Origin of the sequence: Mumia zhuanghuii (assembly GCF_042681565.1) — a bacterium.
Taxonomy (GTDB): domain Bacteria; phylum Actinomycetota; class Actinomycetes; order Propionibacteriales; family Nocardioidaceae; genus Mumia.
The window spans coordinates 338,681-396,351 of record NZ_JBHUFT010000008.1 but is presented as its reverse complement, the minus strand read 5'-3'; the positions used below and the strand labels follow the sequence as shown (position 1 = coordinate 396,351).

At 71.1% G+C, this 57,671-nt stretch carries 49 protein-coding genes (1 of these 49 cut by a window edge); 21 read left to right on the top strand and 28 right to left on the bottom strand.

The features are described 5' to 3' along the window. The 3 genes in view from ACFSDF_RS10230 to ACFSDF_RS10220 are tightly spaced (at most 17 nt apart) and all read right to left on the bottom strand, a layout consistent with a single transcriptional unit that may run on beyond the window. Positions 1-530: the 5' portion of an SDR family oxidoreductase gene (locus ACFSDF_RS10230; RefSeq protein ID WP_208322280.1), read on the bottom strand. The gene continues 271 nt to the left of window position 1, outside the view; 530 of the gene's 801 nt are visible here — the first part of the coding sequence; the start codon lies at positions 528-530; its stop codon lies off the left edge, out of view. A gap of 17 nt (positions 531-547) precedes the next feature. Further along, positions 548-2,479 (bottom strand): hydantoinase B/oxoprolinase family protein, encoded by a 1,932-nt coding sequence (locus ACFSDF_RS10225; protein WP_167002040.1) that lies wholly within the window; start codon positions 2,477-2,479, stop codon positions 548-550. Then, positions 2,476-4,656 carry a hydantoinase/oxoprolinase family protein gene (locus ACFSDF_RS10220; protein WP_377157389.1) on the bottom strand — a complete coding sequence of 727 codons (2,181 nt, stop codon included), beginning with the start codon at positions 4,654-4,656 and terminating at the stop codon, positions 2,476-2,478. Before ACFSDF_RS10220 ends, ACFSDF_RS10225 begins: the two co-directional genes overlap by 4 nt. A 142-nt stretch (positions 4,657-4,798) precedes the next feature. On the opposite strand from ACFSDF_RS10220, the gene ACFSDF_RS10215 reads away from it, so the two are divergent. The 3 genes from ACFSDF_RS10215 to ACFSDF_RS10205 all read left to right on the top strand — a co-directional run bounded on the left by ACFSDF_RS10215 (position 4,799) and on the right by ACFSDF_RS10205 (position 8,029). After that, positions 4,799-5,830, top strand: coding sequence for an alpha/beta hydrolase family protein (locus tag ACFSDF_RS10215; protein ID WP_167002036.1), 1,032 nt, complete (start codon positions 4,799-4,801; stop codon positions 5,828-5,830). Positions 5,831-5,918: 88 nt separating this feature from the next. Next, the gene (locus ACFSDF_RS10210) at positions 5,919-7,433 is read left to right on the top strand and encodes an AMP-binding protein (protein ID WP_377157386.1); all 1,515 of its coding nucleotides are present in this window, start codon (positions 5,919-5,921) and stop codon (positions 7,431-7,433) included. Then, a complete protein-coding gene (locus tag ACFSDF_RS10205; RefSeq protein ID WP_167002029.1) occupies positions 7,430-8,029 on the top strand; it encodes a TetR/AcrR family transcriptional regulator in 600 nt (199 codons plus the stop codon). The genes ACFSDF_RS10210 and ACFSDF_RS10205 overlap by 4 nt, the downstream gene beginning before the upstream one ends. A gap of 65 nt (positions 8,030-8,094) precedes the next feature. On the opposite strand, the gene ACFSDF_RS10200 is transcribed toward ACFSDF_RS10205, so the two are convergent. Both ACFSDF_RS10200 and ACFSDF_RS10195 read right to left on the bottom strand, forming a co-directional pair. Next, complete coding sequence (locus tag ACFSDF_RS10200; RefSeq protein WP_377157384.1) at positions 8,095-9,324, bottom strand: methyltransferase family protein; 1,230 nt, start codon at positions 9,322-9,324, stop codon at positions 8,095-8,097. Between the two features lie 3 nt (positions 9,325-9,327). Next, on the bottom strand, positions 9,328-10,293 hold the full coding sequence (locus ACFSDF_RS10195; protein ID WP_377157382.1) for a hypothetical protein: 966 nt from the start codon (positions 10,291-10,293) through the stop codon (positions 9,328-9,330). An 84-nt stretch (positions 10,294-10,377) separates the two neighbouring features. Between ACFSDF_RS10195 and ACFSDF_RS10190 the strand changes: the two genes are divergently transcribed. Beyond that, positions 10,378-11,013, top strand: coding sequence for a TetR/AcrR family transcriptional regulator (locus ACFSDF_RS10190; protein WP_167248796.1), 636 nt, complete (start codon positions 10,378-10,380; stop codon positions 11,011-11,013). A 37-nt stretch (positions 11,014-11,050) separates the two neighbouring features. Here the strand turns inward: ACFSDF_RS10190 and ACFSDF_RS10185 are convergent, their stop codons facing one another. From ACFSDF_RS10185 to ACFSDF_RS10160, 6 genes are read right to left on the bottom strand one after another with little or no spacing between them, the layout of a single operon-like run. Then, on the bottom strand, positions 11,051-12,469 hold the full coding sequence (locus ACFSDF_RS10185) for an amidase (RefSeq protein WP_377157380.1): 1,419 nt from the start codon (positions 12,467-12,469) through the stop codon (positions 11,051-11,053). After that, a complete protein-coding gene (locus ACFSDF_RS10180; RefSeq protein WP_167002019.1) occupies positions 12,466-13,104 on the bottom strand; it encodes an SRPBCC family protein in 639 nt (212 codons plus the stop codon). Before ACFSDF_RS10180 ends, ACFSDF_RS10185 begins: the two co-directional genes overlap by 4 nt. Then, positions 13,101-15,515, bottom strand: a complete 2,415-nt coding sequence (gene cutA, locus ACFSDF_RS10175; RefSeq protein ID WP_377157378.1) for an aerobic carbon-monoxide dehydrogenase large subunit — start codon at positions 15,513-15,515, stop codon at positions 13,101-13,103. The genes ACFSDF_RS10180 and cutA overlap by 4 nt, the downstream gene beginning before the upstream one ends. After that, complete coding sequence (locus ACFSDF_RS10170; protein ID WP_167002014.1) at positions 15,512-16,090, bottom strand: (2Fe-2S)-binding protein; 579 nt, start codon at positions 16,088-16,090, stop codon at positions 15,512-15,514. The genes cutA and ACFSDF_RS10170 overlap by 4 nt, the downstream gene beginning before the upstream one ends. Continuing rightward, entirely contained in the window at positions 16,087-16,971 is an 885-nt protein-coding gene (locus ACFSDF_RS10165) for an FAD binding domain-containing protein (protein WP_377157375.1), read from the bottom strand. Before ACFSDF_RS10165 ends, ACFSDF_RS10170 begins: the two co-directional genes overlap by 4 nt. Continuing rightward, positions 16,968-18,356: a uracil-xanthine permease family protein gene (locus tag ACFSDF_RS10160; protein ID WP_377157373.1), complete on the bottom strand. Its 1,389-nt coding sequence runs from the start codon at positions 18,354-18,356 to the stop codon at positions 16,968-16,970. Before ACFSDF_RS10160 ends, ACFSDF_RS10165 begins: the two co-directional genes overlap by 4 nt. Before the next feature lie 196 nt (positions 18,357-18,552). Here ACFSDF_RS10160 and ACFSDF_RS10155 point away from each other — a divergent pair, with 196 nt between their 5' ends. After that, positions 18,553-19,020, top strand: coding sequence for an SAM-dependent methyltransferase (locus ACFSDF_RS10155; RefSeq protein WP_377157371.1), 468 nt, complete (start codon positions 18,553-18,555; stop codon positions 19,018-19,020). Positions 19,021-19,027: 7 nt separating this feature from the next. Here the strand turns inward: ACFSDF_RS10155 and ACFSDF_RS10150 are convergent, their stop codons facing one another. Beyond that, positions 19,028-20,719: a PucR family transcriptional regulator gene (locus tag ACFSDF_RS10150; protein WP_167002008.1), complete on the bottom strand. Its 1,692-nt coding sequence runs from the start codon at positions 20,717-20,719 to the stop codon at positions 19,028-19,030. 35 nt (positions 20,720-20,754) lie between these two features. On the opposite strand from ACFSDF_RS10150, the gene ACFSDF_RS10145 reads away from it, so the two are divergent. The 4 genes from ACFSDF_RS10145 to ACFSDF_RS10130 all read left to right on the top strand — a co-directional run bounded on the left by ACFSDF_RS10145 (position 20,755) and on the right by ACFSDF_RS10130 (position 25,724). Then, positions 20,755-21,588: an oxamate carbamoyltransferase subunit AllH family protein gene (locus tag ACFSDF_RS10145; protein WP_167248809.1), complete on the top strand. Its 834-nt coding sequence runs from the start codon at positions 20,755-20,757 to the stop codon at positions 21,586-21,588. 53 nt (positions 21,589-21,641) lie between these two features. Continuing rightward, positions 21,642-23,207: an FdrA family protein gene (locus ACFSDF_RS10140; protein WP_167248811.1), complete on the top strand. Its 1,566-nt coding sequence runs from the start codon at positions 21,642-21,644 to the stop codon at positions 23,205-23,207. Continuing rightward, positions 23,204-24,598 carry a YlbE family protein gene (locus ACFSDF_RS10135; protein ID WP_167002002.1) on the top strand — a complete coding sequence of 465 codons (1,395 nt, stop codon included), beginning with the start codon at positions 23,204-23,206 and terminating at the stop codon, positions 24,596-24,598. The genes ACFSDF_RS10140 and ACFSDF_RS10135 overlap by 4 nt, the downstream gene beginning before the upstream one ends. Positions 24,599-24,755: 157 nt before the next feature. Continuing rightward, positions 24,756-25,724, top strand: coding sequence for a sulfotransferase family protein (locus ACFSDF_RS10130; protein ID WP_167002000.1), 969 nt, complete (start codon positions 24,756-24,758; stop codon positions 25,722-25,724). A 13-nt stretch (positions 25,725-25,737) separates the two neighbouring features. Here the strand turns inward: ACFSDF_RS10130 and ACFSDF_RS10125 are convergent, their stop codons facing one another. The 9 genes from ACFSDF_RS10125 to ACFSDF_RS10085 all read right to left on the bottom strand — a co-directional run bounded on the left by ACFSDF_RS10125 (position 25,738) and on the right by ACFSDF_RS10085 (position 33,817). Next, positions 25,738-26,646, bottom strand: a complete 909-nt coding sequence (locus tag ACFSDF_RS10125) for a glycoside hydrolase family protein (protein WP_377157367.1) — start codon at positions 26,644-26,646, stop codon at positions 25,738-25,740. 95 nt (positions 26,647-26,741) lie between these two features. Further along, on the bottom strand, positions 26,742-27,584 hold the full coding sequence (locus ACFSDF_RS10120) for a PHP domain-containing protein (protein WP_167001997.1): 843 nt from the start codon (positions 27,582-27,584) through the stop codon (positions 26,742-26,744). 118 nt (positions 27,585-27,702) lie between these two features. Continuing rightward, positions 27,703-29,316, bottom strand: coding sequence for a DHA2 family efflux MFS transporter permease subunit (locus ACFSDF_RS10115; protein WP_167001995.1), 1,614 nt, complete (start codon positions 29,314-29,316; stop codon positions 27,703-27,705). Beyond that, positions 29,313-29,777 carry a MarR family winged helix-turn-helix transcriptional regulator gene (locus ACFSDF_RS10110; protein WP_167001993.1) on the bottom strand — a complete coding sequence of 155 codons (465 nt, stop codon included), beginning with the start codon at positions 29,775-29,777 and terminating at the stop codon, positions 29,313-29,315. Before ACFSDF_RS10110 ends, ACFSDF_RS10115 begins: the two co-directional genes overlap by 4 nt. 58 nt (positions 29,778-29,835) lie before the next feature. Then, positions 29,836-30,369 carry a MaoC family dehydratase gene (locus ACFSDF_RS10105; protein WP_167001991.1) on the bottom strand — a complete coding sequence of 178 codons (534 nt, stop codon included), beginning with the start codon at positions 30,367-30,369 and terminating at the stop codon, positions 29,836-29,838. A gap of 40 nt (positions 30,370-30,409) precedes the next feature. Further along, a complete protein-coding gene (locus ACFSDF_RS10100; protein ID WP_377157364.1) occupies positions 30,410-31,615 on the bottom strand; it encodes a cation:proton antiporter in 1,206 nt (401 codons plus the stop codon). A gap of 15 nt (positions 31,616-31,630) precedes the next feature. Beyond that, on the bottom strand, positions 31,631-32,200 hold the full coding sequence (locus ACFSDF_RS10095) for a histidine phosphatase family protein (RefSeq protein WP_167001989.1): 570 nt from the start codon (positions 32,198-32,200) through the stop codon (positions 31,631-31,633). Between the two features lie 10 nt (positions 32,201-32,210). Continuing rightward, complete coding sequence (locus ACFSDF_RS10090; protein WP_167001987.1) at positions 32,211-33,266, bottom strand: DUF2332 domain-containing protein; 1,056 nt, start codon at positions 33,264-33,266, stop codon at positions 32,211-32,213. Then, complete coding sequence (locus ACFSDF_RS10085) at positions 33,263-33,817, bottom strand: YflT domain-containing protein (protein ID WP_182397144.1); 555 nt, start codon at positions 33,815-33,817, stop codon at positions 33,263-33,265. Before ACFSDF_RS10085 ends, ACFSDF_RS10090 begins: the two co-directional genes overlap by 4 nt. A 176-nt stretch (positions 33,818-33,993) precedes the next feature. On the opposite strand from ACFSDF_RS10085, the gene ACFSDF_RS10080 reads away from it, so the two are divergent. The 3 genes from ACFSDF_RS10080 (at position 33,994) to ACFSDF_RS10070 (ending at position 38,122) form a co-directional block, all read left to right on the top strand. After that, a complete protein-coding gene (locus ACFSDF_RS10080) occupies positions 33,994-35,241 on the top strand; it encodes an acetate/propionate family kinase (protein WP_167001985.1) in 1,248 nt (415 codons plus the stop codon). Next, positions 35,238-37,628 carry a phosphoketolase family protein gene (locus ACFSDF_RS10075; protein WP_167001983.1) on the top strand — a complete coding sequence of 797 codons (2,391 nt, stop codon included), beginning with the start codon at positions 35,238-35,240 and terminating at the stop codon, positions 37,626-37,628. Before ACFSDF_RS10080 ends, ACFSDF_RS10075 begins: the two co-directional genes overlap by 4 nt. Positions 37,629-37,726: 98 nt before the next feature. Then, complete coding sequence (locus tag ACFSDF_RS10070) at positions 37,727-38,122, top strand: hypothetical protein (protein ID WP_167001981.1); 396 nt, start codon at positions 37,727-37,729, stop codon at positions 38,120-38,122. 7 nt (positions 38,123-38,129) lie between these two features. Here the strand turns inward: ACFSDF_RS10070 and ACFSDF_RS10065 are convergent, their stop codons facing one another. The 4 genes from ACFSDF_RS10065 to ACFSDF_RS10050 all read right to left on the bottom strand — a co-directional run bounded on the left by ACFSDF_RS10065 (position 38,130) and on the right by ACFSDF_RS10050 (position 43,647). Next, the gene (locus ACFSDF_RS10065) at positions 38,130-40,259 is read right to left on the bottom strand and encodes a RecQ family ATP-dependent DNA helicase (RefSeq protein WP_167248816.1); all 2,130 of its coding nucleotides are present in this window, start codon (positions 40,257-40,259) and stop codon (positions 38,130-38,132) included. A 185-nt stretch (positions 40,260-40,444) separates the two neighbouring features. Continuing rightward, positions 40,445-41,641 (bottom strand): acyl-CoA dehydrogenase family protein, encoded by a 1,197-nt coding sequence (locus ACFSDF_RS10060; RefSeq protein ID WP_167001979.1) that lies wholly within the window; start codon positions 41,639-41,641, stop codon positions 40,445-40,447. A gap of 52 nt (positions 41,642-41,693) precedes the next feature. Further along, complete coding sequence (locus tag ACFSDF_RS10055; RefSeq protein ID WP_167001977.1) at positions 41,694-42,662, bottom strand: HpcH/HpaI aldolase/citrate lyase family protein; 969 nt, start codon at positions 42,660-42,662, stop codon at positions 41,694-41,696. 106 nt (positions 42,663-42,768) lie between these two features. Further along, the gene (locus tag ACFSDF_RS10050) at positions 42,769-43,647 is read right to left on the bottom strand and encodes a DMT family transporter (protein ID WP_167248820.1); all 879 of its coding nucleotides are present in this window, start codon (positions 43,645-43,647) and stop codon (positions 42,769-42,771) included. Between the two features lie 78 nt (positions 43,648-43,725). Here ACFSDF_RS10050 and ACFSDF_RS10045 point away from each other — a divergent pair, with 78 nt between their 5' ends. From ACFSDF_RS10045 to ACFSDF_RS10015, 7 genes are all read left to right on the top strand, one after another. Continuing rightward, positions 43,726-44,280: a hypothetical protein gene (locus ACFSDF_RS10045; RefSeq protein ID WP_167248822.1), complete on the top strand. Its 555-nt coding sequence runs from the start codon at positions 43,726-43,728 to the stop codon at positions 44,278-44,280. After that, the gene (locus ACFSDF_RS10040; RefSeq protein ID WP_167001971.1) at positions 44,277-46,562 is read left to right on the top strand and encodes an FdhF/YdeP family oxidoreductase; all 2,286 of its coding nucleotides are present in this window, start codon (positions 44,277-44,279) and stop codon (positions 46,560-46,562) included. The genes ACFSDF_RS10045 and ACFSDF_RS10040 overlap by 4 nt, the downstream gene beginning before the upstream one ends. A 94-nt stretch (positions 46,563-46,656) precedes the next feature. Continuing rightward, entirely contained in the window at positions 46,657-47,448 is a 792-nt protein-coding gene (locus tag ACFSDF_RS10035; protein ID WP_167001969.1) for a hypothetical protein, read from the top strand. A gap of 102 nt (positions 47,449-47,550) precedes the next feature. Further along, entirely contained in the window at positions 47,551-48,798 is a 1,248-nt protein-coding gene (locus ACFSDF_RS10030) for a magnesium transporter MgtE N-terminal domain-containing protein (protein WP_243842899.1), read from the top strand. Further along, positions 48,795-49,340, top strand: coding sequence for a DUF1003 domain-containing protein (locus tag ACFSDF_RS10025; RefSeq protein ID WP_167001967.1), 546 nt, complete (start codon positions 48,795-48,797; stop codon positions 49,338-49,340). The genes ACFSDF_RS10030 and ACFSDF_RS10025 overlap by 4 nt, the downstream gene beginning before the upstream one ends. A 28-nt stretch (positions 49,341-49,368) precedes the next feature. Then, the gene (locus ACFSDF_RS10020) at positions 49,369-50,514 is read left to right on the top strand and encodes an Mrp/NBP35 family ATP-binding protein (RefSeq protein WP_167001965.1); all 1,146 of its coding nucleotides are present in this window, start codon (positions 49,369-49,371) and stop codon (positions 50,512-50,514) included. 31 nt (positions 50,515-50,545) lie between these two features. Beyond that, the gene (locus ACFSDF_RS10015) at positions 50,546-50,893 is read left to right on the top strand and encodes a sec-independent translocase (protein ID WP_167001963.1); all 348 of its coding nucleotides are present in this window, start codon (positions 50,546-50,548) and stop codon (positions 50,891-50,893) included. Here the strand turns inward: ACFSDF_RS10015 and ACFSDF_RS10010 are convergent, their stop codons facing one another. Both ACFSDF_RS10010 and sigE read right to left on the bottom strand, forming a co-directional pair. Further along, on the bottom strand, positions 50,894-52,249 hold the full coding sequence (locus ACFSDF_RS10010) for a zf-HC2 domain-containing protein (RefSeq protein WP_182397143.1): 1,356 nt from the start codon (positions 52,247-52,249) through the stop codon (positions 50,894-50,896). After that, entirely contained in the window at positions 52,249-52,854 is a 606-nt protein-coding gene (sigE, locus tag ACFSDF_RS10005) for an RNA polymerase sigma factor SigE (protein WP_377157356.1), read from the bottom strand. Before sigE ends, ACFSDF_RS10010 begins: the two co-directional genes overlap by 1 nt. Positions 52,855-53,104: 250 nt before the next feature. Between sigE and ACFSDF_RS10000 the strand changes: the two genes are divergently transcribed. Further along, entirely contained in the window at positions 53,105-53,746 is a 642-nt protein-coding gene (locus ACFSDF_RS10000) for an O-methyltransferase (protein ID WP_243842928.1), read from the top strand. A gap of 7 nt (positions 53,747-53,753) precedes the next feature. On the opposite strand, the gene ACFSDF_RS09995 is transcribed toward ACFSDF_RS10000, so the two are convergent. Continuing rightward, the gene (locus tag ACFSDF_RS09995; protein ID WP_377157354.1) at positions 53,754-56,504 is read right to left on the bottom strand and encodes an AAA family ATPase; all 2,751 of its coding nucleotides are present in this window, start codon (positions 56,502-56,504) and stop codon (positions 53,754-53,756) included. 126 nt (positions 56,505-56,630) lie between these two features. On the opposite strand from ACFSDF_RS09995, the gene ACFSDF_RS09990 reads away from it, so the two are divergent. Then, positions 56,631-57,671 (top strand): class I SAM-dependent methyltransferase (locus ACFSDF_RS09990; protein ID WP_377157352.1); only part of this gene is annotated, 1,041 nt, incomplete at its 3' end.

Genomic DNA, 57,671 nt, shown 5'->3' with positions numbered 1-57,671 from the left:
GGTCCCCCGAGCTCGTACGTCGCACCGACGTGGCCGTCCTCGGTCAGGACCACGGCAGCGGCCTCGCCCGCGTCGGCGAGGTCCACGAGCCCGAAGGGGGTGTCGACCGCGTACGGCACGCGGACCGCCGGCTCCTCCCCTCCCAACCCGGGCAAGAGGTTCTGGACATACGCGCATGGCTGCAGGACCGTCCACGCGAGCCCGCTGCGGCGTACGAGGTCCTCCGTCGCTGCCTTGGCGAGGTGGTGCGGCATCTCAGGCGCGTAGGGCCAGGCGACGGAGTGGTATGCGACGCGCGGCACGCCGGCGGCGCGCAGCGCCTCCAGCCAGCCCCCGACGAGCGCGGGCTCGTCGGGATGGAGGTTGGGGGCGATCAGGTAAGCCGACGCGCAGCCGTCGAACGCGGCGACCGGGTCGGCGAGGGCACGGCGCCCCAGGGGGCGGACCGGTACGCCGCAGGACGCGAGCGCCTGCGCGACGTGCGTGCCGGTCTTGCCCGAGGCACCGACGACGGCGGCGGGTTTCGGCACGCTCGACCGGCCTCCCGTCACCTGACGTCGACAGCGGCGTGGGTCGCTCCGCCGGCGAGCTGGGCGTAGCCGGGCCCGCGGTCGAAGAACACCTCGCCCTCGCCGCGCGCCGCGGCGCGCTCGGCCCGCAGCGCCGCGGTCGCCGCCGCGTCGTACCCGAGGTCGTCGCCGCTGCCGGTCAGCACGACCGCGTAGTCGTCATGCGCCCCCTCGGCCGAGACCTTCTCCCAGCGGACGTCGCGCACGACGCTCTCCGGGTCACGGTCGAGCGGGTCGCCCCAACCGCCACCACCGGTGGTGCGGATGCGGATGGACTCACCCGCGCGCACCGGCTCGGCGTCCGCGAGCGCGTCGACCACGCGCTCGTTCGGGCCTCCGGCATCGATGACGACTTCGAACGGCCGCCCGGCGAGACCACCCTTGACACCCCAGCACGCGAGGATCGAGCGATCCGCGATCGACATGAAATGGGCGTCGGCGAGCATCCGCAGGTGCTTCTCGTACCCGAGGCCGCCGCGGAACTTGCCCGGGCCGCCGGAGTCCTTCGCCACCGACAGCGACTCGACGACGAACGGGAAGCGCGACTCGGTGAACTCGGTCGGCAGGTTGCGCGAGTCGGGCACGACGTGGATCGTGTCCTCGCCGTCGGCGTAGTAGCGGCCGCCAGACCCGCCGCCGAGCACCTCGCGCATGAGGTAAGGACGGCCGGCGAGGTCCGTGCCGTACACGCCGGTGTAGCGGATCGTCTCCTGGTCGGCCGGCATCTGGCCGTCGACCGCCTTCGCGAGGACCCCGGCGAGCACCCCCAGGAGCCGCAAGATCACGAACGTACGGGCGTTGGTCGGCGCCGGGAACTCCGGCGTGAGCAGCGTGCCCTTCGGCGGGAAGCGCATCTCGATCAGGGGCACCACGCCCTCGTTGACGTCGAGCTCGGCCATCCGCTCCGGGGTGTCGGCGAGGTTGCGCAGGATCGGCGCGAGCCACTTCTTGAGGAACACGCCGTCGGAGTAGTCGCCGCAGTGGTTGATCGGCCCCTTCGCCTGCGGGGACGTCCCGGCGAAGTCGAGGATCACCCGCTCGCCGTCCGGGTCCTCCGGGCCGGTGCGGGTCAGCGTGATGCGCTGCGTGTGCAGCTGCGGCTCGTCGACCCCATCGTGCTCGGCGTAGTCCTCCCATACCCAGGTGCCGATCGGGATCTTGGAGAGGATCTCGCGCTTGTACGTCTGCGTGGTGCGGTCGATGATCGCGTCGAAGGACGCCTCGACGACCTCCACCCCGTACCGGTCGAAGAGCTCCGCGAGACGGCGCGCACCCATCAGGCACGCGGAGCACTCGGCGTCGAGGTCGGCGGCCAGCGACTCGGGCATGCGCGAGTTGCGGGTCATGATCGTCAGCGCCGCACGGTTCGGGACGCCCTGGTCCCACAGCTTGATCGGCGGGACGGCCAGCCCCTCTTCGTACACGCTGGTCGCGTGGCTCGGCATCGAGCCCGGCACGGCACCGCCGATGTCGTCGTGGTGGCCGAACGCCTGGATGAACGCGACCACGCGCTCGGTGCCGTCGACGGTCGCGAACACGGGCACGGTGACGCACAGGTCCGGGAGGTGGCCGATACCACCCTCGGACTTGTAGACGTCGTTGTGGAAGAAGACGTCGCCGGGCTTCATCTCCTCGAGCGGGAAGTCGCGCGCGACGGGGTGGACGAGCGCCGAGTACGAGCGGCCGGTGAGCTTGCGCAGCAAGCGGTCGTGGATGCCCGCGCGGAAGTCGTGCGCGTCGCGGATCATCGGCGAGCGCGACGTCCGCGCGATCGCGGTCTCGACCTCGTGCTCGATCGACGCCAGGCTGCCCTGCACGATCTCGACGACGACAGGGTCGGCACTCGCGCCGGCGTCCTCCGTGAGCGTGCCGAACGGGAACTGGGTCGGCGCCTTGCGGGACTCGCTCACTTCTGGCTCCCCTTCTCCGAGGTCTGTCCCTCGCGGGTGATGATGACGTTGTCGTACGGGTCGATGCGGGCGACGAAACCGGGGTGGATCGGGATGGTCGAGCCGAACTCCTCGACGATCGCCGGGCCGTGGACCTGCTGGCCCGGGAGCAGGGCCGACCGGTCGAACACGCCGGTGTCGACGTAGCCCTCACGCGGCGAGAAGCACACGGGCCGGGTCGTACGGGGCTGCGGCGCGGCCGCGCTCGCCTCGACGGCCCGCGCACGGATCTTCGGGCGCTGGATCGGCCCGATCCCCGAGACACGCAGGTTGACCCACTCGACCTGCTGACTGTCGTCGCCGGCGAAGTCGTAGCCGTAGAGCGCACGGTGCTCGGCGTGGAACGTGTCCGCGACACCGGCGAGCACCGCGTCGTCGAGCCGGCCGTCCGGCACCGGGACCCGGACCTCGAACGCCTGGCCGAAGTAGCGCAGGTCGGCCGTACGGACGAAACGCTGCTCGTCGGGTCCGAAGCCTTCGGCGTCCAGCGCGGACGCGGCCTGCGAGGCGAGGCGGTCGTACAGGCCCTCGGCCTCGGCCGCGTCGAGCTCGGAGGCGAGCCGCACCGCGGTCTGGACGTAGTCGTTCTTGACGTCGACGGTCAGCAGCCCGAACGCGGAGACGTTGCCGGGGTTCGGCGGGACGAGGACCGTGGGGATCGACAGCACGTCCATCAGCCGGCACAGCAGCAGCGAGCCGGAACCGCCGAACGTGGTCAGCGTGAAGTCACGGACATCGAGCCCGCGCTTGACGGTGATCTGGCGCAGGGCGTTGGCCTGGTTCCACGCAGAGATCTCGAGGACGCCGTCCGCGGCCTCCTCCACGCTCAGCCCGAGCTTGCCGGCCAGCTCCTCGAGGCCCTTGCGGGAGGCATCGACGTCGAGCGGGATCTCACCGCCGAGCAGGTGCGGAGGGATGCGACCGAGCACGACATGGGCGTCGGTGATCGTCACCTCGGTGCCGCCCTTGGCGTAGCAGAGCGGACCCGGGTCGGCGCCGGCCGACTGCGGGCCGACCTTGAGCGTGCCCTCCGGCGACAGCCAGGCGATCGAGCCGCCGCCCGCGCCGACGGTGACGACGTCGATCATCGGGATCTTGCTCGGGTAGACGCCGACACTCCCCTCGGTCGTCAGCGTCGGCTCGCCGTCGACGACCACCGACACGTCCGTCGAGGTGCCGCCGCCGTCGCACGTGAGGACGCGGTCGAACCCGGCGACCGAGGCGACCAGCGCGGCACCCAGGGCGCCGGCGGCCGGACCGGACAGCACGGTCGTGATCGGTTGGTGCACCACCTCGGCGGCCGACAGCACACCGCCGTTGGACTTCATCACGTAGAACGGCACGCCCGTCCCTTTGCCGGTCGAGCCCTGCGCCGTCCTGAGCCTGTCGAAGGGTCGAGACCCCGTGAACGCCGCCAGCCGGTCGGCGATGCGGCGCACGTACGCCGACACCTTCGGCTTCACCGCCGCGTCGACGAGCGTGGTCATCGAGCGCTCGTACTCGCGGTACTCGCGCAGCACCTCCGACGAGATCGACACGACGGCGTCCGGGTGCTCCTCGGCGAGGATCGCGCGCATCTCCTCCTCGTGGGCGGAGTTGGCGTAGCTGTGCAGCAGGCACACCCCGAGCGTGTCGATGCCCTGCTCGCGGAACCAGCGGGCGACCTCGCGCGCGCCCTCGGCGTCGAACGGACGGATCTCCTCACCCGCCCACGTCATCCGGCCCTCGACGCCCTTGACGAGGTCGCGGGGCACGATGCGGTCGGGCTTCACCCAGAAGTACGAGTTGCCGTAGCCGTCGGGCACGGACTGGCGGGCGATCTCCAGCACCGCCTCGTACCCGGCGTTCGTGATGAACCCGAGACGGTCGACCTTGCCCTCGAGGAGCTGGTTGGTGGCGATCGTCGTGCCGTGCGAGACCGCCGAGATCGCCTCACCGCTGCCCGGCGGGAACCCGGCCAGCGCGAGGACCTTGTCGATGCCCGCGAGGAAGCCCTCGGCGGGGTCCGACGGCGTCGACGGCGTCTTGGTCGTCAGCATCTCGCCGGTCGCCTCGTCGAACGCGACGACGTCGGTGAACGTGCCTCCCGTGTCGATCCCGATACGGAAGTGCCCGGCTCGAGTGGGGCGTGACGTCATGGTGCTCCTCGACGGTGTGGGGGGCTGCCCCTCGATTCCAACGCACGCCGCCGACAGTCCCCAGGGCGAACGTCGCCGGACCACTTCACCGAACCTTGGCACTACCTGACAGGCTCCCGGAAGGACCCGCCATCATGGTCCGGTGCTCCGTACGATCCTGCCCGCCGTCGTCGCCCTCGCGACGCTGCTCTCCGGCTGCGGCCTCGCCCCTCAGACCGCCCTCTCCGCCACCGGCGCCGAAGTCTCCTCGGTCGAGAATCCGGGCGACCACGTGTCCCTCCCACCGCTGCCGCCCGTACGACACGAGCGGACCCTCCCGACGCTGATGCGGACCCCCGACAACGGCAGCGACCTGCGACGCGAGCGGGTGCTCGAGACCAACGACGCCTACACGTCGTACCAGGTCAGCTACCGCTCTGAGGACCTGCGGGTGTCCGGAGTCCTGCACGTGCCACACGGTGCGGACAGGTCGCCGGCCGTCGTGATCGCACGCGGCTACAAGTCCCCGAAGTCGTACCGTCCGGGCGGGTCGATGATCGACACGCGCGACTACCTGGCTCGCGCGGGGTACGTGGTGCTCTACACCGACTACCGCAACCACGGACGCTCCGACGCCGACCCCGAGAACGACGGCGAGCTGAGGCTCGGCTTCACCATCGACGTCATCAACGCGATCGTCGCCCTGCGCCGCTCGGCGATGCGCGCGGTCGACCCCGACCGCATCGGGCTCGTCGGACGCTCGATGGGCGGCGGTGTCGCGTACAACGTCCTGACTACGCGCCCCGGTCTCGTCGACGCCGCCGTGCTGCTGTCGCCGATGAGTGCGGACGCAGTCGACAACGTCGAGATCCTCACGCGTCCTGGCAAGGGCCGGGCCTCCCGGTTCGCTGCGGTCGAGCGGTCGTACGGCACACCCGATCCGGAGTCGCCCGCGTGGCAGGACCTGTCGGCGTCACGGTTCTTCGACCGGGTCGTCGAGCCCGTCCTCATCCACCACGGCACCGCCGACAAGACCTGTCCGCCCGAGTGGACCGAGCGTGCGGCGGCGGGGCTGCGCGACGCGGGAGCCGACGTCTCCGTGAGGTGGTACGACGGCGCGGGGCACACCGTGAGGGGCGAGAAGCGGGACGAGATGATGCGCCGCACGGTCAGGTTCCTCGACGCCCGGCTCTGAGGCGGTGCGGTGCTGGCGAACCTTGTACTTGAATCACGATTCAGGTAGCGTCCGTGACGCCGGTCACACCGCCCCCTCAGGAGTCACCGTGAGCAACGTCGCCGATGCCGTCTTCGCGCACGCCTTCTCCGAGCCGGACCGGGTAGCGGTCCGCGCCTCGGGGCGCGAGGTCGGCTTCGGTGCGCTGCGCGACGCCGCCGCCTCGGTGGCCGCCCGGGCGCTGCGAGCGGGAGTCGCACCCGGCGACCGCGTCCTGCTCGTCGCGCCGTCGATCCCCGAGTTCGTCGCGGCTTACTACGGCCTCCACGCCGCCGGGGCGACGCTCATCACCGTGAACGTCATGGCCACCACCCCCGAGATCGCGTATGTCGTCGAGGACGCCGACGTCAGCCTCGTGGTCGCCTGGCACGAGACGGCAGGTGCGGCCGAGAAGGCCTCCGCCGCGCACGGGCTGCCGTTCTGGAGCCTCCCCCCGCTCGACGAGTGGGACGTCTCCGACCGCGTCAAGGCGCCGGTCGACCTGCCCGACGACGCGACCGCGCTGATCATCTACACCTCCGGCACCACGGGTCGCCCGAAGGGCGCGCAGCTCCCCATCTCCGCGATCGCCGGCATCGTCGACGCCGCCGAGCACGTCCTGGAATTCGACGAGGACGACCGTACGGGCACCGCGCTGCCGCTGTTCCACGTGTTCGGGCAGATCATGGTCATGCACCTCGCGATCTCCTTCGGCACCGTCGTCTCGCTCCTGCACCCGTTCGACCCGCGCAAGCTCGTCGAGATGATCCGCGACGACGAGCTGACGATCGTCTCCGGCGTCCCGACGATGTGGATCGCCGTGCTGCACGCCGCCGGCGACGCCACCCCCGAGGACTTCTCACGCCTGCGCCTGGCCACGTCCGGCGGCGCGTCGCTCCCGGTCGAGGTCATCGGCGCGTTCGAGGAGAAGTTCGGCACGCGCATCCGCGAGGGCTACGGGCTGTCCGAGACCTGCGGCTGGGCGACCTCTGCGCCGCTGGGCGCCGAGCCCAAGGTCGGCGCGGTCGGGAGAGCCATCCACGGCGTCGATCTCGAGATCCGTGATCTCGACGGCTCGCCGGTCCCGACCGGCGAGGTCGGCGAGGTGTGGATCCGTGGGCCGATCGTGATGACGGGCTACTGGAACCGGCCCGAGGCCAACGCCGACGTCCTGCGCGACGGGTGGCTGCGGACGGGTGACCTCGGCACGCTCGACGAGGACGGCGACCTCCGCATCGTCGACCGGCTCAAGGACCTCATCATCCGCGGCGGCTACAACGTCTATCCGAGCGAGGTCGAGGAGGTCCTCTACGCACACCCGGACATCGTCGAGGCGGCCGTGGTCGGCGTCGCGGACGCCAGGTACGGCGAGGAGGTGGGTGCCGTGGTCGTGCTCCGCGACGGCGCCGTGCTCCAGCCCGGCGCCCTGCGCGCCTGGGCCAAGGAGCGCCTGAGCGCCTACAAGGTGCCGCGCCTCTTCCACGTCGTCGACGCCCTCCCCAAGGGCCCGTCCGGCAAGATCCTGAAGCGCGCCCTCGACCGCGACGCCCTCGTCGGTACGGGAGTCGCGGCGGGCGCGCGATGACCGTCCCCGCCACCGCGCGCGGCGCCCGGACCCGGTCCGCCTTGGTCGCTGCCGCCCGTACGGTCTTCGAACGGGACGGCTTCACCGACTCGCGCATCGCCGACATCGCACGCGAAGCGGGCTGCGCCACCGGCTCGTTCTACACATGGTTCGCGAGCAAACCCGAGATCCTGTCGGCCGTGCTGTACGAAGCGCAGCACGACGTGGTGGTGCCCCGACTCGACGCGGCCGCTGCCGACCCGTACGAGGAGCTCGCGGAGGGACACCGGCGCTACTTCGAGAACTACCGGCACAACGCCGCACTCATGCTCGTCCTCGAGGAGGTCGCCGCGGTGGACCCGTCGTTCCGCGACATCCGTCGTCGGCGTGGCGAGGCGCTCGCGCGCAAGACCGCGTCGGTCATCGAGGCGATGCAAGCGCGTGGGATCGCCGATCCGTCGTTGGACCCCTACCCGACGGCCCGCGCACTCGACGGCATGGTGTCGCACCTTGCCTACTACGCATTCGTCCTCGGCGACGCGCTCGACATCGACGAGCTGGTCGACGCCACCGACCGGATCTGGCGCAACGCGCTCTCCCCCCGCGGCCTCACATAACCCCCGAGCTGCCGTGCGGCGTGTCTTCCCCCGGCGCGCCGCACGGCTCTTCTTTCGGTCAGCGGTCAGCGCGACACCCGGGGGCCAGCGCCGAACGCATCGGCACCGAGCTGCGCAAAGTGCCGGACCCCCGGCAGCGCGAGCATCCAGCCGGCCAGCGCCCACCCGAGATGAAGGTGCCCCAGCGCCCGGGCAAGCGCCACCACACCCTGGTCACGCACGCCGTCCGCCTCGTACGTGATCCGCCGCAGCACCTCGGGATGCTCAGCGGCGGGACGCACGTCGAGCGCGACCGGCCGACGATCGAGGAGCCACTGGCCGAGTCCGGTGCACATCGTGCAGTCGGCAGCGACGAACAGCGACGCGGGAGGACCATCGAGCGGCCGCCAGCGAGGCACCCACACGGGCACCTGCGCCTCGTAGGCCGTCCACCGCTCGCCGAACGCCTCCTCCATCTGACTCCCTTCGTGCCAGGCGGCCAGCCCCGCCGAGTAGACGACCGTCACCACGGCGCCGAGCAGCAGGAGCGGCTCTGCGAAGGTCACGGCGAGCACCGAGAACACGAGCACCATCGACGCCTGCATCGGGTTGCGGACGTAGGCGTACGGGCCGGTGGTCACCAGCCGAGACGGCGGGTCGTACGGCAGCGGGGTGCCGCCACCGACGCGCGCGAGCTCCCGCATCGCGGCCACCGCAGGCACGCTCACCACCACCGCGACCTGCACGCCCGCCGCCGTCACCTCCGGCCACCATCGGGACTCGACGCCGACGACGAGCAACGGCACACCCACGAGGAGCGCGCCCGCGCACCACGCCTGCGCCCACGCCCGTAGGGTCACGTGCCGCTGGGCGAGAGTCCAGTGCGCCAGCGTGTACGCCGGCACGAGGGCGGCGAGGACCGCGATCGCCTCGCCGACCAGCCACGGGTCACCGAGTCTGACGACCGGTGCGCCCCACGGCATGAAGGCGAGGTCGACCCACACGAGGACGGCCCCGACGAGCAGCGGCGGCAGCGCCGGCGCGACCAGGGCGGGGACGGCACCCCACAGGAGCGCCCACGCCAGCCACAGGTCGACGGGGATGCCCTGCCAGAGCGCGCCGTCGGCGTCGAACGACCACCAGCCGGCGGCGATCGCGAGGAGGTTCACCGGCAGCAGGGCGACCGCCGCCCAGGCGGTCGCGAGGAGGATCGCTGCAAGCCGTCGCGCACCGGGTCGTCGCCAGAGGGCGAGGAGGACCACGGCGAGCACGGGGACGGTGAGGCCGAGCGCGCGTACGGTGGCCGGATCTCTCACCGCTCACTCCGCCTCGGCCGTGTCCGCGAAGGTCTCGGCGAGATAGCCCGCCGCGTCTGCGACCGCGTGGTGCTGGACCGGTCCGAAGTACCACGACGGGTCGAACGTGCGTGCGTACTCCAGGCGCCACGTCATCTCCGTCCCACCCGCGGACGCCGACCAGGTGACGACCGCACGTCGCAGGTCCAGCCAGCGGGCGAGGGTCGAGTCGGCCGTCACGTCGAAGACGACTCGGCCCGCGTCGGCCGTGGACGTGGACTCGACGACCCGCAGCTCCATCGACCGAGGGGTGGGCGTGGACCCGAGACCCAGGCTGCGGCGCGGCGTGAAGGCGATGAGCCGCGCGTCGCCGACGCTCAGGCCGCTCCCCGTCGCGCGCACCGGCTTCGGGAACGGCAGCGCCCGCAGGAAGGGTGCCTCGTACGGGCCGAACTCGGGCGGCGCGGCGAGCGCCGCCTCGACTCGTGCCGGCGCGGCGCCGATGGTCACGGTCGTGCCCGCGTTGTCCTGGCGTGGAATCAGGTTTACCCCGCCGACTCCCTCGAGGGCGATCAGCGCCAGCAGGGGCGCCGCGACGAGCGCGCGGTGCCCGCCGCCGCGCGCGGCCTGCGCGAGGAGACCGACGAGCGCGGCGACACCGTAGAAGAGCGGCGCCGCGATGAGCAGGCAGACGACGCCCTCGTCGAGCAGCGGTCCCGCGAGCGCGAGTCCGACGGTGGTGGTCGCGAGAGCGACGCCGACGGCGTTCTTGGGACGGGCGGTGAGGACGACCGTCACCGCGATCAGGGCGGGAATGCCGACGTAGAACAGCGAGGTCTCCTCGAGACCGGCGCTGCCGAGCGCTTCAGCGACGAGCATCGCGGCGAAGAGTGCCAGCGTGATGCCGGCGAGGAGCAGGCGCGCGGGGCTCGACCGGGGTCGCGGGTCGTCGTGCGGGTCGGCGGAGCTGTCGTGGGGATAGGGCTCCATCTGCGGTCGCCTCTCGTGGGTCCAGCAAGTTTAATCGAGTGATTAAAGCATATGATGAAGGCCGTCGGCGAGGGAAGGGATCATATGGCGGCCACACGTCAGAACAGCGAGGACACCAGACGGCGACTGCTCGACGCCGCCGACGTGGTGCTGCGCGAGCGCGGGTACGACGGCACGTCCGCTCGGGTCATCGCGGCGGAGGCGGGGGTCAACTCTGCGCTAGTCTTCTACCACTTCGGCGGAGTCGACCCGCTGCTCCTCGCCGCGCTCGACCGGTCGTCCGAGGCGCGCATGGCGATGCACCGTCGCACCGTCGAGGGCGTCCGTACGGTCGAGGACCTCGTCGCCGCGGCGAAGCAGATCTACCTCACCGACCTGGAGCGCGGCTACCTCGCGCAGTTCAGCGAGATCGTCGCGGCGGCGGTCACCAAACCCGAGCTGCGGGAGGCGATCACCGCCCGCGCGGACCCATGGGTGCGCTTCGTCGAGGAGAGCTGGGAGCGCGTCGCGGGAGGCACCCCGCTAGGCCGGCTGCTGCCCGCGCGCGAGGTCGCCAACGCCGCGATCACGTTCTATCTCGGGGTGAACCTGTTCTCGGTGATCGACCCCGACCAGTCCCGTACGGAGGGAGTCTTCGCGCTCGCCGGCCGGATCGCACCGCGCGCGAAGCTCCTCACGATGCGCCTGCCGGCCAGGTCGCGGACCTCTCGCAAGGCGTGACGCGGCCCCCGCCGGAGCGGTGCGGGCGGTGAGCCGATCAGAGGGCAGGGCGCGGGCCACCGACCCCCACGCCTGCACCCGACAGCTGTTCGTACGCACGCGCGATCGCGAGCAGCCGGCGCTCGGAGCCTGCGGGCCCGACGAGCTGCAGCCCCACGGGCAGGCCGTCGGGCGTGAACCCCGCCGGCACGCTGATCGCGGGGCACCCGGTTACCGTGATGAGGAACGCCGCGCGCATCCAGTCGAGGTATGTCTCCTGCGGACGCCCGTTGATCGCGTGCGGGTACTCCTGGTCGGCCGGGAACGGCGGGACCTGGCTCACCGGCAGCGCGAGCACGTCGTAGCGCGTGAAGAACTCGCGGGCCTTCTCGGCGAGCGCTGTCCGCTGGGCGTACGCAACGGCGACGTCGTGCCCGGACAGGGGCCGCCCGGCACGAATGTTGTCGGCGAGGGACGGCTTGAGGTCGTCCGGGCGCGAGTCGAGGACACCACCGAGCGTGTAGTCCATGAGCCACGCGCGCAGCGTTCGGAACGCAGCCTCGGCGTCGGGCAGCTCCGGCCACGCCTCCTCGACGTGCGCGCCCGCACCGGCGAAGACACCCGCCTGGGCGCGGACGATGTCGGCGACCGACGCCTCCACCTCGAACGCGCCCCCGAGGTCGACCGACAGCGCGACCCGTAGCCCGTCGAGCGACGCGGGACGCACCTCGCGGAACACCTCGCCCGCCGTCGAGTCCGCCGTCGGGACACGCGGGTCGGGCCCCGCCAGCACGCTCAGCAGCAGCGCGAGGTCGGAGACGTCCCGCGCGAGCGGCCCCTGCACAGACACGGTTTCCCAGAGGTTCCACGTCGGCCAGGTCGGGACCCGCCCCCAGGTCGGACGCAGCCCGACCACGTTGCAGAACGACGCCGGGTTGCGCAGGGAGCCGCCCATGTCCGACCCGTCGGCCAGCGGCACCATCCCGGCCGCGAGCGCGGCGGCCGCACCGCCGCTCGACCCGCCCGCCGAACGGCCGGTGTCGTACGGGTTCACCGTCGTGCCGAACACGGGGTTGAACGTGTGGGACCCGGACGCGAACTCCGGCGTGTTCGACTTCGCGACCACCACCGCACCCGCCGCGCGCACCCGCTCGACGACGAGCTCGTCGTACGCCGACACGTGGTCGGCCATCACCGGCGAGCCGAACGTCGTTCGCCAGCCGGCGACGTGGTGGGTGTCCTTGACCGCGTACGGGAGCCCGTGGAGCACGCCGAGCGGCTCCCCCGACAGCGTCCGCTCGTCCGCGGCGGCCGCCTGGGCGTATGCCCGCTCCTCGTCGATCGAGACCAGCGCGTTGACCGTGCCGTTGACCTGGCCGATGCGGGCGAGGTGGAGGGCGAGCAACTCTCGCGCGGAGATCTCGCGCGCGGCGACGGCCTGCGCCATCGCCCGCGCGCTGCTGTAGACGTCGATCATCGCGACCGGCGCCCGAACAGCCCTCCGACGATCACACCCGCCAGGACCAGGACGCCGCCGAGGACGGCTCCCTTGACGAAGTCGTCGGTCGATCCGCTGCGACCGCCCGCCGCTGGTGCGGGGGCGGTGAAGCGCTGGCCGACGGCGGGGGTCTCGACAGGCTCGACCGACGGAGAACCGCCCTCGACCAACGAAGAACTGGCGATCGCGTCGTCGACGGCACCGAAGAACTCGCCGGCCATCCGCTTGCTCACCGCCGTCAGCATCCGCTGCCCGACGCCGCCGATCATGCCGCCGACGACCGCGTCCGCGGCGTACGCGACCCCGGTCGTCCCGTCACCATTGTCGGAAAAGCGCACCGCGACGTCCGCCGCGACCGTGCCGGGAGCTCCCGCGCCCTCGGCACGCATCACCAGAGACTGGTGAGGGACGAGGTCGCTCAACGTGCAGGTGCCGGCGTACGTCCCGCGGATCGACGCAACGCCGGCGCTGACCGTCATGGCGTAGGCGTTCTCGCCCGTCGCCTCCAGCACCTCGCAGCCCGGGATCGTGCGGACGAGCACCGCTGGGTCGAGCAGCGCGGTCCAGACCGCGTCCACGGGGGCGTTGAGCACCGCTTGTCCAGCAACCTTCATGAGTCTCCCTCCACAGCGACCACTGCCGCCTCGTCGGATCCTGCGTGCGTGCGCCGCAGGTCGTACAGCTCGCTCGGTGAGATCGGCATCCGCGTGATCGTGAAGCCCTCGGCGTCCTCGATCGCCGACGCGAACACCGCCGCGCTCGGGATGACACCGGCCTCGCCCGCGCCCTTGATGCCGAGCGGGTTCAGCGGCGACGGCGTCTCGAGGTGGTCGACGTCGATCGTCTTCGGCACCTCGGTGACGTACGGCATGAGGAAGTCCATGAACGAGGCGTTCTGGAGCTGCCCGTGCTCGTCGTACGCCATCCGCTCGTACAGCGCCCCACCCACACCCTGTGCGACACCGCCATGGATCTGTCCCTCGACGATCATCGGGTTGATGAGTCGCCCGCAGTCGTGGACGACGGCGTACTTGAGAATCGTGATCTCGGCCGTGTCCGGGTCCGTCTCGACGATCACGGCGTGCATGCCGGAGGCGAACGTCGAGCGAGGCGGCGAGTAGAAGTCGCGGCTCTCGAGCCCGGGCGACGTGCCCTCGGGCACCGGCACCTTGTCGGCGTCGCCGACGGAGAACTGCGTCGCCGCCTTGCTCGCCTCGTCGAACGCGTAGCGCAGCGGGTTGCTGAGCACCGCGAGCGTGCCGAGCGAGACCTGCGCGCCCGGAGCACCCTTGACGGAGACGACGCCGTCGGCGATCTCGAGGTCGTCGACGTTCGCCTCGAGCGCCTCGGCGGCCAGCTCCAGCGCCTTGCGCTTGACCGACCGGGCGGACAGCGCGATCGCCGAACCGCTCATGACCGCGGCGCGCGAGGCGTACGTGCCGACCGCGTACGGCATGCGGCGGGTGTCGCCGGTGACGACCTCGACGTCCTCGAAACGCACCCCGAGCTCGTCGGCGACGATCTGCGCGAACGCCGTCTGGTGACCCTGGCCCTGCGTCGTCAGGCCGGTCGAGACCTTGATCTTGCCGGTCGTCTCGACCTGGATGTGCCCGCCTTCGTACGGGCCGACGCCGGTGCCCTCGACGTAGCAGCCGATGCCCATCCCGACCGTACGGCCCTGGGCGCGCATCTCGTCGCGGAACGCGCCGAATTCGTCCCAGCCGACCAGCGTCTTGAGCTTATCGAGCATCTGCGGGAAGTCGCCGGAGTCATAGATCAGCGGCTTGCCGTCCTGGAAGATCAGCCCCTGGTCGTACGGGAACTCGTCGGGCTGGATGAAGTTGGCGGAGCGCACCTCCGTGCGGTCCTTGCCGAGGTACGAGGCGATCGCGTCCATCGTGCGCTCCATCGCGAACACGCCCTGCGGACGGCCGGCGCCGCGGTAGGGCGTCACGATCACCGTGTTGGTGTAGAGGCTGTGGAACGTCGCCTTGTAGACCGGCGGCTTGTACGGGCCGAGCAGCTGCGTGGTCGTGATGATCGGGACGATCAGGCCGTACGGGAGGTAGGCGCCGTTGTCGTGCCAGACCTCGACGTCCAGCCCGAGGATGCGGCCGTCGTCGTCGAAGCCGACCTCGACGTGCTGCTGCTGGGCGCGTTCGTGGGCGGCGGAGATGAAGTGCTCGCGGCGGTCCTCGGTGAACTTCACCGGACGTCCGAGCGCCATCGCCGCCATCGGGACGAGGACCTCCTCAGGCCACGGGTGGACAACCTTCACGCCGAATCCTCCGCCGACGTCGGGCGTGATCACGTCGACGACGGAAAGGTCGAGGCCGAGCTTGGAGGCGATCGCGGCGCGCACACCGGTCGACGTCTGCGTGGACGACCAGACCTCGAGGCGGCCGTTGTCGGTATCCCACTTCGCGACCGTGCCGCGCCCTTCCATCGGGGTGCACGCGCTGCGCTCGATGTCGAGGTCGAGCGCGAGCCGGTGCGGGGCTCGGCCGATCGCCGCCATCGCGTCCCCGGTCGCCTGGGTGGACGTCGCCGCGACGTTGCCGGGGACGTCGTCGTGGACGAGCCGCTCGGCGGCGCGTGCGGCGTCGAGCCCGACGACCGGCGTCATCACCTCGTACGAGACGACGATCCGGCCGACGGCGTCCTCGGCGACGTAGCGGTCGACCGCGACGACCATCGCGATCGCCTCGCCGACGTAGTTGACCTGGTCCTTGGCCAGCGCGTACTGGGTGCGCCCGTGGGTGAGGTCGGGGTGCGGGATGAGCATCGGCAGAGGCTCGGCCATCGCGCCCGTGAGGTCGTCGTACGTGTAGACCGCGACGACCCCGTCGAGGTCGAGCACAGGGTCGACGTCGATGTCGAGGATGCGGGCGTGCGCGTGCGGCGAGCGCAGCACCGCGACGTGCAGGGCGTCGGGCGCGAGGTCGTCGAGATAGCGGCCGCGGCCGCGCAGGAACCGCTCGTCCTCGACGCGTGCGACGCGCTCTCCGAACGCCTTGGTGGTCATGCGTCACCACCGGTCTCGGGAGTGGTTTCGACAGGCTCAACCAACGGCCCCTCCGCCGGTCGAGCCTGTCGAGACCCCGCGATCTCGGCCGCACGCAGGACGGACTTCACGATGTTCTGATAGCCCGTGCATCGGCAGAGGTTGCCGGCGATCATCTCGCGCGCCTCGTCCTCGGTCGGGTCAGGGTTCTCGCGCAGACCTGCGGTGATGGTGGTGAGGAACCCCGGGGTGCAGAAGCCGCACTGCAGCCCGTGGCACTCCTTGAACGCCTGCTGCACCGGGCCGAGGCGATCGCCCGACTCGGTGAGGCCTTCCACCGTCGTCAGCGACGCGCCTTCGACGGACACGGCGAGCAGCAGGCACGCCCGCATCGGCCGGCCGTCGACGAGGATCGTGCACGCGCCGCAGACGCCGTGCTCGCAGCCGACGTGCGTGCCGGTCAGCCCGACGTCCTGACGCAGCGCGTCGGACAGCAGTCGTCGCGCGGGCACGTCGATCTCGTACGCCGCGCCGTTGACGGTGAACGTCACGTGGTGCAGCGCCTCGGGCGCGAGGATCTCCGGCTGGCTGGTCATCGGGCTCCCTCCGGGTCGGGGGCGACGGCGCGGGAGTACGCGTCGCGCACCACGCGGCGCGTGAGCACGCCCGCGAGGTGGCGGCGGTAGTCGGCCGTCGCATGGATGTCGGTGTCGGGGTCGACGCCCGCCGTCGCGATCTCGACCGCCGCCTCGAGGTTGGCGTCGCTAGCCGTGCCGTCGATGAACGCCTCGGAGAGGTCGAGGACGAGCGGGGTCAGCGAGACCGAGAGGTACGAGGCTCGCACCGTCTCGATCGCCCCGGTCTGGCCGACCGAGACGACGGAGGCGACGCCGCACAGGGCGTAGTCGCCGTGACGGCGTGCGACTTCGTCGATCGCCGAGCCCGTCCGTTCGCCGAGCGCGGGCACCTGGAGCTCGAGCGCGACCTCGCTCGTACGGACCGTGCACTCCAGCGGGCCGATGAACAGGTCGGTGGCGTCGATGGTGCGGCGTCCCTTGGTCGAGGCGACCAGCACCTTGGCGCCGAGCAGGGACACCACGGCGGGCATCTCCGCAGCAGCGTCGGCGTGGACGACCGATCCGAGGGTCGTCCCGCGGTTGCGGATCGTCGGGTGGGCGACCAGGCGCAGCGCCTGCCGCAGCAGGGGCTGGACCCGCCACGCGTCGGCGTCGGACTCGACGTCGGCGTGGCGGGCCAGCGCCCCGATGCGGACACCGTCCTCATCAGTCCGGACGTAGGCCAGCTCGGCGAGACCGTTGATGTCGACGAGCGTGCTCGGCTGAGCCAGGCGCATCGACAGCAGCGGGACCAGGCTCTGGCCCCCGGCCAGCACCTTGGCGTGCGGGTCGGCCGCGAGCACGGCCAGCGCCTCGTCGAGGGTGGCCGGGCGGACGTAGGAGAACGGTGCGGGCTTCACAGCTGCCTCGTCACCTCCTCCGCGCCCTCGTCGGTGGTGTGCGCGGGTGGCCGTTTCCAGGCCACCATGTGGTAGTAGCCGATGGCAAGGATCGTGCCGAGAGCGATGCCGCCGAGCTGGAAGTCGTCGGAGAAGACAAGCGACACGTTGCCGACACCGATGATGATGCCTGCCGCCAGACCGACGATGTTCGCCGGATCACCGAAGTCAACGTGGTTCTCAACCCAGATCTTGGCGCCGACCAGGCCGATCATGCCGTACAGGACGACCGTGATGCCGCCGAGGACGCCCCCGGGGATCGCGTTGACGATCGCACCGAACTTCGGGCAGAGACCGAGGAAGATCGCGACCAGCGCCGCAAAGTAGTACGCGGCGGTCGAGTAGATCCGCGTCGCGGACATGACGCCGATGTTCTCGGCGTACGTCGTCGTGGGCGAGCCGCCGAACGCGCTCGCGAACGCGGTGGCGAGACCGTCGGCACCGATCGCGCGACCCATGTACGGGTCGAGGTCGTCGCCGGTCATCTCCGCGACGGCCTTGACGTGGCCGGTGTTCTCGGCGATCAGGGCGATGACGCCCGGGAGAACCAGGAGGATGAAGGTGAAGCTGAAGCTCGGCGAGTGGACGGCCGAGACCCCGTCGGCGAGCGTGCTGTTGGGGAAGCCGATCCAGTCGGCCGAGCTGACTCCGGACCAGTCGACGCGCTGGTGCGCGACCTCTTCGCCGGCTTTGGGCACGAACGAGGTGATGTCGCCGAAGAGGATGTCGGCGAGCCATGAGACCAGGTAGCCAAAGATCAGCGCGAGGAAGACGGCGATGCGCCCCCAGAAGCCCGGCAGCAGGACCGCGGCGCCGATCATGAAGGTCGCGGTGAGGAGCGCGATCCACTGGTCCTGCGGCCAGTACGTGCCGGCGACGACGGGCGCCAGGTTGAAGCCGATCAGCATGACGACGGCGCCGGTGACGGCCGGCGGGAGCAGCTTGTGCAGGAACGTCGTGCCGGCGAAGTGCACCGCGACGCCGATGGCGGCGAGGACGAGGCCCGCGACGAGGATCGCGCCGGTGACGTCGGACGAGTCACCGCCCTGGCTCCGGATCGCCGCGACGGCGGCGACGAACGAGGCGCTCGTACCGAGATAGCTCGGGACCATGTTGTTGGTGATGAGCAGGAACATGATCGTGCAGATGCCCGAGAACAGGATCGCCAGGTTCGGGTCGAGCCCCATCACCACGGGGAATACGAACGTGGCACCGAACATCGCCACCACGTGCTGCGCTCCGAGCCCGGCCGTACGGCCCCAGCTCAGACGCTGGCGCGGTCCGACCGCTTGACCAGGAGGTGGTGTCTTGCCTCCGTGCACCACTTCCCACTTGAACATCGACATGCCGGTCTCCTCAGAGTGTGCGAGCGGCCGCCGGGGGATCTCGGACAGCGCACCCGGTCCAATGTCGTGACCCTAGTAGTGACGCAAGAGACGCGGCATGGTGCGAAAGTGCCAACGGAACCCGTGGGGTGCTGTCACCCCTTGCTCTGCGTGTTCATCTGTCGGAAAAGAACGTGGACGGCGATAGCCTCGAGCGATGCCGAGCTTCGAGATCACGCCGATCGGGACCGTCCGCAACGACCGGACGGACGTCCAGCACACGGACAACTGGGGCGCCGTACGCAGCACGATCACCGTCGACGAGCGCTTCGGCGAGGCGAGCCTGCAAGGTCTGGACGGGTTCTCCCACGTGGACGTGCTCTTCCTCTTCGACCAGTTCCCCGACGGCGGCGACTTCCGCGAGCCCCGCCCGTACCGTGGCCGCGCCGACCTCCCACCCGTCGGCGTCTTCGCGGGACGTGGCCCGCGTAGGCCGAACCGCATCGGGGTCACGAGCTGTGCGATCGAGTCCGTCCGCGGCCGCGAGCTGACCGTGGCGGGGCTCGACGCCGTCTCCGGCACGCCCGTCATCGACCTCAAGCCCACGATGGCGGAGTTCCTCCCCGTGAGCACCACGCAGCCCGAGTGGGTCAGCGCCATGATGTCGGAGTACTTCCAGCCGTAGCGCGCCCTCACTCCCGCATGTGCAGGATCTGAAGGGCGACCGCCACGTCGAGCCGCACCTGCGGATCGGTGCTGAACGGGCCGAGCAGGCTCTCGAGCTTGGTGACGCGGTAGCGCATCGTGTTGTAGTGGAAGTGCTGCGTGCGCGCCGCCTCTGCGACATTGAGGTTGACGTCGAGCAGCACCTGCAACGTCGCCCGCAGGTCGGCGGCCGTGGCCGTGTCCTCGGCGAGCGTGCCAAGCACCTCCGACACGAACCCGTCGAGCTCGGCTGGGTCCTCGACCTGCGACAGCAGGCGGCGGACGCCGAGGCGGTCGAAGTACGTCGTCGACCCCGTCCCCTTCATGCGTCGCCCGACCTCGACGGCCTTGCGGGCACGGGTGTATGCGTCGGGCAACGCCTCTACGCCGGTGACGACGCGGCTGATTCCCGCGGAGAACGGACGACGACCTCCGCCGGAGTCTCCCCGTACGGCGGCCAGCGCCTCCTCGACGACCTCGGACACGTCCGACGCGTCCTCGGCGACCGGAAGCAGCGCGACCACCTGCGAGGAGAAGTCCGCGACCGCGATGCTACGCCCACGCCGCTCGACCACCTGGCGCCACGCCGCCGCGAACCGGTCCTGGTAGCCGCGGCGCGTGCGGCTCGACACCGGCGCCTCCCCCGCCTCTGGCGGGTCGAGCTGCGCGACCACGACGACGAGCGGGCGGTCAAGGTCCCAGCCGAGGCCCTCGGCGTGCTCGAGGACGTACTGCGGGCTCTCCGCGCGGTCCGTCAGCACGTCGCGGAGGAAGTCTCCGCGATACTTGCCCTCCACCGCGACGACCGCCTGCATGCGCGTGATGAGCAGCGCGGCGACGGTTGCGGCCCGCTCCAGGGCATAGACGTCGCTCGCCCGCAGGGCCCGCTTCTCGCTGACCACGACCACCCGCGCGAGCTCGGTGCCCGAGGCCGCGACGCTGAGGACGCGGATCTCGCCGGAGCCGAACGGGCGCGCGCCGCGCAGGCGCTCGACGCGTACGCGGCCGGACATGTCGAGGAACTCGCTCACCTCGAGGGTCGCCCGGGCCTCGTCGCTCAGCGCACCGGCCCACTCGCGCCCGTCCGTGGACGTGACCATGACACCGACGTCGAGGACCTGGGACACCTCGGCGGCGATCTGCTCGAGGTCGCCGCCCTCGAGGACGATCATCGTCAGGGCGGAGTGCAGCGCGTCGATCTGCGCGAGGACGTTCGACTGGAACGCGTTGAGCGCGGCGTACGCGTCCTTGAGCACGTCGTCGAACGCGACCTCGTCAGGGATCTGCACGATCGGGAAGCTGAGCGCGTCGGCGAGCGCGAGGACCTCGTCGGGCACCGCGTCGACGTAGCGCCCGAGCTTGATCGCGAAACCGGCCAACGAGGCGTCGTACAGACCCTGCACGAGCGCCACCATCCTCGGGACGTCGAGCCGCCGCGCGCCGTCGAGCAACGGGAAGCCGGTGGTCACGAGGAGCTCGTGCGGCTTGACCCACCCCAGGACGTCGGGGACCTCCATGACGTTGAGGCCGGTCACCGGCCGCTGCATCCCCTCGACTCCGGCGAGGGTCTTCGCGCCGGTGAGCGCGTCGATCCGCACGACGTCGGCAAGAGGAAGCCCGTACGTCGTGTCTGTCAGGTTGTGAGAGCGATCAGGCTGATCGTTGGCAAGTCTCGCCATCGGCTCACCGTAGCGAACGCTCCTACTCTGACGCCATGGCCGCGCCGATCCGACTCCGGACCGAGTCCGCGGGACGCCTCTCTCCTAGCCGTCCCGCGCCGCACCCGGCCGCCGCGACCGCAGGCGTGGCAGCAGTCCTGCGCGGCCCTCGACGCGTCGCGACGATCGTCGCGCGCAGCCCCTACGCCGTGTACGCGCAGGACCGTCACACCGTCGTCGCCGTCCTCGCCCGCGACGCCGTCGTCGTGCCCTGCGGGCTCGCGACCGGCTGGGACCACGTCGGCGACGCCCGAGAGGTCGTGCTCGGCGCCGGCCGCTGCACGGTGGACGGGCGCGAGGTCCGGGTGGGCAGGCTGGTCGACGCGACCGTACGGCCGGTGGTTGCCGACGCTGGGCCGGTGGCCGCCGACGCCGACGAGCTCCTCCCCGCAGTCACGCCCCACCTCCCCGGCCTTCCTGAGGACACGTACGACGCCCTTCGTGCCGACGACCCTGCCGCCGCCACCGCCCTGCTCGGCCGCGGTCCCGGGCTGACCCCGCTCGGCGACGACGTCCTTGCCGGCTGGCTCGTCGGCCGGTACGCCCGCGGGCACCGCGGTGGACGGGTCGCGGCCGCCGTGCTCACCGACGCCCCGGCCCGTACGACGACGGTCTCGGCCGTCCTCCTCGCGCACGCGGTGCGGGGCGAGGCCGTCCCACAGCTGCGCGCCTACCTCGCTGACCCCGAAGACCCGACGACGCTGGCCGCCCTGCGCGCCGTCGGCCACACCTCGGGCACGGGCCTCGCGCTCGGCGTCGCCCTGTCCGTCCCTCTCGCGTCCCCGCTGTGCAAGCAACCTGACGCAATCCACCTGCCGCAATCCATCTGACGAGAAGGGTCATCTTCGCTTCACAGCGTGGGCGGCCGACGACAAGGAGACTGATGACCGACCACGTACGAATCCGGTCCGGCGCGTACGCCGACTCCGTGACGCTGCTCCAGGTGAGCAAGCGGGTCGCCGGCACGCCCGGCATCACGGAGGCCCAGGTCGCGATGGCCACCGCCCTGAACCTGGACACGCTCGCCGCGATGGGCTTCGACGTCCCTGCCGAGACCAGCCCCAATGACATGGTCGTCGCGCTGCGGCTGGCCGAGTCGACGCTGGAGGACGCGCTCGCCGCCGTCGACGAGGCGCTCGCCGCCGCCAGCCGGCCGGCCTCGCGTGACGGCGCTGCGACGACCGCTCCCGCCCGTACGACGGCCTCGGCGCTGCGCGAGGCCCCGCGCGACGCGGTGGTCCTGGTCTCCGTTCCCGGCGCGTCCGCGCTCCCGGAGGCGATGGACGCGGTCGAGGCCGGTCACGACGTGATGATCTTCAGCGACAACGTGCCGCTCGAGGCCGAGCTGGCGCTCAAGCGCGCGGCCGCCGGACGAGACGTCCTCGTCATGGGCCCCGACTGCGGCACGGCCCTCGTCGGCGGTGTCGGCCTCGGCTTCGCCAACACCGTCCGCCCCGGCCCCGTCGGCGTCGTCGCCGCCTCTGGTACGGGCACGCAGCAGATCATCTGCCTCCTCGACCAGGCGGGCGTCGGCGTCAGCGCCGCGCTCGGCGTCGGCGGGCGCGACCTCTCGCAGGCCGTCGGTGGACTCGCGACCCGGACGGCGCTCGCGCGGCTCGACGCGGACCCGGCGACCAGCCACGTCGTCCTCGTCTCGAAGCCACCGGCCCCCGAGGTCGCCGAGGCGATCACTTCGTACGCGCAGTCGCTCGACGTCCCTGTCGAGCTCGCGCTGCTCTCCCCCGGCACCGATCTCACCGCCCGTACGGAAGCGGTGCTCACCGCCCTCGACGTCGCCGTACCGCACTGGCGCCGGTGGGGCGAGCCCGAGAAGGCGAGCGGACCGGGGTTCCTGCGCGGACTCTTCGTCGGCGGCACCCTGTGCGACGAGGCCATGCTCATCGCGGCGGACGTGCTCGGCCCGATCCGCAGCAACATCCCGCTGGCGCCCGAGCTCGCCCTCGACACGCGTGTGATCACCTCCGGGACGCCCGTCGACGCCCACACGATGGTCGACTTCGGCGACGATGCCCTCACCGTCGGGCGTGCCCACCCGATGATCGACCCGACGCTGCGCCTCGCGGCGCTCGCCCGCGCCGCCGAGGACCCGACGACCGCCGTCGTGCTCCTCGACGTCGTCCTCGGCCACGGCGCCGAGCCGGACCCCGCCGCAGCGCTCGCGCCTGCCGTCGCCGACGCTCGCACCCGCGCTGCCGAGGCCGGTCGCACCCTTCCCGTCGTGGTGAGCCTGATCGGGACGGACGCCGACCCGCAGGGCCTCGACATCCAGGCCGATGCGCTGGCCGCGGCCGGAGCGTACGTCCTCGCCTCCAACGCCGAGGCCACCCGTCACGCGCTCGACCTCGTGACCGCCGCCGGTGCCCCGCTCGACTCGGCCGATTCGGCCGCCCCAGACACCTCCGTCACCGCGTCAGGAGAACGCCGATGACCGCACCGACCGTCGTCACCACAGGGACGGACCTGTTCGCCGACGCCGTCGCCGACCAGGCCGTGACCGTCAACCGCGTCGACTGGCAGCCCCCGATGCCGGGCACGATCGACGACCTCGCCACCGTGATCGCCGACCCGCTGCGCGCGGAGGCCAACGCCAAGGCCGTCGACGCCTACCTCGGTGTCACGGCGCAGCTCGTGGACGTCCTGCCGGCGAGCGAGGCGCTCGGGCTCGGCACGGGCGACTTCCTCCACGCCGGCCCGCCGATCTCGTGGGAGCGCGCGTCGGGCCCGATGCGCGGCGCGCTCATGGGCGCGGCGGCCTTCGAGGGCCTCGTCGACGACCCGGAGGACGCGGCGGCGCTGTTCGCCTCCGGCAGCGGCTACACCCTCGACCCTTGTCACCACCACCACGCCGTCGGCCCGATGGCGGGTGTCGTCTCGCCGTCGATGTGGGTGTTCGTCCTGGAGGACGCCTCGACCGGTGCGCGCACGTACTGCTCGCTCAACGAGGGTCTCGGCAAAGTCCTCCGCTACGGCGCATACTCGCCCGAGGTCCTCGAGCGGCTGCGGTGGATGTCGGGCGTGCTCGGCCCCGTCCTCCAGCGCGCGGTGCGCGCGGCGGGCCCGATCGACGTCACGGCGCTGCTGGCGCAGATGCTGCAGATGGGCGACGAGGCCCACAACCGCAACCGCGCCGGCACGCTCATGCTGCTGCGCGATCTGGTCCCGGCGATGATCCGCTCGGAGTCGCGCGCCGGTGACGTCGCGGACGCGGTCGCGTTCGTCGGCGGCAACGACCACTTCTTCCTCAACCTCGCGATGCCGGCGTGCAAGCTCGCGCTCGACGCCGCACGCGACATCGAGGGCTCGACGATGGTCGTGGCGATGGCACGCAACGGGACCGACTTCGGCATCCAGGTGTCCGGCACGGGCGATCAGTGGTTCACCGGTCCCGCACAGGTCGCCGACGGCCTCTACCTCGGCTCGTACGGACCCGACGACGCGAACCCCGACATCGGCGACTCCGCGATCACCGAGACGGCCGGGATCGGCGGGTTCGCGATGGCGACCGCGCCCGCGATCGTCCGGCTCGTCGGCGGGACGGTCCCCGACGCGCTGGCGACCACGCGGAGGATGGGCGAGATCACCCTTGCCCAGAACCCGCGCTGGACGATCCCGGTGATGGAGTTCGCCGGCACGCCGACCGGCATCGACGTCACCCGCGTCTGCCGTACGGGGATCCTGCCGCAGATCAACACCGGCATGGCGGGCCGTGTCGCCGGTACGGGGCAGGTCGGCGCCGGTCTCGTCACGCCCCCGGCCGACATCTTCCCTGCCGCCCTGGCCGCCCTCGCGCAGCGGACCCGCGCCCGCGAGCCCGCCTAGCCCGGGTCACTCTCTGCCCGCCCCGGGTCACTCTCTGCCGCTCGTCGGTGCGTCAGCGTCCATCACGCCGCTCGCGTGGATGCTGACGCGCCGACGTACCCCCATACGCGTGACCTAAACTCTCGACCTTCGGCCACAGGCTTTTTAGCATCGCGTCATGGGGAGCTTTCGTACGCCGCAGCCCGACGTGTTGCTCGTCGGTGCTCCGAAGGCGGGGACGAGCGCGCTGCACACCGCGCTCGCCCTCCATCCTCGGGTCTTCTCGAGCCAGCCCAAGGAGCCGAAGTACTACATGTGCGCCGACGCCCCGCCGCCTGGCTATCGGGGCCCGGGAGACGCGCACAGCCAGCAGGAGTGGATCTGGCGCCGCGAGGAGTACGAAGCGCTGTTCGCCGAGGCGCCGGGCGACCAGGTCCGCATCGAGAGCACCCCGTTCTACCTCTACCTGCGCAACGCCCGCCGACGGATCGCCGAGGAGCTCCCGAACGTTCGAGTGATCGCCGTCGTCCGCGACCCGGTCGACCGTGCCTACTCCAACTGGATGCACCTGTGGTCCGACGGGCTCGAGCCGGTTGATGACTTCGTCGAGGCGTTCGGCAAGGAGAGCGAGCGGATCGCCGCGGGGTGGGCGCCGTTCTGGCACTACCGCCGGCTCGGCCTGTACGGGGCACAGCTCGACGACCTCTATCGGCACGTCGAGGGCGACCGCGTGCTCGTGCTGCGCTATCGCGAGCTCGTGTCGGAGCCCGTCGAGACTCTCGACCGTATGTGCGTGTTCCTCGGCTTGGAGCCGGGGCTCGTCACCTCGATCCCGCGGGACAACTCGAGGCCGTACGTCGCACCGGGCGCATTCACGCAGGTCGCCTCTCGGGTCTTACGGCTCGGGGCCCGGGCGGGTGCGTACGTCCCGCCGCAGGTATGGCGTGCCGCCAGCAAGCCGCTGATCGCGTCGCTGCACTGGCGCGGTGAGCCGGCACGCCCCAAGCTCGACCGCGCAGCCAGAGCGGGCCTCGTCGAGGGCTACCTCGAGGACATCGAGCTCCTGGAGAAGGTCACCGGCCAGTCCTTCGCGGACTGGCGTACGGACGAAGGGCTCGGCTCCTTCAGCGACCGCGCTGCCTCCTGACCAGCCGCGAGAGTCAGTCGTTGCGCGTCAGCGACGTCATGAGGTCGTGAGCGCCGTCGGGGCGAGCCGCCTCGAAGTAGAACCGGGTCGTGCCGTCGGGCAACGGCACCGCCGAGGCGTACCGCAGCGCTCCGTCGGACTCTGAGGAGTGCGCGACCGGCGCACCGTCGACCGGCTCGAGCTCCCCGTCGATCCTGTGCGCGCGGGCGAGGCCTGTCTGCTCGAACCAGTTGGACGCGGCGTCCGCGCGCCCGTCGTACAGGACGGTGAGCGGCTCGCGGTCGAGCACGGCTGTCACACGAGCGCCGCGCGCATCCCACGAGCCCGCGGTCGGGGCGAGGACGATGCCATGGTCCGCCCACGTCAGACCGTCCGTGCTCGTCGCGTAGCGCGTGGCCATCCGGTCCTCGGCTCCACGCACGTCGAGCGGATGACAGCAGACCCACAGGTGCCACCCGTCCTCGTCGAGGAGCACCACGGGATCCTTCACACCGACAGTTTCGTCTCCCGGCAGCACGACCGTACGACGGCCGCGGGGGAGGTCGCGCACGGTCGGAGCGTCGACCGCCTCGATCCACCAGTGCTTCGACCCCGGCGTCGCGCAGCTCAGATAGATCCGCCACCCGGCGTCGCCCATGATGACCAGCGCGGGGCGCTCGAACGACTCGGCGCCGAAGTCCTCGCGGTGGATCTCCGTGACCTGCTCGAACCGCAGCCCGTCCTCCGAGCGCGCCACGACGACGCTGACCCCGCGTCCGGAGTCGAGCGGACGGCGGACCCGATAGGCGAGCCAGAACGCGCCCTCGGCATAGATCGCTGACGGGGCGCCGGCCCAGTTGCCGGGGCCGGGTGCGGGTGCGGACACGACGACCTCCGCGCCCTCGAAGCGCGGAAGGGTGGGTTCGACAGTGATGCTCACCATTAAAGTCTACTGACCCACTCCAGATGGGTCGTGGGTTTCTCTCACCCAGCGCGCCGGCAGAAAGTGACCCGGCGAGGGCAGAAAGTGACCCGGGGTCAGCGGAAGAGGGTGACCCGGTCGCCGAGGAGCCGTACGGCCTGGTCCGGGCCCGTCGTGTTGATCCCGAGGTCGTACCCGACCTTGCCCGTCCCGTGATAGTCGCTCGACCCCGTGACGACGAGGTCGAGGTCGCCAGCGATCGCCCGCAGCGCCGCACGCGTGTCGGCGTCGTGGTCGTTGTGGTCGATCTCGAGCCCGGCGAGCCCGACGTCGGCGAGCTCGCCGATCGTCTCCGCCGTGAGGACCGAACGGCTCTGTCGCGTCCACGGATGCGCGATCACCGCGCGTCCCCCGGCGGCGACCAGCAGCCGGATCATGTGCTCGAGGTCGGCCGCGTAGCGGTCGACGTACGCCGGGCGCCCCGGCATCAGGAACCTCTCGAACGCCTCGTCGCGGCTCGCGACCACGCCCGCGATCCGCAGCGCGTCGGCGACGTGCGGGCGTCCGGTGGCCGCGGCGTCACCCGAGACGGCGAGGACGTCGTCCTCGGTGATCGGGATGCCGAGCTCGTTGAGCTTGGCGAGGGTCTTGGGGAGGCGGTCCTGCCGCCCCCGCAGCACCTGCTCGAGCTCGGCGAGCAGCGCCGGGTCGGACGGGTCGGGCTCGTAGCCGAGCAGGTGCACTCCGCGGTGACGGAACGTGCACGAGATCTCCAGACCCTTCACGAGGGTGATGCCGACCCGGTCGGCGGCGATCTGCGCCTCGTCCCACCCCGTCATCGCGTCGTGGTCGGTCAGCGCGACCACAGCGAGTCCGGCGCGAGCCGCGTTCTCGACCAGCTCCGTCGGGCTGTCGGTGCCGTCGGACCGGCGCGAGTGGGTGTGGAGGTCGATGAGCACGCGGTCAGGTTACCGGCGACGTCCGGCGCCAGACACACCAACGGCGGTGGGCCCGCTGTCACCGACCCCCGTTCGGTGACAGCAGACCCACCGCCGAAGCAGAGGTGTCAGCTCCTCGTCAGTGCATGACCACCGGAGCCTGCGCAGCACCCTCGTCCTCGCGCTCGATCCGCTTGCGCGGAAGGAAGAACGCGGGAACCATCGTCAGCGCGATCAGCACCGTCGCCAGGACGAACGCGACGCCGAACGCATCAGCAGCCTCGGCGAGCCCCTGGGTGATCAGGTTCGCAGGGATCAGGTCGAGCAGCTCCGGCTTGCTCCACGAGCCGATCGCGGCCTCGGCGAGCGAGGTGTCGGCTAGTTCGGCGGGGGTGTTCGGCGGGAGGGCCAGCAGCTCGCCGAGCGACTTGCCACTCGCCAGCTGGTTGGTCAGCACCACCGAGAACACCGCCGTACCGATGGATGCCGCGACCTGCTGGATGATGTTCATCAGCGTCGAGCCCCGAGCGATCGTGTGGTCGGTGAGCGTGGCGAGCGCCGCCGTCATCGTCGGCATCATCGTCAGACCCATGCCGAGGCCCATCACGAACAGCGCGCCCAGCAGGAACGGGTACGAGGTGTCGGCGCCGACCTGCGTGAAGCCCGCCATGCCAAGCGTCGTCAGCGCGAGACCACCGAGCACGACCTTGCCGGGGCCGATGCGGTCGGTGAGTGCGCCACCGATCGGCATCGTGAGCATTGCTCCGATGCCCTGCGGCGCCAGCAGGAGACCGGCCATGAGGGTCGTCTCTCCGCGGATCTGCAGGAAGTACGCCGCGAACAGGATGCTCGCGCCGAAGAACGCGACCGCGAAGAACGCCATCGTGACCACCGCGACCGTGAGGTTGCGGTGCTTGAAGAGCCGCAGGTCGACCAGCGGGTGCTCGGGACGGAACGCGTGGAAGACGAAGGCCACGATGAGCACGGCTCCGATCGCCGCGGTGACGAGCACCTTGGTCGCCCAGATCGTGCCCTCCTCGGGGATCGAGGAGACACCGAACAGGAACAGCGCGAGGCCCGGCGACAGGAGGATCATGCCGGTCCAGTCGAACGACTCCGATGGCTCCGGCGAGTCCTTCGGCAGCACGCGCCATGCGTAGACGAGCCCGATGATGCCAATCGGCAGGTTGATCAGGAAGATCCAGTGCCAGTTGAGGCTCTCGATGAGCCAGCCGCCGAGGATCGGGCCGGCGATCGGGCCGAGCAGCATCGGGACCCCGAGGACGGCCATCACGCGGCCGATCCGGTGCGGACCGGCGGCGCGGGTCATGATCGTCATGCCCAGCGGCATCAGCATGCCGCCGCCGAGGCCCTGGATCACACGGAAGGCCACGAGCTCGGTGATGCCACCGGCGAGGCTGCAGAGCACGGAGCCGGCGGTGAAGAGCACCAGCGCGGTCATGTAGAGACGCTTCGTGCCAAATCGGTCGGCAGCCCACCCTGTCAGCGGGATGACGGTCGCGAGCGCGAGCGTGTACGCGGTCATCGACCACGCGACCTCGGCGTACGAGGCGTCGAACTCGTTCTGGAAGGTCGGGAGGGCGACGCTGACGACGGTGATGTCGAGGATCGACATGATCGCGCCGAGCACGACCACGCCCGCCACCTTGAGGACGGCGGCGTCGAGCTTGTCACTGCCGTCAGGCGTGCTGTGGGGACCAGGGCCGGGTGGCGTCTGGGTGTCTTGACTCATGAAGAAGGGTCCTTACCCGGGGGTGTGGGTTGGCGTTCGGCGAGGGCGGCTCGTAGCGCGCGATCAAGAAGGCTACGTGTCGGGTCCGACAGATCGCGAACGATTTCTTGGAGGGCCGCCCGCTTGGTCTTCAGCTGACGTCCGACGAGGTCACGCCCCTCGTCGGTGAGGGTGACGACGCGGACACGACGGTCCTTCGCGCACTCCTGCCGGCGGATCAGTCCGAGCCCGACCAGCTGGTCGACGGCGCGGCCGGCCGCGGCCACCGAGATCTCGAGCGCCCGGGCGACGTCGGTGATCTGGGTGTCCTCCGACCGGCTCGCCACGGTCAGCAGCGTGCGTACCTGCGTGGCGGAGAGGTCGGCGGCGCGGAACGCATCGATCCCCTCCTCCTCACAGCACGCGGCCACCTGGAGGAAGAACTCCTCCAGGCGGCCGGCAAGGGATTCGGGTGTCGTCACCCGAAGATGTTAACCCAAATGCAAATGTTTCTGAAAAGCGATTATTGCGTGACGTACATCACTCGGCGTTCGGGCCGGGCCAGTTCTTGTCCGGCACCGGCACGGGACGGCCGGGCTGCTCGCCGCCGCGCTCCTCGAGGTAGCTGTCCTTCGGGACCATCACCTTGCGACGGAAGATGCAGACGACCTTGCCATCCTGGTTGTAGCCGATCGTCTCGACGTAGACGACTCCGCGATCGTCCTTGCTCTTGCTCTCCCACTTGTCGAGCACGGTCGTCTCGCCATAGATCGTGTCGCCGTGGAAGGTCGGGGCGACGTGGCGCAGCGACTCGATCTCGAGGTTCGCGATGGCCTTGCCCGAGATGTCCGGCACGCTCATGCCGAGCAGCAGCGAGTAGACGTAGTTGCCCACGACCACGTTCTTGCCGAACTGCGTCGTCTTCTCGGCGTAGTTGGCGTCCATGTGGAGCGGGTGGTGGTTCATCGTGAGCAGGCTGAAGAGGTGGTCGTCGTACTCGGTGACCGTCTTCCCTGGCCAGTGCTTGTAGGTCGCGCCGACCTCGAACTCCTCGTAGCTGCGGCCGAACTGCATGGGCACTCCTCACGTCGATGAACCGGCGGTGCGCCTGTCATCATGACCGATCCGGCTCCGGCGTCCCGGGTCGGGTGGCCTCATCCCGGGCGAGCAAAGTCGCCGTCGTCGGCAGCAGTAGGACGGTGATCGCGCCGCCCGCGACGAGGATCGACGCCGTCGTCTGGGTCATCTCCCCCGCGTCGACCGCGACCGTGCTCACCGCAACCATGATCGGTAAGCCGGTCGAGGCCCACAGAGACACCCGTACGGAGTCACGCACGCCGAAGCTGCGGGTGCCGTCGGGCTCGCGCTGCAGCAGCGTCGCCACCAGTACCGGCCCTCCGCGCACCAGCAGGATGAGGAGGACGAAGGCGATGAGGACGACCGGCTCCTTCGACACAGCAGCGGGGTCGATCGCCATTCCGGAGGTCACGAAGAAAACGGGGATGAGGAGGCCGAAGGCGAGCCCGTCGATCTTGGTCTCGAGTCGCTCGTCCCCTCCGGGAAGTGCCCGCCGGAGGATGAAGCCGGCCGCGAAGGCGGCCAGGATGGTGTCGAGCTTGACGGCCAGAGCGAGAGCGCTCAGGGACACCAGGAGCAGCACGGTGAAGCGTACGGTCGTCTGTGCCGTCGTCTCGGCGCCGGCGCGCACGAGGCCCGGGATCACCGACGCCGGCGGCAGGAGTTTCGTCGGTACGACCGCGACCAGGACAGCCGCCACGCCGAAGAGCAGGAGCGACAGCACTGCGCGCTCCGGCCCGTTGACGCCGAGCAGGATGACCATCGCCACGACCGGCCCCAACTCCCCGAACGTCCCGTGGTTGACGACCGTCCGACCGAACCGCGTCCTCGTCAGCCCCGAGTCCTTGAGGATGGGGAGCAAGGTCCCGAGCGCGGTGGAGGTCAGCGCGATCGCCACGGCCGTCTCGGCGTGCCTCGCCAGCGCGGTCGCCGAAAGGAGCGCGACGGTCGCGAACGCCAGCGCCAGGCAGACGAGCCAGGTCACCAGAGCGCGGCGTCCGCCCCTGCCACGCAGCTCGTCCACCTCGATCTCGTAGCCCGCGAGCAGGAAGAGGAAGCCGAGACCGAGCTCACGCAGGAGGTCGATCGGCGGCTCGACCCCGGCGAGGTCGAGCACGAAGGGGCCGACGACGATCCCTCCGACGAGCAGCAGCACGACCTCCGGCACCAGCCGTCGCGGCATCGCCGCCGCGACGACCGGGGCGATCGCGGCCACCAGCATGATCCAGAAAAGCGACTCCACGCGTCCCCCTCGCGCTCAGCAGTTCCAGCGCTCAATCACCGGATCCGTGTCGTGCTCATACCCGAGCACCGACAGTGTGGCGGTGTCGAGCGCGAGTCGCGCGCCGAACCGGACCGGCTCCCCGAGGTATCGCGCCGCGAGCGCACGCAGCGCGTGGCCGTGCCCGAAGACCAGCACCGGGCCGTCCTCGGCACGGACCCGGGCGACGACCCGGTCGAGGCGCGCCGCCACCTCGTCCGCGGTCTCACCTCCGACCTCTCCCGCGCCGTGCGTCCAGGTCGTCCACCCCGGCACGTCCTCGCGGATCTGTGGCGTCGTCAGTCCCTCGTACGCCCCGTAGTCCCACTCGGCCAGCTCCGGCACGACCACGGCGTCGGGGAAGCCCGCGAGCTCGGCCGTGCGCCGTGCGCGCATCCGCGGGCTCGTCAGGACCAGCGCGAAGGACGTGCCTGCCAGTCGCGGCAGGAGGTCGCGTGCGCGTTCCTCGCCGTCAGGCAGCAGCGGCAGGTCCGTATGGCTCGTGTGGCGTCCGTTTCGCGCCCACTCGGTCGGCCCGTGCCGCACCATCCACAGCTGCGCCGGCATCGCTGACTCCTCAGGCCGTCCACGTGACGGGAAGGCCGTGCGGCGGCGCGGACCCGATCTCCGTCGCCTCGCCGAACGGCCACGTTGTCAGGATGACCGGGTACGGGCCGGCGAGCACGTCAGCGGGCTCGAGCCGGACGTGCGCCAGGACACGATCGACATCTGCGGTCGCACCGAGCGCGTCGAGCCGCTCGACGATGCGCCGCTGCTCGTCGTCGTCGAGGTACGGCCACGTGATCGAGTGCCAGACCACCGTGGCCGTCCCGTCGACGAGCTCGAGCGCGTCGAGTCCGTCGGCGGCGCTGCGCTGCTCGAGCCGTACGGGCACCTCCTGCGCGATCGTCGTCGCGGCGCGCAGGCGGGAGAGTCGTTCGGTCATGTCGGGCCAGGTGTACGCCTCGAGGACACGCCGGTCGTCCGCCTGTCCGATGTCGAGCGGGGTGAGGTCGAAGCCGGTGCGCTCGACGATCTCGAGCGGGGCATCGACGGGTGGCGAGAGCCCTTTCCACGCGCCGCGCATCGCGACGCGGGAGTCGACGGGTCCCCACCAGCCCGAGGGCGATCCGAAGCGGTAGTGGTCGACGCGCAGGTTGAGTCCGGCGCTCGCACCGATCTCGATCAGCCGCACGGGCAGCGCGAACCGGTCGGCGACACGCAGAACGCCGCCGGCGAGGGCGGCGGAGCGGCCGACCTCGTTGGTCTGCAGGGGGTGGTCGAGCGACGCGTGCAGCCGCTCGCGGTGCTCCACGAGCGCCGCGCGTACGTGGGGCCACGCAACGTCGCGATCCCACACGCCGCCGACACTCGGGTACGACGCAGCGAGCGCGGGCACCTCGTCGTCGAGGACGAGGCGGTGAAGCCCGCCCACCAGCCTCAGCGCGAGCAGGACCGGCGGAGCAGCACCGTCGTCCGCGAGGGGGCCGAGCACGTCCTTCGTCGGGCCGCCGCCGGCGAGGTCGTCGGCCAGCGCGCCGATCAGGTCGCCGTACATCGGCGACCCGAGCGACGCGCAGATCTCCGCCTGCCGCCGGAACGCCGTGACGGCTCGGGTGTCGGAGCTGCTCACGCCTCGGGGGGCGCCTGCGCGGGCGGCGGCTGCGGCGGAGCTGTCGGTGCCTGCGGGGCGGACTGCCCCGCGCCAGCCTGGTGGGCGCCTGCCAGCAGGCGCTGCCCGTCCGCGAGGAGCTTGTGCTCGACGAGCAGCTCGTACCGCGACGCCACCACCTGCGTCACCGAGGTGAAGTCACGACGCCCGCCGGTGAACGCGTACCCGATCAAACCCCAGACGACACCGAACACCAGGCCGAAGAGGATCGCCGACAGCACGATCGGGAACCAGTCCCCGGGCTCAGCGAAGATCCCCACGATGAGTCCGAGGAGCAGGCCGAACCACGCTCCGGTGGCCGCGCCGTACCCTGCCGCCTTGCCCCACGTCATCCGGCCGGTCACACGCTCGACCTGCTTGAGGTCGGTGCCGACGATCATGATGTTCTCGACCGGGAACTTCTGGTCGGATAGGTAGTCCACCGCTCGCTGCGCGTCGGCGTACTGGTCGAAGAACGCCAGGTGCTGGGGATACTCCAGCCTGAACCCCTGCCTGCCCTGCTGCTGCGCCATGCGATTCCTCCTCATCGACTGCAGATCACCCTAGTGACTCGGAGCGGCGTGCGCCTTGTGTGACGCGCTCGTGCGGGAGGATCTACTCAGAGTGCGGCGACCAGCCCACGGAGACAGACTGAGCGGGTGGCCCCGCGGATCGCGCCGCAGCAGCTGCCCGTGCGAGGAGGGTAACGATGCCGGACGAGACGGTGCTCGTCATCAATGCGGGCTCGTCGTCACTGAAGTACGAGCTTCGTGACGCGACGTCGGGTACGCGGCTGGGACGAGGGATCGTCTCCCGTATCGGGCACGACGGCACGTCGTTGCGCTATCAGGTCACCGGCGAGGAGCCGACCGAGCGGCCGCTGCCCGGTGCCTCGTACGCCGACGCGATCGCCGCGATGTTCGGACGCTTCGACGAAGCCGGTGCGCGCCTCGACGGGCTGATCGGCGTCGGCCACCGTGTCGTGCACGGCGGCACGACCTTCAGCGCACCTGTCGTGGTCGATGACGACGTGCTCGCGCAGATCGACGCATTGTCGTCGCTCGCGCCGCTGCACAACCCGGTCGCAGTCGAGTGCCTGCGGCTGATGAAGGAGCGCGATCCCGACCTCCCCCAGGTCGCCGTCTTTGACACGGCGTTCCACGCGACGCTGCCGTGGGAGGCCTACACGTTCGCGATCCCGCAGGACCTCGCCCAGACCCACCAGCTGCGCCGGTACGGGTTCCACGGGACGTCGGTCGAGTACGTCACCGGCCGGACCGCGGCGCTGCTCGGGATCCCTGAGGCCGAGGTCAACCTCATCGTCTGCCACCTCGGCAACGGCGCCTCGATCACCGCGGTGCAGGGCGGCCGCAGCGTCGACACGTCGATGGGCTTCACGCCTCTGTCCGGCCTTGTGATGGGGACGCGCTCCGGAGACTTCGACGCGTCGGCGGTGCTGTTCCTCCAGGACTCGGCCGGGATGACGACGCGAGAGGTCGCCGAGCTCCTCGAGCGTCGCAGCGGGCTGCTCGGGCTGACCGGCGACTCCGACATGGCCGTGATCGCCGATCGCGCCGCCGACGGGGACGAGGCCGCCCTTGGCGCCGTACGCCTCGCCGTGTACCGGATCCGTCAGTACGTCGGCGCCTACCTCGCCATCGTCCCCGGTGTCCACGCGCTGGTCTTCACCGCCGGGATCGGCGAGAACGACGCCAACCTTCGTGTCGAGGTCTGCGATCCGCTCGGCCACCTCGGGATCGAGATCGACCACGACCGCAACGTCTCCCCTGTGCCTCCCGAGGGCCTCGTGATCGGCGGTGGACCGATCCGCGTCGCGGTCGTCCCCACCGATGAGGAGGCCGAGATCGCTCAGCACACCGTCGCCCTGGTCCGGACGGGCTCACCCGCCCGCCCGGCGTCGACGGCGGACCACTCCGGAGCAAAGGAGCACGCATGACCGAGTCGTCCTTCGACGTGACCGCGTTCGCGAACCCGTCCGACCAGGAGGTCGCGACGGTCGACGCGTGGTGGCGGGCGAACAACTACCTGACGGTCGCGCAGATCTACCTCAAGAGCAACGTGCTCCTGCAGCGCCCGCTGTCTGCTGACGACATCAAGCCGCGCCTGCTCGGTCACTGGGGCACGAGCCCCGGGCAGTCCTTCATCTACGCCCACATGAACCGGCTGATCCGCCAGACCGGTCAGTCCTCGATCTATCTGTCCGGGCCCGGCCACGGTGGCCCTGCGATCGTCGCTGCGGGCTATCTCGAGGGCACCTACTCCGAGGTCTATCCCGAGGTCTCGCTCGACACCGAGGGCCTCACCCGCCTCTGCCGGCAGTTCTCGACCCCCGGCGGGATCCCCAGCCACGTCTCGGTGACGACGCCGGGCTCGATCCACGAGGGCGGCGAGCTCGGCTACGTCCTCATCCACGCGTTCGGGGCGATCTTCGACAACCCCGACCTGCTGGCGGTGGCGGTCGTCGGTGACGGCGAGGCCGAGACCGGTCCGCTCGAGGGGTCCTGGAAGGGCATCTCCTTCGTCAACCCCGAGCGCGACGGCGCCGTGCTGCCGATCCTGCACCTCAACGACGGCAAGATCGCCAGCCCGACCGTGCTTGGCCGCAAACCTCCCGAGGAGGTACGTGAGCTCTTCACCGGTCACGGCTACGACGTGCTCGAGGTGGAGGGCGAGGACCTGCCGGGCATGCACCTGCGCTTCGCCGCGGTGCTCGCCGAGGCGTACGGCAAGATCAAGGCGATCCAGGATGCGGCACGCGGAGGCACCTGGGACGGTGAGATGCCGCGCTGGCCGATGATCGTGATGCGGACCCCCAAGGGATGGACAGGCCCGCACGAGATCGACGGCGTCGTGGTCGAGGGCACCTGGCGCGCACACCAAGTGCCGTTGTCCGGCGTCCGCGACAACCCCGAGCACCTCGCGATCCTCGAGGCGTGGATGAGGTCGTACGGTCCAGACGAGCTCTTCCCAGACGGCCGGCCGAGTGCCGAGGTCGACGAGAACAACCCCGAGGGCGACCACAGGATGAGCGCCAACCCGGCCGCGAACGGCGGGGTGCTCACTCAGGACCTCGCCCTGCGGCCGTTCTCCGACTACGCGATCGAGGTGCTGAACCCGGCCGCGGAGCGCTTCGAGAACACCCGCGTGCTCGGTGCGATGATGGCCGACATCTATCGCGACAACCCGCACAACTTCCGGCTGTACTGCCCGGACGAGACCAACTCGAACCGGCTCGGTGCCGTCTTCGAGGTCACCGACCGCGCGTTCATGGAGCGCATCACACCGGACGACGTCAAGATCTCGCGCGACGGTCGGGTGATGGAGGTCCTCAGCGAGCACAACTGCCAGGGCTGGCTCGAGGGCTACAACCTGACCGGACGCCACGGCCTCTTCGCGACGTACGAGTCCTTCGGCATGGTGAGCGCGTCGATGACCGTCCAGCACGCGAAGTGGCTCGAGGAGGCCGGCCACCTGCCGTGGCGCGCCACGATCCCCAGCCTCAACGTCCTGCTGACGTCGACGACGTGGCGCAACGACCACAACGGCTTCTCCCACCAGGGACCGGGTCTGATCAACGTGGTGCTCAACATGCGCGGGACAGTGTCGCGGGTCTACCTGCCGCCGGACGCCAACTGCCTGCTCTCCGTGGCCGACCACTGCTTCAGGTCGCGGTCGTACGTGAACCTCATCGCCATCGACAAGCAGCCGCACCTCCAGTACCTGTCGATCGACGAGGCTGCTGCGCACTGCGAAAAGGGTGCGGGGATCTGGGACTGGGCCGGCAACGACGACGGCACGACGGAGCCCGACATCGTGATGGGGTGCGCCGGAGACGTCCCGACCGCGGAGACGGTCGCGGCGGCGCAGCTGCTGAAGGAGTGGGTCCCGGACCTGTCCGTACGGGTCGTCAACGTCGTGGACCTCATGACGCTGCCGCGCCAGAAGGACCACCCGCACGGGATGTCCGAGGCAGAGTTCTCCGCGCTGTTCACCGACGACGTCGACGTGGTGTTCGCGTTCCACGGCTACCACGGAGCGATCCACAAGCTCGTCCACGGCCGACCGGACGCCGACCGGTTCCACGTCCGCGGCTTCATCGAGCAGGGCACCACGACCACGCCATTCGACATGACGGTGCTCAACGGGATGTCGCGCTACCAGCTCGTCGAGGACGTGCTCAACAACACCAGGGTGACTCCGGCCAACTCGCAGGAGCTGCGCGAGCACTGCGCGCAGATGCTCGAGAAGCACTACCACTACGTGCGCGAGCACCTCCAGGACATGCCCGAGGTCCGGGACTGGGTCTTGAACCCGGCCACCTGAGCCCGGCCCCCGTCCGCGTGGCGTCCGCGGAAGAGCGGACGGGGGTTGACGTCCGTTCGTGTGACGCAGATGTAACACACCGCAACTAGCCTCCCCGAATGGACAGCCAGGCACGAGAGAACGTCCAGTCGTTCGTCACCGCCTGCGAGTACCGCCACATCCCCTTCGAGGACGTGTACACGCGGGTCCAGTCGACGCAGGGGCGGCTGCTGACCTACACGACCTCGCGCAAGCCGGTCACCGCCGGCTGGATCCTGCCGACCGCGGTGCCCGTCGACGACGCGACCCACGCGCTCGTCCTGCCGGTGGGGCTGGTCTACGGCGCGACGACCGTACGGCGCAAGCTGGGCCGCAACGACCGCGGCAACGGCACCTCACCCGAGGCGTGGGTCATGCTCGACGTGTGGTGGAGGCCGTCGTCGGCGCACGACCACGGGCTGACGCAGGCGATGTACGACTTCGTCATCGGCTGGGACCAAACGCACCTGCGGTGAGGAGCCGTCACACGCGTCGGTGCAGGAGCAGTGGCAGGACCGCTGACGCCCCCGCGGCCCGCAGCGCACCACCGACGACGGTCACGGGCCACTGCGACGCGGTGGCGTCGACGACCAGGAGCACGGTACGGCCAGAGATCGCGGCGGCCGTCTCCGCCGGCACCTGCACGGCGTCGCGCCACAGCGCCGCCTCGGCCGCCGACGTCAGGTCGCGGAGGTCGCCTCGGACGGCGGCGGGGTCGACCGGCACCGTCGCCCGCTCGAGCCGTCCGACCTGGGCGAGGTGGTCGGCGACGCTCGCGGTGAGGACGGGGAAGCCTGCGGCCGCGAGGTCGACCGCGACCTCCGGACGGGAACGCCAGTCACCCTTCCAGCGCGACAGCACCCCCACGCACGCGTCTCGCAGCTCCTGCGGTGCCGGTGCGTCCGTCGAGAACGCCTCGCGGACGACCTCGCGCCACTCCGGCGCGTCCGCGTGGATCACCGCACGCCCGGGCTCGACCGTACGGTCGGGACCGATGCGTCCGCGCGACCCGAAGGTGCCGCCCGGCCACATCTTGCGCGGCTCGAGCAGGTTGTCCTGGCCGCGCAGCACGCCGGCCACCGCGCGTACGGTCTCGGGCTGCGGGGCCGCGGCCAGTGCGTCCGGGAGCGCGTCTCGGCACACCGAGCACCGCCCGCACGGCGTCGCCTCCGGGTCGTCGAGCGACTCCTGCAGGAGCTGCATCAAGCACCGCTCGCCCCGCGTATAGGCGCGCATGATGTCGGCCTCGCGGCGGCGTACCGCCACCACACCGTCATAGTGCTCGGCGTCGTACGACCACTCCCGTCCAGTGCGTACCCATCCCCGCTCGACGCGCTCGGTGACCTCGTCGACCGCGAGCTGCTTGAGCATCAGCTCGACACGGCCACGGCGCAGGCCCGTCTCTGCCTCCAGACTCACGACCGTGGCGGGGGCGTCGGGCGTCGCGTCGCCCATCGCCGCGAGCAGCCGCGCGACCTGGTCGGCGACAGGGATCGTCGCCGTGGCGAAGTAGTCCCAGATGCCGTCGTCCGCGCTCGACGGCAGCAGCACCGCGTGCGCGTGGTCGATGGCGCGTCCGGCACGCCCGACCTGCTGGTAGTAGGAGACCGGCGACGGCGGCGCGCCGACGTGGACGACGAACCCGAGGTCAGGCTTGTCGTAGCCCATGCCGAGCGCGGACGTGGCGATGAGCGCCTTGACCTCGTTGCGGCGCAGCGCGTCCTCGAGGCGCTCGCGCTCGGCCGCCTCGAGCTGACCTGTGTAGGCCGCGACCGGCGCCGCCTCACCGTGCACGGCGCGGATCGCCGAGGCCAGCCGACCGGCGTCGGCGACCGTGAGGACGTACACGATGCCGGACCCCGGAAGCGTCGGCAGATGGTCGACCACCCACGCGTAGCGCTCCAGGGGCGACAACCGGTCGACCACGGACAGCTCGAGGCTCGAGCGCGCGAGCGGTCCGCGCAGCACGAGCGTCTCCTCTCCGAGCTGCCGCGCCACGTCCTCCGTCACCCGCGCGTTGGCGGTCGCCGTCGTCGCGAGCACGGGGGTGTCCGGGTTGAGCCGCTGGAGAACGTCGGAGACGCGGCGGTAGTCGGGACGGAAGTCGTGGCCCCAGTCGGAGACCGCGTGCGCCTCGTCGACGACGAGCAGGCCGATCTGGCCCGCGAGCGCGTCGAGCACCCGGCGGCCGAAGCCAGGGTTGGCGAGCCGCTCGGGCGACACGAGCAGCACGTCGACGTCGCCGGCGCGCAACGACTCCTCGATGCGGGACCACTCCTCGATGTTGGACGAGTTGAGCGTCTCCGCCCGCAGACCCGCTCGGCCAGCCGCCGCCACCTGGTCGCGCATCAGCGAGAGCAGCGGCGACACGACCAGCGTGGTCCCCGCACCTTCGTCGCGACGGATCGCGGTCGCCGCCCAGTAGACCGCGGACTTGCCCCAGCCGGTGGCCTGGACGACCAGCACGCGCGCCTTCGGCTCGGACAGCGCGGCGACCGCGCTGACCTGGTCGTCGCGCAGCGTCGCGCCCGGGCCTGCAAGGGCACCGATCACGCGATCGGCGACCGCAGCGCGGGACGGGGTCAGGGTGGGCGGCGCGGTGGTGGACGGCATGTCGTCCACCGTACGCAGCCGCGCCAGCACCCGTCGTACGGCGTCCACAGGCTCCTCGGCTACGACCCCTCGTTGGGGTACCCCAGCGAAACACCACTGCCCCCAGCGTGTGCGCTAGGGGCAGTGGCGTTGGCGTGGGGTACCCGAACGGAGGTACGGCCGGCGGGCCGCACACCGCGACGTGATCAGCGCTGCTTGTAGTCCTTCAGCAGGCTGCGACCGATGATCATCTTCTGGATGTCGCTCGTGCCCTCGCCGATCAGCATGAACGCCGCCTCGCGATAGAGGCGCTCGATCTCGTACTCCTTGGAGTAACCGTAGCCGCCGTGGATCCGGAACGACGCCTCGACGACCTCGTTGCAGTATTCCGAGGCGACCATCTTGGCCATGCCGGCCTCGACGTCGTTGCGCTCGCCGGCGTCCTTCTTGCGGGCGGCCCGCACGACCATCGCGTGCGCGGTCTCGACCTTCGTGCCCATCTCCGCGAGACGGAACAGGATCGCCTGATGCTGCGCGATCGGCTTGCCGAAGGTCTCGCGCTGCTGGGCGTACGCGATGCCGAGCTCGAAGGCACGGTTGGCGATGCCGACCGCACGGGCACCGACGTTCACACGGCCGACCTCGACGCCGTCCATCATCTGGTAGAAGCCCTTGCCGGGCTCGCCGCCGAGGATCTGGTCGGCCGCGATCTCGTGCTTGTCCAAGATCATCTCGGTCGTGTCGATGCCCTTGTAGCCCATCTTGTCGATCTTGCCCGGGATGGTGACACCCTGAGCCGTCTCGCCGAAGCCGGGCTCCTTCTCGATCAGGAACGTCGTCATGTTCTTGTAGACCGAGTCGGCACCTTCGTCGGTCTTGGTCAGCACCGCGACGAGGTTGGACGAGCCGCCGTTGGTGAGCCACATCTTCTGGCCGGTGATCGAGTACGACCCATCGGCCTGCTTGGTCGCCTTCGTCGAGACCGCCGAGACGTCCGAGCCCAGTGCCGGCTCCGACATCGAGAACGCCCCGCGCACCTCGCCCGTGGCCATCCGCGGCAGGTACTTGCTCTTCTGCTCCTCGGTGCCGTGCTGCACGAGCATGTACGCCACGATGAAGTGCGTGTTGATGACGCCCGACACGCTCATCCAGCCGCGGGCGATCTCCTCGACCACCAGCGCGTACGTCAGCAGCGACTCGCCGAGGCCCCCGTACTCCTCGGGGATCGTCAGCCCGAACAGCCCGAGCTCCTTGAGGCCGTCGACGATGGCCTGCGGGTACTCGTCCTTGTGCTCCAGCTCGGTGGCGACCGGGATGATCTCCTTGTCCACGAACTCGCGGACGGTCTTGAGGATCTCCTCCTGGACGTCGGTCAGACCGTCGGTGGTGACCAAGCGACCCATGTTCTTCTCTTCTCTGTCTCTCGTACGACGGCGGCTGAGGTGTCGTACGACCTCAGTCGGTCGGCGCTTCCCACGTGGTGGTGCGCTGCATGCCGGCAGCGCGTCCCTTGGCCGAGATCACGAGGGCCATCTTGCGCGAGGCCTCGTCGATCATCTCGTCGCCGAGCATCGCCGAGCCTTTCTTGCCGCCGGCCTCGGAGGTGAACCAGTCGTATGCGTCGAGGATGTTCTCGGCGTGGTCGTAGTCCTCCTGGCGGGGGCTGAAGACCTCGTTGGCGACGTCGACCTGGCCGGGGTGCAGGACCCACTTGCCGTCGAAGCCGAGCGCAGCCGCGCGCGACGCCACGCGGCGGTAGCCCTCGGTGTCGCGGATCTGGAGGTAAGGCCCGTCGATGGCCTGCTTGTCGTACGCCCGTGCCGCCATGAGGATGCTCATGAGGATGTGGTGGTAGGCGTCGCCGACGTCGTAGCCCGGGGGCTGCTCGCCCACGACGAGCGACTTCATGTTGATGCTCGCCATGAAGTCGGCGGGGCCGAAGATGATGGTCTCGACACGCGGCGACGCGGCGGCGATCGCGTTGACGTTGGTCAGGCCGAGCGCGTTCTCGATCTGCGCCTCGATGCCGATGCGGCCGACCTCGTAGCCCATCGTCTTCTCGATCTGCGTCAGCAGCGTGTCGAGCGCGACGACCTGCTCGGCCGTCTGCACCTTCGGCAGCATGATGCAGTCGAGGTTGGCGCCGGCGCCCTCGACGACCTCGATCACGTCGCGGTAGGTCCACTGGGTCGTCCAGTCGTTGACCCGCACCACGCGGACCTTGTCGCCCCAGCCACCCTCGTTGAGCGCGGCGACGATGTTCTTGCGGGCGTCGGGCTTGGCCAGCGGCGCGACCGCGTCCTCGATGTCGAGGAAGACCTGGTCGGCGGGCAGACCCTTGGCCTTCTCGAGGAAGCGCGGGTTCGAGCCGGGAACGGCGAGGCAGGAGCGGCGCGAGCGAAGCGCCTTGTTTTCGACGGACACGGGTCACCTCGGTGCAGCGGGGACGGGATCAGGCCTGACTGTACCTACGAGTAGTGTTAACGACTAGTAACATGCGTACGAGTGTGACCTGCTTCTCACGCCTGCCTCAGTCGGAGTCCGGGACGTCTGTACGACGCGGTGGCCGGCGCGTGACGACGACCGCGAGGCCGGCGAGGATCAGTCCCAGCCCCACGTAAACGCCCATCCCCGGCGCCTGTCCGAGCAGCGCCGCCGCGAGCAGGGCAGCGCCGGGCACCTCGAGCAGCAGGAGCAGCGAGACGAGCATCGGGCTCATCACGGCGAGCAGGTGGTTGATCACCGAGTGCCCGAGCAGCTGCGCGGTGACCGTGACCGCGATGATCCCGGCCCATGCTCCCGCCCCGAACCCCGTCAACGGCACTCCCCCGACGAGGCACGCCACCAGGAGAAGGACGGCGCAGACGCCGTAGCAGAGCAGCGTGTACGAGGTCGTCGTGAGCGTCTCGCGCGCCCGCGCCCCCGTCACGGTGTAGATCGCGGCGCTGAGCCCGCCGACCACGGCCAGCAGGTCGCCGACCAGCGCGTCCCGCGAGAGGGCCAGGTCGACTCCGGTGATCACGAGGACGCCCCCGAACGAGATCAGCAGCCCCAGGACGACGGTGAGCGGGATGCGCGTCCCGCGCAGCCGTCCGATCAGCGCGACCCAGCCGACCTGCATCGAGACCAGCGCCGTCGCCGCGGCGACGGACGTCAGCTTGAGCGCGCTGACCCACGTCGCGAAGTGCACGGCCAGCGCCACGCCCGCGAGGACGCAGGTTCGGACGTCGGCGCGGGTCAGCGACCGCAGCTCGCGCCGGTTCCGGGTGGCGGCCACCGGGAGCAGGACGACCTCGGCCAGCGCGTTGCGCCAGAACGCGATCGCGAGCGCCGGCGCCTGTGTCCCGGCCATCAGGGGGCCGGACAGGGAGACGCCGAGCACGGCGACCGTGGCCAGGAGGACGTTCACGTCCGCAGTATGCGCTGCCGTACGGGCCCGTGGGTCGAAGCCCTGTGTCCTGGCGGAGAGAGGCCTATGCTGGCGCTCATGGACCCCGCCGAGCCGTCCGACGAAGAGTTTGACGCCCTCTTTCGCAGGGCGTTCGTCGCCGAGGTCGCCAAGAAGTCGGGCCTGATGTGGATCGTGTACGACGGCACGTGGCACCCCGTCTGGCACGCGTGGCTCGAGGACGCGGCGTGCGTCGTGGCCGGTGGTGACGAGCAGCCGCTCCCGGGGATCAAAGAACAGCCCGACGTCGTGCTCGACCTGCGGGCGAAGTCGACGCGCGCCCAGGTCGCCCAGGTCCGCGCGACAATCGAGGTCATCGACCCGGAGCACCCCGACTGGGTCGAGGTGACGGCGCTGCTGGCCTCGGAGCGGCTCAACCTCTTCGAGCCCGACGAGGCGGTCGCGCGCTGGGCCCGCGAGTGCGTCGTCGTCCGTCTCCGCCCGACGGACCTCCTCGCGTCGCCCGGCCATCTCGGACACTCCGACCAGCGCCAGCAGCCGCTCGAGTCCCCTGCCCGTACGGTCCGCGGGCGCCCGTTCGCGCTCCACCGCCAGCGCCGCGCCCCGCACCTGTCGCCCCGGAGCGAGTCGTGAGCGAGCCACCGGCACCCGAGCCAGACCTGGAGGTCAGCCACCCCAAGCACGCCGCCGCCGGGGTCACGGGTGTCGCTGTCGCGCTCGACCGTGCCGTCCGCGCCATGGGGCCGGTCCGCGCGACGAAGACGCTGCGCCGTCTCAACCAGGTCGGCGGCTTCGACTGCCCGAGCTGTGCGTGGCCCGACCCGGAGCACCGCTCGGTCGCGGAGTTCTGCGAGAACGGCGCAAAGGCGGTCGCCGAGGAGGCCACCCGGGCCCGCGCGACGCCGGACTTCTTCGCGCGCCACTCGATCGCCGACCTCGACGCCCACGACGAGCTGTGGCTGGGTCAGCAGGGCCGCCTCACGCACCCGATGGTGAAGCGCCCGGGCGCGACGCACTACGAGCCGATCGGCTGGCACGACGCGTTCGCGCTGGTCGCCGACCATCTGAACGCGCTCGACTCCCCCGACCAGGCGGCGTTCTACACCTCGGGGCGCACCTCCAACGAGGCCGCGTACTCCTACCAGCTCTTCGTCCGCGCCTTCGGCACCAACAACCTCCCCGACTGCTCCAACATGTGCCACGAGTCGACGAGCGTGGCGCTGCTCGAGACGATCGGCATCGGCAAGGGCAGCGTGCAGCTGCGCGACCTGTACGACGCGAAGCTGATCGTGGTCGCCGGCCAGAACCCCGGCACCAACCACCCCCGCATGCTGTCGGCCCTGGAGACCGCCAAGCGGCGTGGCGCCAAGATCCTCAGCATCAACCCGTTGCGCGAGACCGGGCTGGTCGCCTTCAAGAACCCCCAGAAGCCCCGTGGTGTCGTCGGCTCCGGGACGCCGCTGGCCGACCTGCACCTGCCCGTACGAGTCAACGGCGACCTCGCGCTGCTCCAGGCGATCGGCGCGCTGCTCGTGGAGTGGGACGCGATCGACCATGTGTTCGTCGCGCAGCACACGACCGGGTACGCCGCGTGGGCCGCGCACGTCAGCGCGGTCGACTGGGACGTCGTCGAGGTGGCGACCGGCCTGTCGCGCGCGCAGATCACCGAGGCCGCCCAGATGCTGCGCGAGTCGGACGCGACGATCTGGTGCTGGGCGATGGGTCTGACCCAGCACCGCAACGCGGTCGCCACGATCAAGGAGGTCGTCAACCTCGCGCTCGTCCGCGGCGACCTCGGGCGGCGCGGCGCCGGGCTCTGCCCCGTACGCGGCCACTCGAACGTCCAGGGCGACCGTTCCATGGGCATCTGGGAGCGCCCGCCGCAGCACTTCCTCGACGCGCTCGCGGCCGAGTACGACTTCGCGCCGCCCCGCGAGCCCGGCTACGACACCGTCGACACCATCCGCGCGATGCGCGACGGCCTGGTCTCGGTCTTCGTCGCGCTCGGCGGCAACTTCGTCCACGCCGCTCCGGACACCGACGTGACCGCGGACGCGCTGCGCCGTACCGACCTGACCGTCCACGTCGCCACCAAGCTCAACCGCTCGCACCTCGTGTGCGGGCGGACCGCGCTGATCCTGCCGACGCTCGGCCGTACCGAGATCGACCGCCGGCCGTCCGGTGAACAGCACGTGACCGTCGAGGACTCGATGTCGGTCGTGCACTCCTCCCGCGGCAACCTGGAGCCGGCAAGCGAGATGCTCCTGTCCGAGACGGCGATCGTCTCGCACCTGGCCGAGGAGACGCTGTCGCGCCGCGCGTCGGCGCCGGTGATCCCGTGGGCGCAGATGCGCGACGACTACACCGTGGTGCGCCAGCACATCGCGCGCGTCGTGCCGGGGTGTGCGGGGTACGACGTCAACACCGAGCGTCAGGGCGGCTTCGTCATGCCGCACCCGCCGCGCGACTCGCTGACGTTCGCGACCCGTGAGCGCGCTGCGGTGCTCACCGTGTCGCCGATCGAGGTGCTGCACGTGCCCGACGGTCACCTGCTCCTGCAGACGCTGCGCAGCCACGACCAGTTCAACACGACGATCTATGGGCTGTCCGACCGCTACCGCGGCATCGAGGGTGGTCGCCGAGTGGTGTTCGTGCACCGCGAGGACCTCGCCGCGCAGGCCCTGGACGACGGCGCGGTCGTCGACGTCGTCTCGGTCTGGTCGGACGGGTCGACCCGCCGCGTCACGGACTTCAGGACGGTCGCGTACGACGTGCCGCGTGGCACCGCCGCGGCGTACTACCCGGAGACGAACCCGCTCGTCCCGCTCGACTCCGTCGCCCTCGGCTCCAACACCCCGACATCGAAGTCCGTCGTGGTCCGTCTCGAACCCCTGGGTTCCGCCCGCACTCGTTGAAGCCTCTACCACCAAGAAGTGGGTTCGACCTGCACCTTTCATGGGTTATGTTGCTGTCGCACTATTCGTCTTGCCCCAGGAAGGCACCCCCTCTGTGAAGACCCTCCTCAAGAGCGCCGCGGTCACCATGACCGGCGCCGCGCTCGTCTTCTCGGGCGCCCTGCTCGCGCCGGCGTCCGCTGCGATCGACATCACCCCGCAGTCGGCCAACGCGCGGTCGGCCGCAGGCCCGCTCGACATCTCTCGGATCAACGTCGGCTACAGCTACGGTGGCTCGGCGATCAACGCCTCGACCAAGACCGTCAAGGTTGGCACCGTGGGCCAGGTCGTCAACGGCGCCCTGCTGGGCCAGTACGGCAACGCCAAGGTCTACGCCGACGTCTACCGCGGCTCGACCAAGCTGCAGAGCAACCTCCAGATCGCGTACGTCTCGTCCTCGGGCTACACGTGGGCCGAGACCTCGTTCTCGTTCCGCAACGGATGGGGCCGCGGCGCGTTCCGCATCGCCAACGTCCGGGTCACCTGGTACGACGGCACGAACACCTACACGGCGACCGATCCGAGCGTCGCCGGCGGCGGTTTCGCGATCAAGTCCGACCTCCGTGCGTCGGGCAACATCCGCAGCTGGTCCAACTCCAGCCGCAAGGTCGCCAAGATCACGCTGAAGAAGTACAACACCAACGGCAAGTGGGGCCGCTACAAGACCAAGGTCGTCCTGCAGCGCAAGGCCGGCGGCAAGTGGAAGAAGGTCAAGACCCTCAAGCTCAACCGCAAGGGCAAGGTGACCTACTCCTTCCGCAGCTCGAAGCGCTACAAGTACCGCTTCGTCGTCAAGGGAACGCGCACCACCTCGGCCGGTATCTTCACCACCAGCGGCAAGAGCTGATCTCGCGCTCACCCGGCAGCATCCGACGCCCCGTCACCGCACTGCGGTGGCGGGGTGTCGTACGTGCGCGGGTGAGGGGGCTTCCGGGTCTAGGCTGACCCCGTGACCTCGACGAGCCGCATCTTCCTCGCCAGGCTGGCCGGGCACGCCGTCTTCGACCCCGCGGGGGACCAGGTGGGCAAGCTGCGCGACGTCGTCGTCACGCAGCGCAGCGCCGGCCGGCTCCCCCGAGTGCTGGGGCTGGTGATCGAGGTGCTCGGCCGTCGACGCGTGTTCCTGCCGATGACCCGCGTGACGTCCCTCGAGGGTGGCCAGATCATCACGACGGGCGTGCTGAACCTCCGGCGGTTCGAGCAACGCCAGACCGAGACGCTCGTGTTCGGCGAGCTGTTCGACCGTACGGTCCGCGTGCCGTCGCAGGAGCTCGAGGGCATCGTGTACGACGTCGCGATGGAGCAGGACCGCACCCACGACTGGTATCTCACCGACGTCGCGGTCCGCGAGCGCTCCAAGAGGTTCAGCCGCCGGGGCCACGGGGTCGTCGTGGCCTGGAACGACGTGGCCGACCTCGCGGGCGAGCAGCCGTCCCAGGGGGCCACTCACCTGCTCGCGACGATGGACACGATGCGCCCCGCTGACCTCGCCAACGCGCTGCGCGAGCTCCCGATCCAGCGCCGCACGCAGATCGCCGCCGAGCTCGACGACGAGAGGCTCGCCGACGTCCTCGAGGAGATGCCCGAGGTCGCCCAGGTCGAGATCCTCGGACGCCTCGATCCCGAGCGCGCCGCGGACGTCCTCGAGGAGATGTCGCCCGACGACGCCGCCGACGTCATCGCCGAGCTCCCGCTCGCGACGGCCGAGGAGCTCCTCGCGCTCATGGAGCCCGAGGAGGCCGACGACGTACGCCGCCTCATGGTCTACGAGGAGGGCACGGCCGGTGGTCTGATGACCTCCGACGCCGTGATCCTGCCGCCGGACGCGACGCTGGCCGAGTGCCTGGCCCGCATCCGCGAGCCCGAGCTGTCGCCGTCGCTGGCCGCGCTCGTGTACGTCGCCCGTCCTCCGGTCGAGACGCCGACCGGGCGGTTCCTCGGGATCGTGCACTTCCAGCACCTGCTCCGCGAGCCCCCGTCGTCGCTGGTCGGTTCGATCGCCGTCAACGACATCGACTGGCCGCGTCCCGACACCTCCTTGCACGAGGTCGCCCGCATCCTCGCCACGTACAACCTCGTCGCCTGCCCGGTCGTCGACGAGTCCCAGCACCTGGTCGGCGCGATCACCGTCGACGACGTCCTCGACGAGCTGCTGCCCGAAGGCTGGCGCGACCACGAGTCCGAGGTGGCGCGATGAGCGACCGCGACGACCGCCGCGTCCGTCTCGACCAGCCCCGCGAGGCCGGCCGGGGCTGGCGGCGCGAGGGCCGTCGCCGGATGGACGCGGAGTCGTTCGGCAAGTTCGCCGAGGGCTTCGCGCGGTTCATGGGGACGGCGACGTTCATCGCCTGGATGACCGTCTTCGTCGCCGCCTGGTTCCTCTGGAACACGCTGGCTCCCGACGATCTGCGCTTCGACCCGTTCCCGTTCATCTTCCTCACGCTGATGCTGTCGCTCCAGGCCTCGTACGCGGCCCCGCTCATCCTGCTCGCCCAGAACCGGCAGGAGGCCCGTGACCGGGTCACCCAGGAGCAGGACCGCGAGCAGACCGCTCGTGCGCACGCCGATATGCAGTTCCTCGCCCGCGAGGTCGCGAGCCTGCGGCTGGCGCTGGGCGAGGTGGCGACGCGCGACTTCATGCGCTCGGAGCTGCGCGGGCTGGTCAGCGACATCGAGGAGCGCCTCGCGGGGCCCGAGGACGAGCAGGCCGACGGCCAGGTCGACCCGACGCCGAGGTGACTTCCCCCACGCACGTAGCATCGATGTCATGGCCGTAGAGACCGTCGTGAACCCGGACGCCGTCAACGACGCGCTGTCCACCGTCAACGACCCCGAGATCCGCCGTCCGATCACCGAGATCGGCATGGTCGAAGGCGTCGACATCGACGGCGGCAACGTCATCGTGCACCTGCTGCTCACGGTCGCCGGCTGTCCGCTCAAGGACACCCTCACGCGTGACGTCACCGCCGCGGTCATGAAGGTCGCCGGCGTCACCGACGTCGTCGTCGACATGGGCGTGATGAACGACGAGCAGCGCAAGAACCTGCAAGAGGTGCTGCGCGGCGGCCAGACGCAGCGCGAGATCCCCTTCGCCAAACCGGGCTCGCTCACCAAGGTGTACGCGATCGCCTCCGGCAAGGGCGGCGTCGGCAAGTCTTCGGTCACCGTCAGCCTCGCCGCGGCGCTGGCTGCGCAGGGCCTCAAGGTCGGCATCGTGGACGCCGACATCTATGGCCACTCGATCCCCGACATGCTCGGCGTCGGCGACGCCCGTCCGACCCAGGTCGAGGACATGATCATGCCCGTCCCGGTCCGCGGGATGCTGGTGATGAGCATCGGCATGCTCAAGCCCCGCAAGGACCAGGTCGTCGCGTGGCGTGGCCCGATGCTCGACCGCGCACTTGTCCAGATGCTCTCCGACGTCTACTGGGGCGACCTCGACGCGCTGCTGCTGGACCTGCCTCCGGGCACCGGTGACATGGCGATCAGCCTCGGCCAGCACCTGCCGAACGCCGAGGTCGTCGTCGTCACCACCCCGCAGGACGCCGCCGCCTCGGTGGCCGAGCGCGCGGGCACGATGGCCTCGATGATGCACCAGCGCGTCGTCGGCGTCGTCGAGAACATGTCGTGGCTCGAGCTCCCCAACGGCGAGCGCATGGAGGTCTTCGGCTCCGGTGGCGGCCAGAAGGTCGCCACGACGCTGAGCCAGCGCCTGGGGTACGACGTGCCGCTTCTCGGCCAGATCCCCCTCGACGAGCAGATGCGGGTCGGCGGAGACGCCGGCGTGCCGATCGTCGACTCGGCCCCGCAGAGCCCCGCAGGCAAGGCGCTCACGCAGATCGCGTCGACATTGTCGGGCCGTACACGCGGTCTTGCCGGCATGCAGCTCGGGCTCGCGCCGACCGGTCGCTGACCGTACGCCTCATCGCGGCTAGGCTTCGCGCATGTTCAGCGACATCGGCGTAGCGGAGATCCTCGTGATCGCCATCGTCGCGATCGTGGTGTTCGGGCCCGACCGCTTGCCCGACTTTGCACGGCAGCTCGGACGCTTCGTCCGTACGGTCCGCCAGATGGCCGACAACGCGAAGTCCGACCTCCAGCGCGAGATGGGCGATGACTTCACGACGCTGCGCGACGAGCTCAAGGGCCTCGACCCGCGCGAGATGGTCAAAGGGGCAGTCGACGACGACGAGTCGGCAACCCCGTCGGCCCCGTCAGGAACGACGGCGTCGCCGGCCCAGAAGCGTCTCGAGCCGGGCGAGCCGCCGCCGTTCGACGTCGACGCGACCTGATCAGCGCGTCGGGCTCTCGCCCGGGGTCACCCAGGACGTGAGCCGGGCCAGCCCCGTACGGACGCGGTCGAGCGCGCCGTCTCGACGCGGCTGCTGAGGCAGGTGGTCGAACGCCTCGCGGAGGCGGTCGACAGGGCCGTCGGTGACGACCGTGAAGACGATGCCCTGCGAGTCCCAGGTGGCGACCGACGGCGTCCCCGGCCGGACCCACACCGACGTCCCTGCGACGTTCCTGTGCTGGAATCCCGCGGTGGCGCTGTCGTCGAGCGCGCCGTTCTGCTCATAGACCGTGAGGGTCGAGACGCCGTCCGTGTAGGTGAGAGCGATCGCCTTGTCGCCGGCGAGATCGACCCAGCGGGCGGAGACGCGCTCGAGCGCGGTGCCGAGCCGGTCGTGGCACGGCCACCCGACCGAGGCGAGCTCGTGGATCGTGGCCGCATCAATCCGATCGGCGAGGGACGCCCTCATCGGCGTCCCGTCGACGGCGCTCTCGCCGGAAGCCGCCTCGCGGGACGCCTGCGCGTCGGAAGCATCCTCGACGACGGAGTCCACCGACGCCGGGATCGCCGGCATGGCGGCCTGCACGCCCGTCTCTCGCGAGACGGGCAAGATCGCGCGCAGCGCCGCGTCGTCGCGCGCCGACTGCGCGTAGCGCACGACCCGCTGGAGCCGCCCCTCGACATCGTCGAGGATGTACGAGGCGATGCGGTGGCCGGCAGAAGCAACGACCACCTCGGTGCGCCCGGGCACGTCCGACGGCGCGACGGACAGGTCGTAGCGGTGGGCCAGGAGGCGGACGCTGACCGCGGACCCCAGCGCCTGCTCGAGGAGCGAGACCGCCTCGGCGGAATCGGTGCTCGCCGGAGCGATCGCATGCCCCGGGGCGATCGCCAGGGAGACCTCCGTGCCGGGGTCGGTCGCGGAGGAGCGGACAGTCTGCTGGACGGGATCGGCCTCGCCGCGGAACTGCGCGACGAACCGGTCGACCGGTGGCAGGACGGTGTCCACGGGAGCGTGGGGCGCGCCCACGACGTAGGCGAGCCCGACCAGCACGGCCGAGGCGCCGGACGCGGCGATCGACGCCCGCAGGAGGGCGTGGTCGAAGAGCAGGTGCAGGCGTGAGGGGGGCGCGGCCGCAGCGAGGCGCGTCGGGTCGGACAGCGCCGACAGCAGGCTCGTGGACGGCGTCGGCGCAGCCGCCCCGAGCCCGGTCATCCGGCGCTTGAGCGTGCGCTGGGCGAGCACGGCCTCGCGGCACGCCTCGCAGGCCGCGAGGTGGTCCTGGGCACGCTCCGCCTCGTCGGGGGGCAGCTGCCCGTCGACGAAGGCGGCGACGCGATCTCCCAGGTGTGCCATCAGCGCGGCGCCACCACCGGGTCAAGAGGGCCGGCGAACCGGGTCCGGGAGCCGGACGGCGCGCGGTGCTCGAGGGAGACGCGCAACTGCTTGCGCCCGCGGTGGATGCGGGAGCGGACGGTCCCGAGCTTGACCCCGAGGACGTCGGCGATCTCCTCGTACGACAGTCCTTCGATGTCGCAGAGGACAACGGCGACGCGGAACTCGTCGGGCAGCGCCGCCAGGGCGCCCTCCACGTCGGCGTCGAGCGTCGCGTCGTTCCAGACCCGCTCGGGCGAGGGGTCGGCAGCTGTCAGGCGCTCCTCGGCGCCCTCGGCGAAGCGGTCGAAGCGGAACTTCGACTTCCGGCGAACGCGGTCGAGGAACAGGTTCGTCGTGATGCGGTGGATCCAACCCTCGAAGGAGCCGGGCTTGAACGAGTCGAGGGAGCGGAACACACGGATGAAGACCTCTTGGGTGAGGTCCTCGGCGTCGTGCTGGTTGCCGGTGAGGCGGTAGGCGAGCCGGAAGACACGCGCGGAGTGCTGCTCCACGATCTCTTCCCAGGTGCCGACGCCCCCGTCGTTCGAGGGCTGGGTGTCGGCGGGCTGCGTGGTCGTGCCCATCGTCTGACGACCTCCTGTGTTGGTCGGACCCTGATCGTCTCCCAACAATCTGAGACAACGATGAGACGGCCCTGGAGGTTCCCTATGACGCCGATCCGCTCTTCTGCGGCCCGACGTGGCGCATCTCACACGCCGTCGGAGCGCGGGACGCCACGTCTGTCGTTCCGGTCCACGGTGCCCGGCCGGACCGTCCTGATGCCCTAGGCTGTGGCGCAGTGCCGGGTGTCCCGGCGTCCGAGAGGAGTTCGTCATCGCCACCGCGATCACACCGCAGAGCTGGCTTTACGCCGAGGAGTTCGTCATCGAGGACGAGCACCTGCTCAACGCTCGCGCGCGTGCGGACGAGGTCGGCGTCGCCCCGATCGGACCGGGCGGAGGCGCCGCTCTGCGGCTGCTCGCCTCCGTCTCCGGCGCCGGAGCCGTCGTCGAGGTCGGGACCGGCACGGGGGTCTCCGGTCTCTGGCTGCTGCGCGGGATGCGCCCTGATGGCGTCCTCACCTCGGTGGACCGCGAGGCCGAGCACCAGCGTCTGGCTCGTGCCACGCTGACCGAGGCAGGCATCGCTCCCAACCGCTTCCGACTCATCTCCGGCTCCGCGCTCGACGTGCTGCCCCGGCTCGCCGATGGCGGCTACGACCTGGTGTTCGTCGACGCCGACAAGCGCGACTACCCGCTCTTCGTCGAGGAGGCGGTACGCCTGCTGCGCCCCGGTGGCGTGCTGGCGTTCGACAACGCGCTCTGGCACGACCGCGTCGCCGATCCGGCGCGTCGCGACGAGGACACGGTGGCCATCCGCGAGCTCGGCAAGGCGCTGCTCGACGACGAGCGGTTCCTCCCGGCGCTGCTGCCGGTGGGCGACGGTCTGCTCGTCGCCCAGCGACGCGCGAGCTGAGCCACCCTCACTGCCGCAGCTCGGCGTCCTCACTGAGCCGTTCGGCCAGCTCGGCGCGCGAGGAGATCCCGAGCTTGATGTAGACGTGCCGCAGGTGGTACTCGACGGTCTTGGGGCTCAGGAAGAGCGCCGCGGCCGCCTCTCTCGTCGTCCGTCCGTCGCCCAGCAACCGGGCCACTTGCAGCTCCTGGGGCGTCAGCGGCTGCTCGGCCCCGACCGCGCGGCGCTGCGCGCGCTCCCCTGTGGCCGCGAGCTCGGCCGACGCCTGCTCGGCCCACGGGGCGGCCGTGAGGCGGTCGAAGGTGTCGAGGGCCTCGCGCAGGACCGTCCGAGCCTCGGTCCGCCGCCGCGCGCGCCGCAGATAAGCCCCGTACGCCAGCTGGGTCCGGGCCCGCTCGTACGTGTCGGGGCTGTGGGCATGCTGCGCCAGCGCGGCCTCGTACCGCTCCTCGGGGTCGATCCCGACGAGCGCGACCGCCCGGTGTGCGCGGGCCTGCGACCAGGGCTGGCCCTTGGCGTCGGCGAGCGCCTCGAACGCGACCGCTTCCGCGTGCGCGGCGCCGACCTCGCCCACCCGCAGGAGGCAGTCCACGAGCTCGGGCGCCGGTGACAGGTCGGCATCGTCGACGCCGAGGTGCCGTACGAGGGACTGCTGGTCGCGGTAGGAGGTGACGGCGTCGTCGTACCGGCCGAGGCCCGCGGCGAGGTCGCCCCACGCGAACCGCAGCCACGTACGACCGAAGTTGAGCCGGCTGCGCACGCACTGGCGTTCGGCCTCCTCCGCCTCCGCCCGCATCTCGTCCTCACGACCGCGACGGGCGAGCAGCCAGGCGAGGCCCGCGTGGGAGATCGCCTCGTCGGTGCGCTGGCCGGACTCGCGGGCGAGAGCGATCGCCTCGCGGTACGCGGCCTCCGCCGAGGTCCAGCGGTCGGTCGCCGCGTCGTCGCGCGCCGCGTGGAACAGCAGGAAGGGCAACGTTCCTGCGGCCGCCTGCTCGCGCGCGTCGGTCACGACCGCCTCCACCAGCGCCCTCGCCTCGCCCGACTCGCGCAGCCACATCGGGCCGAGCAGCACCCAGGCCCGCCAGCGCGGGTCGTCGACGAGGTCACCGGTGCCCGACGCCGACACGGCCCGCCGGATCCGCTCGGCTCCTGCGTCTCCCTCGCCGATGATCACGCGGCCGATGCCCGCGGCGAGGTCACCGAGGATCCGGCTGCGTGGATGCTCGGTCCTGTCCTGGTAGGCGTCGAGCCGCGTGAGGACGGTACGGACGGCCGCCGCATCGCCCAGGTAGACGCAGGCGTACACCGCCTCGGCGAGCAGGAGCACCGCCAGATCGGGGTCGTCGGCAGAGATCGGGAGCGACGCCTCGAGCAGGAGGTCACGCGCCTCGACGAGCGAGCCGCACCTCGCGCTGACCACGCCGCGCAGCGCGAGGGCCCGGCGTCGCGCCTGCTCGTCCGGCGCCGCGGCGACCGCCTCACCGAAGATCTCGAGCGCGCGGTCCGCGAGGCCGCCGAGCCAGGCGTGCTCCCCCGCCAGCGTGAGGCGCCGGGCGCGCTCGCCCGCATCGGCGCTCGCGTGCGCCGCACGCTCGCCCCAGCCCGAGGCGACCGCGTACGCGCGCCTGCGGGCCGCTGAGGCGGTCGCCTCGTCGAGCACCGTCGCCGCGTCCGTGTCGGCCCCGATCGTCGACGCGGAGATGTGGAGCGCGCGCCGGTCGAGATCACCGGCGGGCAGCACCTCCGCGAGGGTGCGGTGGAGGCGACGCCGCAACGCAGGGGCGGTCGCCTGCACGAGCGACGCCCGCATCAGGGGATGGAGAAACCGGACCCGGCCGGGCTCCACCTCGACCAGCTCGGCCTCCTCGGCCTCGGCGAGGCGGTCGAGGTCGCTCCCTGCCGCCGCGCATGCTCTCCCGACGGTCGCGAGGTCGAGGTCACCCGCGAGCGCGGCGACGGTCAGCGCGGTCCGTGCGGGAGGGCTCAGAGCGTCCAGCCGGCCCGTGAAGGCCTGCTCGATGAGCCGCGGCACCGGCACCGCACCGAGGTCTCGCGCCAGCAGGTCGGGGCGGCGGGCCATCTCGAGCGCCGCCAACGGGTTGCCGCCGCTGACGACGTGCAGCCGGTCGACCTGCGTGGACGACAGCCCGCGCGGGGCGACGAGCGTACGGCACTCGTCGTGCGTCAGGCCGCCCAGGTCGAGCCGGTCGAGATCGGCCACGAGCTCGTCGACCCCTTCGCCGGGCCGTGCCGCGAGGACGACCGCGACGGAGTCGGTGAGGAGGCGGCGTGCGGCGAACAGGATCGCGTCGACCGACGGCCGGTCGAGGTGGTGCAGGTCGTCCACGAGCAGCAGCAGCGGGTGGTCCTCGGCCGCACGGCTCACCAGCCCCAGGGTCGCCGCGGAGACCGCGAACCTCTCGCCCGGGCCCGCCGGCCCGTTGCCCCGCTCCCCGGGCTGGAGGGCGAGCGCCTGCGCGAGCGCGTCGGCCTGCACCGCCGGCAGCGTGTCGAGGTGGCCGAGCACCGGACGGAGCAGCTGCGCCAGCCCGGCGAACGGCAGGTCGCGCTCCGGCTCGGCGCCAGCGGCCGCGAGGACGTGCAGATCGGCGGCGGTCTCACGCGTCTGGTCGAGCAGCGTCGACTTGCCGATCCCCGCCTCTCCGAGGACGACGAGGACACCGCTGGACCCGCGCCGAGCGCGCGCCAGCAGGTCCGCGATCGCGGCCGACTCCCGCGCTCGTCCGACGAGCATGCTCCGAGGCTAGCCATCCGCGAGGCCGTGCCGGGCCGGTTTGGGACCAGGGGGGTCACCTGATGCGACGGGCCGCTGCCCGCTCCTAGCGTTCACGGCATCGCACAGCTCACCTAGGAGGGTGACATGACCGCACAGATCGACACAGAGCCGATCGACGAAGGCGTCCTGATGGGGTTCGTCTTCCGGGCAGTCGACGAGGTGGGGGCGACGCTCAACGCCGCCCTGGTAGTGCTCGGAGACAAGCTCGGCTACTACCGCGCGCTGGCCGACGGCGGCGCACTCACACCGTCGGAGCTCGCCGAACGCACCGGGACGGCCGAGCCGTACGCCCGGGAGTGGCTCAACGCGCAGGCCGCCGGGGACTTCGTCCGGTACGAGCCAGACACCGGCCGCTACGTGCTCCCTGCCGAGCACGCGATCGCGCTCACCGACGAGTCCAGCCCGGCCTTCCTGCCGGGCCTGTTCCAGATCGCGCTCGGCACGGTCGCAGACTCGGCGCACATCGTCGAGGCGGCGCGTGACTCGGCCGGTCTCGGCTGGCACGAGCACAACTCGGACGTCCACGTCGGCTGCGAGCGGTTCTTCCGTCCCAGCTACCTGGCCCACCTGGTCGACGACTGGCTGCCGGCCGCGGGCGCGGCGGACAAGCTCCGTGACGGCGCGACGGTCGCCGACATCGGCTGCGGGCACGGCGCGTCGACGATCCTCATGGCCGAGGCGTTCCCTCGCTCGAGGTTCGTGGGCTCGGACTACCACGCGGCGTCGATCGACGTCGCGCGCGAACGGGCGGAGGCCGCCGGCGTCGCCGACCGGGTGCGGTTCGAGGCGACGTCGGCGCAGAAGCTCGACGAGACCCCGTACGACGTGGTGACGACGTTCGACGCGCTCCACGACATGGGCGACCCCGTCGGCGCCGCCCGGCACGTGCACCGTGCCCTCGCCGACGACGGCGTGTGGATGATCGTCGAGCCGATGGCCGGCGACCGTGTCGAGGACAACCTCAACCCGGTCGGGCGGGCGTACTACGGGTTCTCGACGCTCCTGTGCACCCCGGCGTCGCTGTCGCAGGAGGTCGGCCTGGCGCTGGGGACCCAAGCCGGTCCGGCCAAGATCCGCGAGATCACCTCGGCCGCCGGCTTCTCGCAGTTCGAGTCGGTGGCGCAG

Coding starts and splice junctions, on each gene's coding strand:
- ACFSDF_RS10220 (WP_377157389.1), bottom strand. CDS start 4,656: ATGACGTCACGCCCCACTCGAGCCGGGCACTTCCGTATCGGGATCGAC.
- ACFSDF_RS10205 (WP_167002029.1), top strand. CDS start 7,430: ATGACCGTCCCCGCCACCGCGCGCGGCGCCCGGACCCGGTCCGCCTTG.
- ACFSDF_RS10195 (WP_377157382.1), bottom strand. CDS start 10,293: ATGGAGCCCTATCCCCACGACAGCTCCGCCGACCCGCACGACGACCCG.
- ACFSDF_RS10190 (WP_167248796.1), top strand. CDS start 10,378: ATGGCGGCCACACGTCAGAACAGCGAGGACACCAGACGGCGACTGCTC.
- ACFSDF_RS10185 (WP_377157380.1), bottom strand. CDS start 12,469: ATGATCGACGTCTACAGCAGCGCGCGGGCGATGGCGCAGGCCGTCGCC.
- ACFSDF_RS10180 (WP_167002019.1), bottom strand. CDS start 13,104: ATGAAGGTTGCTGGACAAGCGGTGCTCAACGCCCCCGTGGACGCGGTC.
- cutA (WP_377157378.1), bottom strand. CDS start 15,515: ATGACCACCAAGGCGTTCGGAGAGCGCGTCGCACGCGTCGAGGACGAG.
- ACFSDF_RS10170 (WP_167002014.1), bottom strand. CDS start 16,090: ATGACCAGCCAGCCGGAGATCCTCGCGCCCGAGGCGCTGCACCACGTG.
- ACFSDF_RS10160 (WP_377157373.1), bottom strand. CDS start 18,356: ATGTCGATGTTCAAGTGGGAAGTGGTGCACGGAGGCAAGACACCACCT.
- ACFSDF_RS10155 (WP_377157371.1), top strand. CDS start 18,553: ATGCCGAGCTTCGAGATCACGCCGATCGGGACCGTCCGCAACGACCGG.
- ACFSDF_RS10150 (WP_167002008.1), bottom strand. CDS start 20,719: ATGGCGAGACTTGCCAACGATCAGCCTGATCGCTCTCACAACCTGACA.
- ACFSDF_RS10145 (WP_167248809.1), top strand. CDS start 20,755: ATGGCCGCGCCGATCCGACTCCGGACCGAGTCCGCGGGACGCCTCTCT.
- ACFSDF_RS10140 (WP_167248811.1), top strand. CDS start 21,642: ATGACCGACCACGTACGAATCCGGTCCGGCGCGTACGCCGACTCCGTG.
- ACFSDF_RS10135 (WP_167002002.1), top strand. CDS start 23,204: ATGACCGCACCGACCGTCGTCACCACAGGGACGGACCTGTTCGCCGAC.
- ACFSDF_RS10130 (WP_167002000.1), top strand. CDS start 24,756: ATGGGGAGCTTTCGTACGCCGCAGCCCGACGTGTTGCTCGTCGGTGCT.
- ACFSDF_RS10125 (WP_377157367.1), bottom strand. CDS start 26,646: ATGGTGAGCATCACTGTCGAACCCACCCTTCCGCGCTTCGAGGGCGCG.
- ACFSDF_RS10115 (WP_167001995.1), bottom strand. CDS start 29,316: ATGAGTCAAGACACCCAGACGCCACCCGGCCCTGGTCCCCACAGCACG.
- ACFSDF_RS10105 (WP_167001991.1), bottom strand. CDS start 30,369: ATGCAGTTCGGCCGCAGCTACGAGGAGTTCGAGGTCGGCGCGACCTAC.
- ACFSDF_RS10095 (WP_167001989.1), bottom strand. CDS start 32,200: ATGCCGGCGCAGCTGTGGATGGTGCGGCACGGGCCGACCGAGTGGGCG.
- ACFSDF_RS10085 (WP_182397144.1), bottom strand. CDS start 33,817: ATGGCGCAGCAGCAGGGCAGGCAGGGGTTCAGGCTGGAGTATCCCCAG.
- ACFSDF_RS10080 (WP_167001985.1), top strand. CDS start 33,994: ATGCCGGACGAGACGGTGCTCGTCATCAATGCGGGCTCGTCGTCACTG.
- ACFSDF_RS10075 (WP_167001983.1), top strand. CDS start 35,238: ATGACCGAGTCGTCCTTCGACGTGACCGCGTTCGCGAACCCGTCCGAC.
- ACFSDF_RS10070 (WP_167001981.1), top strand. CDS start 37,727: ATGGACAGCCAGGCACGAGAGAACGTCCAGTCGTTCGTCACCGCCTGC.
- ACFSDF_RS10065 (WP_167248816.1), bottom strand. CDS start 40,259: ATGCCGTCCACCACCGCGCCGCCCACCCTGACCCCGTCCCGCGCTGCG.
- ACFSDF_RS10060 (WP_167001979.1), bottom strand. CDS start 41,641: ATGGGTCGCTTGGTCACCACCGACGGTCTGACCGACGTCCAGGAGGAG.
- ACFSDF_RS10045 (WP_167248822.1), top strand. CDS start 43,726: ATGGACCCCGCCGAGCCGTCCGACGAAGAGTTTGACGCCCTCTTTCGC.
- ACFSDF_RS10025 (WP_167001967.1), top strand. CDS start 48,795: ATGAGCGACCGCGACGACCGCCGCGTCCGTCTCGACCAGCCCCGCGAG.
- ACFSDF_RS10020 (WP_167001965.1), top strand. CDS start 49,369: ATGGCCGTAGAGACCGTCGTGAACCCGGACGCCGTCAACGACGCGCTG.
- ACFSDF_RS10015 (WP_167001963.1), top strand. CDS start 50,546: ATGTTCAGCGACATCGGCGTAGCGGAGATCCTCGTGATCGCCATCGTC.
- ACFSDF_RS10010 (WP_182397143.1), bottom strand. CDS start 52,249: ATGGCACACCTGGGAGATCGCGTCGCCGCCTTCGTCGACGGGCAGCTG.
- sigE (WP_377157356.1), bottom strand. CDS start 52,854: ATGGGCACGACCACGCAGCCCGCCGACACCCAGCCCTCGAACGACGGG.
- ACFSDF_RS09995 (WP_377157354.1), bottom strand. CDS start 56,504: ATGCTCGTCGGACGAGCGCGGGAGTCGGCCGCGATCGCGGACCTGCTG.